Origin of the sequence: Lentzea sp. NPDC058450 (genome assembly GCF_042721395.1) — a bacterium.
Classification (GTDB): domain Bacteria; phylum Actinomycetota; class Actinomycetes; order Mycobacteriales; family Pseudonocardiaceae; genus Lentzea.
Genome location: NZ_JBHXLO010000001.1, coordinates 564,580 through 622,250 on the forward strand (window position 1 = coordinate 564,580; position 57,671 = coordinate 622,250).

The window sequence follows — 57,671 nt, forward strand, 5'->3', positions numbered from 1 at the left end:
CGCGTCATCCTCGACCGCCACCGGCCGACCAGCGCCGGCCAGAGCGCCCTCTGGTACACGGCGGGCGTGCCGGAGAGCACCTGGATCAACGACTGGAAGACGCTCGCCCAGCGCTACGCGGGCAACACCACGGTCATCGGCGCGGACCTGCACAACGAGCCGCACGCCGAGGGCACCAACCCCGCCGCGACCGGGTCGTGCTGGGGCTGCGGCGACACCGCCCGCGACTGGCGCCTGGCCGCCGAACGCGCCGGCAACGCGATCCTGGGCGTGCAGCCGAACTGGCTTATCTTCGTCGAGGGCGTGAGCTGCCCGAGCGGCGGGCTGTCGAACGTGTGGGACGGCGACCCGTCCAACGACGAGGACTGCGGCTGGTGGGGCGGCAACCTGTCGAAGGCGGGCCAGTTCCCGGTGCGCCTGTCCGTGCCGAACCGGCTGGTCTACTCCCCGCACGAGTACGCCACCTCGGTCTACAACCAGCCGTGGTTCAGCGCGCCCGACTACCCGGCGAACATGCCGGCGATCTGGGACAAGTACTGGGGATACCTGCACCGGCAGAACATCGCGCCGCTGATGATGGGCGAGTTCGGCACCACCCTCGCCAACCCCGTCGACAAGGTGTGGCTCGAGAACCTCATGGCCTACACGGGCACGGGCGTCAACGGCATCTCGTTCACCTACTGGTCCTGGAACCCCAACTCCGGTGACACCGGCGGCATCGTCGGCGACGACTGGACCACCGTCAACCAGGCCAAGCAGTCCATCCTGCAGCCGTACCTCATCCCGCCCACCGGCGGCGGCCCCGGCCCCACCACCACGACGACGACCACCACCTCGGGCGGAGGCGCCGGTGCGTGCCGGTCGTCCTGGAAGCTCGACAACTCGTGGCAGGGCGGTTTCCAGGGTGCGCTGACCGTCACCAACACCGCGACGAGCGCCGCCACCCCGTGGAAGGTCGTGTTCACCCTGCCCGGCGGAGCGACCGTCGCGAGCGGCTGGAACGGCACCTTCACCCAGTCCGGCAGCACGGTCACCGTGACCGCGCCGACCTACAGCCCGTCCCTCGGCGCCGGAGCCGCGGTGTCGCTCGGGTTCACCGCCAACGGCGCGGCGGGCACCCCTTCGTCCGTGACCCTCAACCAGGCGACCTGCACCAGCTGACGGCGAAGAGAACGGGCCGCCGGCGCTGACCCGCCGGGAGAGCGAACTGGACTCTCCCGGCGGGTTCCGCTTCCTCTCAGGCCCGTGTGCCGTAGTCGACGAGTTCGACCAGCAGGCCGGTCGCCGGCCCGAGGTGGGCGAACGCCACCCGCAGGCCGGGACGTCCGCCCCGGCGGGGCTCCTCGTCGACGAGGATCGCGCCGCGGTCCTGCAACGCGCGCAGGTCCGCGTCGATGTCGTCCACCTCGAACGCCACGTGGTTCAGGCCGGGGCCCAGCCGCTTCAGGTGGCCGTGCACCGCGGCGTCCTCGCGGACCGGCGCGACCAGCTCGATCGAGGTGGTGTCGCCGGGGCACTGCCAGAACGAGGTCGCGACGCCGTACACGTCGACGTCGTCCTCGTAGGTGCACTTCAGGTCCAGCAGGGCCAGGGCCGGCGCGGCCGCCCCGATGTCGGACGTGACCACGCCGACGTGGTCGATGCGCAGGATCATCCCGACTTCTCCTGGGCGCTCGCCACGGCGGCGACGAGGCCGCCGACGTCCTTGATCGCGAAGTACTCCTGGAGGTCCAGGCGCACGGCGAACTTCTGCTCGATCCCGGTGAGCAGGCGCAGGGCGTCGTAGCTCGTCCAGTTGGCGAGCGCGTCGAACCGCGCGTCGGCCGCGATCTCCTCGACCGGCAGGTCGGTGACCTGGCCGACGAGGTCGGCCACCTCGACGAAGACCTCAGACATCGGCGGACTCCCTTTCCACGACGAGGGTGGTCCACTCGGGACCGATCTGCGGCCGCGGGTGCAGCGGCAGGGTGAAACGGCCTCCGGGGCCCTGCGTGAACCCGGCGTCCGGGTAGAACGCGGCGGCGGCCTTGTTGCGGTCGGTGGCGGTGAAGTCCGCCTCCAGCCTGGAGACGCCGGCCGAGAGCGCGCGGTCGACGAGGTGCTGCACGACGGTGTGCTCGACGCCGCGGGTGAAGACGCGGCAGCTCATCACGAAGTTCTCGACGAGCCAGTGGTCGTCGTGCTTCGACACCCACACGCCGCCGACGATGCCCTCGGCGCCGAAGCGGTCCCCCACCTCGAAGACCAGCACCAGGTGGTCGCCGGACGCGGCCATCTCCCTGGTGCGGGCCTCGGCGTGCGAGGTGCCGATCGTGTTGAACTGGTTGGTGCGCTGCCCGAGCTGGACCAGGCGCGGCAGGCTGAACTCGTCGGCCTCCCGCACGGTGACGACGATCTCCAGGCTGCGCAGGTAGTCCTGCACCGAGCTGAAAGAGTCCGCGAACTCGGTGCGTTCGGCGCGGGCCTTGTAGAGCGCGGTGCGCTCGCGGTCGGTCGCCGTCGTCGTCAGCACGTCGAAGGAACCGTTGCGCTGCAACGCCGTCACGTGGTCGGCCGGGTCGCCGTTCAGGTGCACGACGGTGACCTCGGGGATCGAGCCGCGCACGAGCTGCGTCTCGAACGTGCTGTCGTCGGCGAAGACGAAGCTGTCCAGGCCGAGGTTGAGCTGACCGGCGAGCCCGCGGATGTTGTGGTCCTTGGGCTGCCAGTTCACCGCGCGCGCCGCGATGTCGGCGGGGCGGATCACGAGGTCCGGGTGGGTCTCCAGCACCTCGTCGACGATCGTGGCCTCGTTCTTGCTGGCCAGCGCGAGGACCACGCCCTGCTTGCGCAGCTGGACGGCACGCCGCTGCATCTCGCGGAAGGCGTTGCCGGGGTACATCGACCCGATCTGGATGCCGCTCGGGCCGTCGTCGCCGACGACGCCGCCCCACAGCGTGTTGTCGAGGTCGAGCACGAGGACCTTCTTGGCGAGGCCCAGGAACGCGCGGCAGAAGTTCGCGGCCTCGGCGGCGTAGACCTGCTCGACCTCGGGCGTCCAGGCCGCGCTCGCGAACCGGTAGAGGCGCTCGTCGCGCAGCCGGACGGGGGCGTCGACGAGGTAGGCCTCCAGGTCGAGCGCGTGGACCTGGTCGCGGCGCAGCGCCATGCCGAGCAGGTCGCTGTTCAGGTCGCGCCACACCCGGCCGAGCGCCGCCCTGCCGTCGAACGCGACGACGCCGCGCATCTCGACCGGCGACAACGGCACGGTGTGCACCAGGACCGCGCTGCCGGAGCGTTCGGTGAACGCGCCGACGAGGGTGTCGAACATCGACCACCGGCCTCGGATCGCGCTGTCGAGCGTCTCGACGTCGTCCCACTCGGCCGGTACGAACCAGTCGTCGTGCAGCAGGCAGAGCGTCACCTGCGGCCCGAACTCCGCCAGCGGGGACTCGGGGCTGCTCAGGTCGACGGCGAGCTGGTCGAAGCCGGACACGTGGATCTCCGGTGCGATCCCCTTGCCCAGCAACGCGATCCGCAGCAGCGGCGCCACGCCGGACGCGGTGAACGTACCGGTGACCGCGACCTTCAACGGCTTGAGCTTGCCGAGCAGCTCCGCCGGTACCTTGCCGAGCAGTCGTCCGGCTTCGAGCAACGCCGGGATGTCCTTCAGGTGCCCGAGGTCGCCGATCAACGCCGGGTCGGCGGCGGCGCCGGGCTTGGTCAACTGGCGGATCCGCGCCAGGATCTCCTTGGTCTCCACAGTTCTCCCCCTCAGATCGCCAGCAGCGTGCACAGCCAGTGCATGCCGCTGGCCGTGCTGGTCAGTGCCACGACGTCGCCCTCGGTGAGCTCCTCGGTCGCGAGGTAGTGCTCCAGCGACATCAGCTGGTCGGCGCACCCGACGTGCCCGTAGGCCTGCGAGACCTCGGTGTTCGTCCACTCCGGACCGTGGTCGAGGTCCTTGGCGAGCAACGTCATGGCGGGCACGCTGTCGTGCAGGTGCAGCAGCTTGCGCAGGTCGGCGGGCTCGATGCCGGCCCGCTTGCACGAGCGGCGGACGACCTCGTGGTTGTTCGTGCGAATGGTCGAGACGAACTCGAACATCTTGCGGATGTCCCCCGCGAAGAACTCCTCCAGCCGCTTCTGCGGGTTCTTGACGCCCACGTCGTGCTGGCCGGCGAACGGCCGGGCCGCCGCGCCGACGTCCATCATCATGAAGTCGGCGTACCGGCCGTCGCTGATGATCTCGGTGTTGAGCCACCGGTTGCGCGGGTGGTCGCGCTTGACCACGGCCGCCGCGGCGCCGTCGGAGAAGATGCTGGTGTTGATCTCCATCCGGTTCCAGTACGGCTCGCACACCCGGTTGGCGCCGATGATCAGCGCGGTCTGGTAGTCGGGGTGGGTCGCGAACTTGCCGGCGACGACGTCGAACGCGGCCACTCCCCCGCCGCACGCCTGGGTCAGCAGCACGTTCTCCGACCCGTGGGCGCCGATCTTCGCCTGCGTGGCGCCCGCCGCGTCCCAGTACAGGTGCTCTGACAGGTCGGACATGGCGAGCACGACCAGGTCGACCTCGTGCGGCTGCACACCCGCGTCGCCCAGCGCCTTGGCACCGGCCTCAGCCGCCAGGTCGGTGAGCCCGACGCCGTCCTTCGCGCGGTGGAAGGTGCGGAAGCCCCAGCCCAGCACGCGGTCGACGTCGTCGGTGTAGTCCGGTGCGGCGGTGGCCACGTCGACGGGGTCGCCGAGCACGTGGCCGAGCGCCACGACTCCGAAGTGGACGGTCACGGGATCTCCTCGATTCTCGCTCCGGCGTCCGTCAGGAACCCGGCGGTGATCTGGTTGTGCGGGGTGGTGCGGTGGCGGAACACGAGGTCGCCGTGCCCGTCGCGCAGCTTGCGCAGCACGACGTCCTCGACGCCCTTGCCGAGCACGACGCAGGACAGCGAGAACACGTCCACGACGGTCCCGCCGGTGATGCCGACCGCGCCGCTGATCCCGTACTGGCCGAACTTGTCGCGCACGCGGACCGCGAACACCTCGCGGTCCTCGGTCAGGTCGAGCTTCTCGGTGCCGAGCGTGAAGTCCTTGGCCCGCGAGACCACCTCCACGACCTTGGCCGCGGACTCGGGACCGACGGGCTCCAGCTCGACCTCGACGTTCAGGCCGGCCACGAAGTCGTCGAGGGACACGGTCTCCCTGGAGGAGTGGCGAACGCGGCGCGCCGTGCGGTCCGGGGCGGGCAGGCGATCCAGCAGCCCGGATCGGACGAGCTCGTCCCGCCACTGCTCGGGCTTGCCCTCCAGCGTCAGCACCGCGGACTCGACTGGCACGCCCTCCTGCTCGGCCAGATCCCCCAGCCGCAGCAGCACCGCGGACTCCGCCGGCACGCCCTCCCGCGCGGCCAGTTCCGCGATCTCCTCCGAGCCGCGGACCACCAGGCGGGCGCCGGACTCGCGCAGCCACCGCACCGGTTCCTCCAACCCGGCGCCCGACTCCACCACGACCAGCCTCGGGGTCAGCCCGTACACGGCCCGCAGCACCCCGGCCAGTTGCGCTCCCAGCTCGCCGAACACCGCCTCGGTGTACGGGATCTTCGCGAACTTGAACATCGCGGCGTGGTGCGCCTTGGCGGTGCCGACCGCCCGCACGGCCCGTTCGGCGTCGACCACCCAGGCGTCCGGACGGCCCGAGAGCTCGGCCCGGATCGTCTCCCTGACCTCACCAGCCGTCGCGGCCGTCCCCGCGGCCCGCCCGTCGTCCAGCTGCCCGAACGGCCGGTCCTCCGGCACGGCGGGCAGCACGACGACCAGGAACGACCTCCAGCGCCGGGCCGCCGACACCGCGGCGTCGACCGCGGTCAGCAGCTCGTCGCCCAGCTCCTCGAACCGGGGTGCCACGATCAGCACGTCCGGCCTCACCCGCGCCATCTCCGACGCGTCGTCGAGGCACTGCCGCACGATCTGGTTGTACGGCGCGGTGTCGAACGCCACCGGGAGGCCGGCGTCGTGCAGCGCGACGCCGAGGTGCGGCACCAGCGGGTCGATCGTGTAGCTCGCGAGCAGTCCCACGCGCACGACCGGGCGGACGTCGGTCCGGCCGATCTCCTGCCAGCGCAGTCGCGTGTCCATCAGACCTCGACCCCCTTGGCGCGCAGCACTTCCCGGACCTCGCGGACCGTCCGCGCGCCGGCGATCTCCTCGTAGTCGAAGGAGAGCGAGTAGGCCTCCTCCAGCATCACGATCAGCTGGATGTGCCGCATGCTCGTCCAGGTCGACAACGTGTCCTGGCCCGCGTCGTCGGTGACGTGCGCCGGATCGACGTCCAGGGCACCGGCCACCACGTCGGTGAAGGTCATGACCGTCCTCTCAGGCTGAGCGGGCGCATGTCCGTCCACACGCGACCGATGTGCTCCAGGCACTCGTCCTTCGACCCGCTGACGCCCGCGTCCTGCCAGCCGGGCGCGTCGTTCTTGTGGGCGGGCCAGATCGAGTACTGCTCTTCGTCGTTGACGACCACTCGGTGGGTCATGTCGGTCTCCTAGTCGGCCAGCGCGGGCTGGCGGTCGAGCGGCTTGGCCTCGGGTTCCGGCTCGTGGTCCGGGACGAGCGTCTCGACCTCGCGGACGTTGCGGTTGAGGAAGCCCGCGACGCCGACGCCGGCGCCGAGCACGCCCACGACCACGAACAGCAGCCCGATGCCCGAGCCCGGTCCGGTGCCGACGAGCCAGCCGAACGTGTCGGCGAGCGCCGTGTCCCCGCGCATCGCCGGTTCGAGCACCTTGTCCACGAGCGGTCCGGCGGCCGCGAAGCCGATCGGGACCGAGAGGTTCTCGAAGAAGTTGCGGGCGGCGAAGACGCGGCCCTGCACCGCCGGGTCGACCTTCTCCTGCCAGATGGTCTGCGCGAGACCGTCGATGAACGGGATGGTCAGCTCGACGAAGAACATCGCCGCGGCCCACGCGATCAGGCCGTCGCCGACGCCGTAGAGGATGCGGCCGACGATGCTGAACACCAGGATCGCGCCGAGCACCACGAGCATCTTGCGGCGCGGCGGCCTCATGAACGCGAGCAGCGTGCCGCCGAGGACACCGCCGACCGCGCCGATGCTCTGCACCAGACCGAGCGTGCCCTCGTCGCCCAGGGTGCGGGCGAGGACCAGCGGCACGATCAGCGCCCACGCCAGTGCGGCGAGAAGGCTGATGGAGAACAGGACGACCTGCACGGCGAGCAGCGGCGGGCGTTCGACGATGTAGCGGAACCCGAACACGCAGTCCTGCCAGAAGGTGCTCTTCTCGCGGTCCTGGCCGGGCACCGGCGGGATCGTCACCACGAGCACGGTGATGATCGCGACGACGTACGTGAGCCCGTCGATGAACAGGATCAGCTTGATGCCGGTCAGGCCGAGCAGCGTGGCGGCGAACGCCGGCGCGAAGATCACCGGGAAGCTCTTGACCGACCACATCATCGCGTTGGCGCGGAGGAACTTGCCCTTCTCCATCATCAGCGCGATGGTCGCGCCGAACGCCGGACCCTGGATCGCGAGCAACGCGCCGGTCAGCACGTTCACCAGGTAGAGGTGCCACAGCTGCGTCGAGTCCGTGAGGAACAACGCGAGCAGGATGAACGTGACGGCGATCGACCCGATCTCGGAGATGATGATCGAGACCTTGCGGTTCAGCCGGTCGATCAGGCTGCCCGCGAGCGGGCTGAAGAGCACGGTCGACCCGAAGCCGCAGAACATCATCAGCGCCATCGACGTGGCCGAGCCGGTGTGCTGCCACACCCAGATGCTGAGCGCGAAGTTCGTCATGCGGGTGCCGAGGGCGGACAGCAGCTGTCCTACCCACATGATCGTGAACGCGCCGAATCCCGAAGGCTTGGGCATTACCTCATCCTGTTCTGGTCAACGAGCTGGCGGAGCAGCCCTTCGATTTCGCCGAGCATCCGGCGCGCGGTCTCCGGCAGGTACATCTCGGTGCCGTAGTTCATCTCGATGCGGATCCGGCCGTCGACCAGTGAGCCGACGACGTCGATGCGGCCGGGCCACTCGGTCCCCTTGTCCTGCAGGACGCCGAGCTCCTCCTGGCACAGCTCGAACAGCTCGTCCGCGCTGGAGAGGTCGGTGAACCCGAACGCACCCGCGTAGTTGACGGTGAGCTGCGGGTTCGGCGTCTCCAGACGCTGCCGGACGGCGGGGTCCGGGTGGTTGTAGCGGAGCAGGCCGTAGCCGATGCCGTTGACGGGCACCTGCTTCAGCTGGCCGGCGAGCGAGGTGATCGCGGCGGTGTCCACCGTGTCGGGCAGGGTGAGCCGGACCGGGTACATGACCTGGAACCAGCCGACCGTGCGGGACAGGTCGAGGCCGTCGAACAGCGCCTCGCGGCCGTGCCCGGTGGTCGCGATCGTCCACTCCGGACCGCCGAACCGGTCCGAGGCCATCCGGACGGACGCCCACACCAGCAGGTCGCTGACGCCGACGTGGTGCGTCTTGGCCAGCTCGCGCAGGCGTGTGGTGGTGTCGGCGTCGATCGTCGTGTGGATGTCCTGCATGACGCCGAACGTGTTGCGGCCGGGCAGGTCGGGCGTCATGTCCTCGCTGCCGGGTGCCTGCCGCTCCCAGTACCCCAGCTCCTGCGAGGGCTTCGGGCCGCGGGCGTACCCGTCGATCTCGCGTGCCCAGTCCCGGAACGACGTGGTCTTCGGGCCGAGGTCGACGCAGCGGCCGGCGAGGACCTGGCGCAGCGCGTTCTGGAAGTCCTCCAGGATCAGGCTGCGCGAGACGCCGTCGGTGACCAGGTGGTGGCAGATCAGCATCACGCGGTCGGGCTCGTGACCGCCGAGTCCGAAGTGGACGACCTTGGCCAGCGGCCCCTCGGCGACGTCCAGCGTCGGGTGCACCTCGTTCAGGTGAGCCTTGATCGCCTTCTCGCGGTCGACTGCGTCCGACACGTCGAACGACACGAACGGCATCGCGCCGTCGACCGGGCCGTGCGAGGCGTGCCAGTCGTCGCCCTCACGGCGGAACCGCAGGCGCATCCCGTCGTGGTGGGCGACCAGCGCGTTCGTCGCCCGCTCCAGCTGGTCCGGCGTCGCCGGCACGCGGAGGCGCAGGTAGTAGGGGTGGTTGAAGTGGGCGGGCGCGACCATCGACGTCGCGAGCGCCTCGAAGAACCAGCGCTGCGCCCCGGTGGCCGGGAAGTCGCCCTCCACCGGTCCCTGGTCCGCGACCTGCTCCGGCGCGTCCGCGACCAGCAGCGCGGCGATCGTGCGCTTGGCCGTGAGCTGGGCCGGGGTGAACTTGATGCCGGCCTGGTTCGCGAGCCACACCACCTGGATCGCGGTCATGGAGTCGCCACCCAGCTCGAAGAAGTCGTCGTGCGCGCCGACCTCGTCGACCTTGAGCACCTCGCGCCACACCGCCGCCAGCGCCTGCTGCTCCTCGGACATCGGCACGCGCAGCAGTGCGGCGATCGTGCGCTTCGCGGTCAGCTGGGCCGGCGTGAACCTGATGCCGGCCTGGTTCGCGAGCCACACCACCTGGATCGCGGTCATCGAGTCGCCACCCAGCTCGAAGAAGTCGTCGTGGACGCCGACCTCCACGAGCTTCAGCACGTCCTGCCAGACCGCCGCCAGCGCGCGTTCGTCGTCGGTCTGCGGCAGCTCCTTCGCCCACGTCTGCTGCGGCAGCTCGCCCAGCAGCCGGGCGAGCTCGGTGCCCAGCACGACGTCCTGGTCGCCCCGCGCGGTCAGCAGGTCGACGACGCGCAGGGCCGGGAACCGGCGGGCGAGGCGGTCGGCGGCGTGGCCGAACACCCCGGGCCACGGCCTCTCGGTGCGCTCGGACGTGGCCAGGACGGCCAGTTCCCCGCCGGTGCGCTCGGTCCAGCGCTCGACCGCGGTGCAGAGCCGGTCGAACGCGAGCTCGAACGCGGCGACGCCACCGTCGAACAGGTCTTCCCACCTCAGCACCAGTGCGGTCGTCCCGTGGCCGAACCCGGCCGCGGGGTCCAGCAGCGGACGCAGGACCTGACCGGCCGGGGTCGTGCTGACGGTGAGCGGCAGGTCCAGCTCGCCGAGCCAGGAGGTCAGCACCGGCAGCACGCCGTCGAGCGGCCGCGACGACGCGATGCCCATCGTCGGGTGGTCCACAGTGGACGACTCGACCACGATGCGCGTGTCGGGGACCTCGACCAGTTCGGTGAGCTGCGCGACGAACGAGTCGAGCAGCTCACCGGCGCCGTCGGTGCCGAACAGGTCGGCGCTGTACTCCAGCGTCGCGGTCAGCTCGCCGTGCTCGGTCGTGAGCGTGAGGAACAGGTCGAAGTCGAGGCTCGTGACCGGCACCTCCAGCGGTTCCAGCTCCAGCCCCGGCCAGGTCATCGCCTCGTCGGGCAGGTCCGCGTAGTTGAACGCGCACTGGTAGACCGGGTGCCGTCCCCGCCGGCGCGGCAGCACGTGGGCGACGCTGGAGAACGGCACGTCACCGTGCTGGTAGCCGTCGACCATCGCGCGGTGCACCCGCTGCACGACCTGCCGGAACGTGAGGCGGCCCGCCAGGTCCACGCGGATCGGCAGCAGGTCGGTGAAACAGCCGACGAGGTGCTCGACCTCCGGCCGCGGCCTGCCCTGTTGCGGCACGCTCAGCACGACGTCCGGCTGCGCGCTGCGGCGGTACAGCACCACCGCGTACGCCGCGAGCAGCGTGGCGAACGGCGTGCTGCCCTCTGCCCGCGCCAGGTCCTTCAGCGCCGCCGCCACCCTGTCCGGAACGACGGACGACGTGCGCCGGGTCTCGTTGCGCTCCGGGCGGTCCGCGGGCACTTCCAGCTGCGACGGCGCGTCGGCGAGGTAGGTGCGCCAGTGCTCCTGGTGCGGTGCGAGCGCCTCGTCGGTGAGCAGGTCCTGTTGCCACGCCGCGTAGTCCGCGTACTGGACGGTCAGGTCCGGCAGGTCACCGGCCCGGTAGCCGGCGGACAGCTCGGCGAGCAGCACTCCCCACGACGTGTTGTCGCAGACGATGTGGTGCATACCGAGCAGCAGGTGGTGCTCCTGCGCGGACGTGCGCACCAGCCGGACGCGCAGCAGCGGCCCGTGCTCCAGGTCGTAGACGTGGGTGGTGTGCTCGGCGAGGAACTCCTCGGGCGAGCCGACCGCCTCGGGCAGCCAGCAGTTCATGTCCGGGTGCACGACCATGACCGGCCGGCCGTCCTGCTCGGCGAACGTGGTGCGCAGGATCTCGTGCCGCTGCACGACGTTCGTGACCGCGGCGCGCAACGCCGGTACGTCCAGCGAGCCGCGCAACGCCACCGCGAACGTGGTGTTCATCCGTGTGGTGGTGGGGTCGAGCTGGGTCGCGGCCCACATCCGCCGCTGGATCGCCGACAGCTCGAGGGGTTCGTCGCGGGAGACCGGCGACAGCGGATGCCCGGTCTCCTGCGGCTCGTCGACGAGCTCCGCCAGCGCCTCGACGGTCGGGTGGGTGAACAGCGCGTGCAGCGAGACGTCGGCGCCGAACTCCGCGAACACCTTGGACAGCAGCTGCGTCGCGAGCAGCGAGTGGCCGCCCAGCGCGAAGAAGTCGTGCGTGACGCCGACCTCGTCGAGCTTGAGCACCTCGCGCCAGACGCGGGCGAGCCGTTCCTCGGTCGGCGTGCGCGGGGCCACCGGGGGCGTGTCGATCGAGACGGCCCGGACGGCGGGCGCGGCCCGTTCGGCCAGTGCCGCCGGCTCGCCCAGCGCGGTGCCGAGCAGGTGCAGGCGGCCGGCCTCCGGGTGCAGCGCGTGGGTCAGCAGGATCGCCAGCGCGGCGAACATCTCCTGCGTGTAGGGGACGTGGCCGAGCTTGTCGGCCTGCGCGTCGAAGGTGGCGCTGACCGGCAGTGCCCCGGCCCAGTCCGCGAACCACGTGGCGTGCACGCCCTCGGTGGAGTCCGCCAGCACCGCGAGCCGGTCGTCGAGGTGGCCGAACGACCGCTCGGACGGACAGACGACGAGGTGCAGCGGCGCGGCCGACCGTTGCCGGTAGGCCGTGACGGCGGTCTCCAGGTCCTGCCAGTTCGCCTCGACCGCGTCGCCGTGCCGCGTCCAGTCCTCCCAGCGCAGCAGCACGACGTCGGCGAGTCTGCCGTCGTCGCCCTGGAGCAGGTGCCGGACGATCTGCTGGTACGGCGCGAGTTCCACGTCCACGGGCAGCCGGAGCACACCGTTGAGCACGTCCAGCGGTGCGCGGACGGGGTCGGCGGTGAACGTGGCGGCGATCGAGATCCGGTCCCGCTGCGGGAGCGTCCCCTCCGCCAGGTCGGTGAGCACGGCGAGGAACTGCTCGCCCAGCTCGCCGACGGTCTCGTCGAGGAAGAGGTCCGCGTTGTAACCGAGGACGCCGCGCAGCTCACCGTCCACTCTGGACAGCACGACGAAGAGGTCGAAGTCGGTCAGCCCGTTGTCGACCTCGAACGGGCGGAACTCGACACCGGCGGCCGTGCGGGGAGCCGACGCCTCGGTGAGGCTCAGCATGGCCTGGAACAACGGGTTCTGGCTCGGGTCGCGCGGCGGGTCGACCGCCTCCACCACCCGTGCGTACGGCGCGTCCTGGTGGGAGTAGGCCTCGCTGATCGCGCGGTGCGTGCCGCGCACCACGTCGTCGGCGTCGCCGTCCAGGTCCACGCGGAGCACCAGCATGTTCGCCAGCGAGCCGATCAGGTGCTCCAGGCCTGGACGGCCGCGGCCGCTCACCGGCATGCCGAGCAGCACCCGGTCCTGCCCGATCAGCGCGGCGAACCCGCTGAGCACCACGGCGTTCAGCGACACGCCGAGCTGCTGGGCGCGCGCCGCGAGCTTCTCCGTCAGCTCGCGCGGCACGACGAAGTGCCGCCGGCCACCGGTGTGCGTCTGGACGGCCGGGCGCGGCAGGTCGGACGGCACGGTGGAGCGCGCCGGGCTGTCCGCGAGCCTGTCCCGCCAGTACGCGAGGTGCTCGTCCATCACCTCGGTGGTGAGCCTGCGTCGCTCGGCGGCGGCGTGCCGGCCGAACGACGTGGTCAGCTCGGGCAGCGTCTCCCCGCCGTAGAACGCGGCGAGGTCGGCGCCGAACACCTCGGCCGACGCGGCGTCGAACACGATGTGGTGCGCGGTCACGAGCAGCAGGTGCTTCTCCGGGCCGAGCACGACGAGCCGGAACGCCACCAGCGGTCCCGCGCTCAGGTCGAACGCGTGCCGAGCATGGTCTTGTGCGACTTCCTCGGCCCGTTCGGGGTTCTCGGACAGGTCCGTGACCTCGATGGCGATGGACACGTTGTCACGCACCCGTTGCCGCAGCTCGCCGTCGCGCTCGAAGAAAGTGGTGCGCAGGGCGGCGTGCCGGTCCACGACCCGGCCGACGGCCAGTTCGAGGGCGGTGCGGTCGAGCGGCCCGGTCAGCTCCAGCCCGAACGGGATGGCGTAGGCGGGGTTGCCGGGGTCGAGGCGGTCGAGGAACCAGAGCTGCTCCTGGGTGAACGACACCGGCTGCGACCGGTCGGCGTTGCGCAGGCGCAGCGCGAGGAGCTGTCTCTGCTCCTCGGTCAGTGAGCTGGTCAGGTGGTCTGTCATGACTGGGAGATCTCCTGGGCGTCCCGCTCGCGGTCCAGTTCGGCCCGCAGCTCTTCCGGTGACATGTCGCGGATCTCGGCAAGCAGCCGGGCGAACTCGTCGTCCTGCTCCGGCTGGTCGTCGCGCAGCTCGTCGATCCGCGCGGCGAGCCTGCGGGGCGTCGGCGCCTCGAAGATCGCGCCCGCCGGGAGGGTGACGTGGAGCTCCGCCGTGATCCGCGCGAGGATCTGGGTGGCCAGCAACGAGTGCCCGCCGAGCTCGAAGTAGTCGTCGTCCGGGCCGATGCGCGCGATGCCGAGCAGTTCCTGCCAGATGCCGGTGACTTTCCCGAGATCGCCTTGGGGCACAACGACCTCGGCCGGCTGCGGCAGCACCTCGACGACCTCGATCGGCCGCGGCGCCGCGCCGGGCAGGTCGATCCAGTGGCGGGCGCGCTCGAACGGGTAACCCGGCAGCGGAACCCTGCGCCGCCGCTCGTCCGCGGTGAGCGCGCCGAGGTCGACCGGCACACCGGCGATCCACATCCGGCCCGCCGCGGCCAGCATCGTGTCGAGGTCGTGCTTGTCCTCGCGCGGGTGCCGCAGCGACCCGAGTGCGGCACCACCGCGCAGGTCGTGCTGGCGCGCCAGGGTCGTGAGGACGTTGCCCGGCCCGACCTCCAGCACGGTCACCGGCTCGGTGAGCAAGGTCGTCAGCCCCTCGCTGAACCGCACGGCCGCACGGGCGTGCCGAGCCCAGTAAGCGGGGTCAGTCGCCTCCTCCGCAGTGATCCACGTGCCGGAGACGTTGGAGACGAAGGGGATCCGTGGCGCGCGCAGCTCGATCCGGCCCACCAGCGCGGCGAACTCGCCGAGCATCGGGTCGATCATCGCCGAGTGGAACGCGTGCGAGGTGTGCAACCGCCGGCACGCGACACCCGCGGTCTGCTCGAAGCGCTCGATCGCCTCGAACGTGCCGGCGACCGTGCTCAGGTTCGGCGCGTTGCTCGCCGCCAGCGACACGTCCGCCGGCAGGTCCAGCCGGTCGGCGCCGAGCGGCACGGACACCATGGCGCCGCCGGGCAACGCGCCCATCAGCGCGCCGCGTGCCGTGACGAGCTCCAGCGCGTCCGGCAGCGAGAACACCCCGGCCAGGCACGCGGCCACGTACTCGCCGACGCTGTGCCCGAGCATCGCGCTCGGCCGCACACCCCAGTGCTCCCAGAGCTTCGCGAGCGAGTACTCGACGGCGAAGAGGGCGGGCTGGGTGAACTCGGTGCGGGTCAGGCGGTCCGCGTCGGCCAGCACCTCGTGCAGGTCGAACGGGAGGAGGGCGGCGCACTCGTCGAGAGCGGCCTGGAAGACCGGCTCCTCGGCGGTGAGGTGGGCGGCCATGCCCGCGTACTGCGAACCCTGGCCTGGGAAGAGGAAGACGACGTCGCGCCGGTCGCCGGAGCCGGTCCAGGCTTCGGAGAGCGCCGTGTTGGTGGGCGTGGTGGTGGTGACGGCGGTCGCGGCGCCGGGCGTGGCTGCGCCAACAGCGGGCGCGGATGCGAAGCCCTCCCCACCGCCGCCCACCACCGCGGCCAGCCTGTGCCGCAACGTCTTCCGCCCCGTCCGCAACGTGTACGACACGTCCGCGAGCTCCTGACCTCCACCGGCGAGGTGCACGGCCAACCGCCCCCGGCTCTCCTCCAAGGCCTCCTCACTCCCGGCCGACAGCACCACCAGGTGCCGCGACCGGACCGGCGGCATCGGTTCGGGCGATGGCGGCTCCTCCAGCACGGCGTGCGCGTTGGTGCCGCCCATGCCGAACCCGCTGACCCCGGCCCGGCGCGGGCCCTCCAGCGGCCACGGCGCCGCCTCGCGGTTGACGAAGAACGGGCTGTCCGGAAGCCCCGTCTCGGGGTTCGGCGCGGTGAAGTACGGGCTGGGCGGTACGACGCCCTCCCGCACGGCGAGCGCGGCCTTCACGAACCCGGCGACGCCGGCCGCCGCGTCCAGGTGGCCGATCAGCGCCTTGACCGACCCCAGTGCGCAGGCCTGCGGCGGGTGCACGAACGCCTGCGTCAGCGCGGCCACCTCGATCGGGTCGCCCAGCGGAGTGGCGGTGCCGTGCGCCTCGACGTAGCCGATCGTGGAGGAGTCCACTTCGGACAGGTCGTGCGCGGCCCTGATGACCCGCGCCTGACCGGTGACGCTCGGTGCGGTGAAGCCGACCTTGCTCGCGCCGTCGTTGTTCACGGCGGTGCCCTTCACCACGGCGTGGATCGTGTCGCCGTCGGCGAGGGCGTCCTCCAGGCGGCGCAGCACCACGGCGGCGACGCCGTTGCCCGCGACCACGCCGTGCGCGTCCGCGTCGAACGGAAGGCAGCGGCCGTCGGCGGCGAGGATGCCGCCCTCGGTGTGCTGGTAGCCCTCGTGCACCGGCGGCCGGATCGACACGCCGCCCGCCAGGGCGACGTCGCAGTCGTGGCCCAGCAACGCCTGGCATGCCACGTGGATCGTGACGAGCGACGACGAGCACGCCGTCTGCACGGTGATCGCGGGACCGGTCAGGTCGAGGTGGTAGGCGACGCGGCTGGCGAGCGTGTCCTTGTCGTTGGCCAGCAGCAGGTCGAGCGGCTGCAGGCCGCCCGGCACGGCGGGGTTGCCCCACAGGTGCCGCAGCAGGTACGTGTCAACGCTCGCCGAGGCGTAGACGCCGACCTCCCGCCCGCCGCCGAGGTGGCCGGCGTGCTCCAGCGCGTGCCAGGCGCACTCCAGGAACACCCGCTGCTGCGGGTCCAGCACGGCCGCGTCGCGCGGGCTGTAGCCGAAGAGCTTGGCGTCGAAGAGCTCGATGCCGTCGAGCGCGCCGCCCATGGGCACGAACCCCGGCTCCGCGCGTCGTTCCGCCGATACGCCGGCCGCGTCGAGCTCCTCGTCGGTGAAGCGGCGCACGCCGGCCTCACCGGCGAGCACGTTGTCCCAGAACTCGTCCACTGTGGACGAGCCCGGGAAGCGGCCGGCCATGCCGACGACCGCGATCTCCAGTCCGGTGTACTCCGTCACGACTTCCTCCCCCGAGCCAGCAATGCCTTCCTGCCACCGGCGGACCGCGTCTCCACCACGCCGCCGCCGTCGAAGTGGGCGGCCAGCGCCCGCACCGTCGGGTAGGTGAAGAGCGTCACCGTCGGAACCTCCCGTGCGAACAGCTCCGCCAGCCGGCTGCGCGCCTTGACCAGCAGCACCGAGTTGCCACCGAGGTCGAAGAAGTTGTCGTCGGCGCCGACACCGTCCATCCGCAGCACCTCGCGCCAGACGTCGGAGATCGTCCGCTCGGTCTGGTTGCCCGCGGGCACCACGACCCGTTCGGAACGCACCGACTCCGGCTTCGGCAACGCGCGGTGGTCGAGCTTCCCGTTGGGGTTGCGCGGGATCGTCGGCACCGCGACGAACGCCGACGGCACCATGTACTCGGGCAGCCCGCGCCGCAGCGAGGAACGCAGCTCCGCGGCGTCGATCTCGCACCCGTCGGCGGCCACCGCGTACGCGACCAGCCGCACGTCGCCCGGCACGTCCTCGCGGGCGATCACGACCGCCGCGCGCACCGACGGGTGCGCGCACACCGCGGTCTGGATCTCGCCCAGCTCGATCCGGTAGCCGCGCAGCTTGATCTGGTCGTCCATCCGGCGCAGGAACTCGACCTGGCCGTCGGGCCGGAACCGCGCGAGGTCACCGGTGCGGTACAGCCGCCCGCCGCCGAACGGGTCGGCGACGAACCTCTCGGACGTGAGCTCCGGCCGGTGCAGGTACCCGCGCGCCACCTGCACGCCACCGAGGTGCAGCTCCCCCGGCACGCCGACGGGCAGCGGTTCGCCCTGTGCGTCCAGCACGTAGGCGGTGCTGCCGGTGATCGGGCGTCCGATCGGCAACGGGCTCTCGGTGCCGTCGCACTCCGCGGCGGTGATCCAGATGGACGCCTCGGTGGGCCCGTAGACGTTGAGGAACCGCCGGCCCACGGCCCACGCGGCCGCGACCTCCTCCGGGCAGGCCTCGCCGCCCGCCATCAGCGTCCGCAGGCCGGGCACGGCGGCGGGGTCGGTCAGCCGCAGCACGGTCGGCGGCAGGCACGCCACGTCGACGCGCTGGGCGTTGATCGTGCGGGCCAGGTCGGGGCCGGGCTGCAGGTCGTGCTGCGCGGCCAGGACGACCGTGGCACCGGACCGCAGCGTCACCATGATGTCGGCGACCGACACGTCGAAGCTGAACGACGCGAACTGCAGCATCCGGTCGCCCGGCCCGATGCCGAGCATCCGCGCCAGCTCGTCCGCGAGGTTCACGACGCCGCGGTGCGGCAGCATGGCGCCCTTGGGCTTGCCGGTCGACCCGGACGTGTAGATCACGTACGCGAGGTCGTCCGGTTCCACGGTCCGCGCGAGCCGTGCCGCGGGCACCCCCGAGAAGTCGGTCTCGTCCAACGGGAGCGTGGCCACGCCGGGGAAGCGCGACGAGAACGCCGCCAGCGTCACGACCACGCGCAGTCCGGAGTCGGCGACCATGTACGCCAGCCGGTCCGCCGGGTACTCCGGGTCGAGCGGCACGTAGGCGGCGCCGGACTTGAGCACACCCTGTTGCGCCACCACGAGGTCGAGCGACCGGGGCAGGCTGATGCCGACGAAGTCGCCCCGGCCGATGCCGCGCGACCGCAGCAGGTGCGCGAGCCGGTTGGCGCGCTCGTCCAGTTCCCGGTAGGTCAGCTCCTGGTCCTCGAACACCAGCGCCACGGCTTCGGGGGTGCGATCGGCGGACGCCTCCGCCAGCTCGTGCACCAGGACGCCGTCGAGCCGGGCCGCCGGAACCGGGTTCCAGTCGTGGAGAATCTGCGCGCGCTCGGCTGGAGTGATCATGGTCAGACGGCCGACCGGGCACGACGGGTCGGCGAGCCCGGAGGCGAGCAGGGTCTCCAGGTGGCCGAGCAGTCGGCGGGCGGTCTCGGGTTCGTACAGCGCGCTGTCGAACTCCAGCAGGCCGGTGATGCCACCCTCGGTGGACGTGACGCCCAGCTCCAGGTCCCACTTCGCGGTGCCGGAGTGCGCCGGCACGCGGGAGATCTCGACGCCCGGCAACGACAGGAGCGAGTGCTGGCCGTCCTCCATGCCGACGATCGTCTGGACGACGGGCTGGTGCGCGGTGCTGCGCGGCGGGGCCAGCGCCTCGACGACGCGTTCGAACGGCAGCTCCTGGTGCTGCTGCGCGGCCAGCGTCGTGTCGCGGACCTGGTGCAGCAGCTCGATGAAGCTGACCTCGGCGTCCACCCGGTTGCGCAGGGCGACGGTGTTGACGAAGAAGCCGAGGGCGTCCTCGATCTCGGCCCGCCGGTTGCCCACGTTGGTGCCGACCACGATGTCGTCGGCGCCGGAGTACCGGTGCAGCAACACGGTCCACGCGGTCAGCAGCACCATGAACGGCGTGACCCGCTCGGCGAGGCAGAACGCGTCGAGCCTCTCCTTCAGCGCGGCGGGCCAGGCGAACTCGACGGCACCGCCCCGCATCTTCATCACGGCCGGACGCGGGTGGTCCGACGGCAGTTCGAGCACCGGCGGCACCCCGGCGAGCTGCGTGGTCCAGTACTCCAGCAGCCGCGCGCCTTCGGGACCGTCGAGCCACCCGGTCTGCCAGCGGCTGAAGTCCAGGTACTGCGCGGGCGCGGGTCCGAGATCGCGGGCCGAGTACGCGGCCTCCCACTCGGCGAACAGCAGCTGGGTGCTCCACCCGTCGCAGACGATGTGGTGCATCGACACGAGCAGCAGCGCGTCGGTGGCGTCGAACACCACCAGCTCCGCCCGCAGCAACGGCCCGTCGGCGAGCGAGAACGGCTCCCCCGCCACCTCGGCGGCACGCTCGGCGGCGAACGCGTCGCGGTCACCAACGTCCACATGCGACACCGCGAGCGAGAACTGCGGCTCCGGCAGGATCACCTGGCGCGGCTCGCCGTCGAGGTCGAGGAACACGGTCCGCAGCACCTCGTGCCGCAGGCCGACCTCCAGCAACGCCCTGCCCAGCGTGTCGGCGTCGACGGTGCCGCGCAGCCGGAAGGCGTACGGCACGTTGTAGACGGCGCTGCCGGGGTGCAGCTGGTCGAGCAGCCACAGCCGGCGCTGCCCGGACGACACCGGGTAGACGCCGAAGTCCTCACCACGTTCGGCGAGCTGCGCGAACACCGCCGCCCGCTTCTCGGGGTCCAGCGCCTTCAAGCGCCGCAACACGTCCTGCACGACTTCCCCTCCAGTCACAGATCGAGCAGGTCGGCGACCGAACGCGAGGCCCTGGCCTCGGCTCGGATCACGCCGACGGGTACGGGTGTGGTGTCGCGCAACCGGTCGACCTCGGTCGCGATGCCGGCGACGGTCGGGTGGTCGAAGAGCGACCGCATCGGCAGCCGGACACCCAGTTCGCTCTCGACGCGGGCGAGGATCCTCGCCGCCTTCAGCGAGTGGCCGCCGCAGTCGAAGAAGTTGGTCTCGCGCCCGACGGACTCCGTGCCGAGCACCTGGCGCCACAGGTTCGCGACCGCGACCTCGGTGAGCGTGCTCGGCTCGTCGAGCTCCTCCTCGGCGGCGATCTCCGGGTCGGGCAACGCGCGCACGTCGAGCTTCCCGTTGCGGGTCAACGGCAACGACTCCAGCGGCACCAGCGCGGACGGCACCAGGTAGGCGGGCAGCGCGGCGCGCACGTACCGCGCCAGTTCGTCGAGCTGCTCGTCGCCCGCCTGTTCCAGCACGACGTACCCGACCAGGCGGACGTCACCGGCGGCGTCCGGGAGCGGCACGACCACGGCCTGACGCACCAGCCCCGACGAGTGCAGGCAGGCCTCGACCTCACCGGGTTCGATCCGGAAGCCGCGGATCTTCACCTGGCGGTCGGCCCGGCCCAGGTACTCGAAGGTCCCGTCCGGCAGCAACCGCGCGAGGTCGCCGGTCCGGTAGAGCCGCGCGCCGGGCCTGCCGCCCAGGTGGTCCGGGACGAACCTGTCGGCGGTCAGCGCGGGGTTCCCGACGTAGCCGCGGCCGACGCCGTCACCGCCGATGCACAGCTCGCCCACGGCCAGCGGCGGGACCGGCTCCAGGTACTGGTCCAGCACGTAGAGCTGGGTGTTGCTCAGCCCGCGCCCCAGCGGGATGCGGCCCGGCACGCGCTCGCACTCGTGGCTCGACGCGAAGGTCGTGGTCTCGGTGGGGCCGTAGCCGTTCACGACGTGCCGGGGACCGCCGGGGTGCGCGATGAGCGCGGCGACCGCGTGCTCGTCCGGCTGCTCGCCGCCGAACACGAAGTAGCGCAGGCCGGACAACGCGCCCGGCAGCTCGCGTGCCACGTGCATCGCGACGGACGTGGTGAGGAACAACGTGTCGATCGCGTTGGCCCGCAACCACTCCCCCAGCGCCGCCGGGTCGAGCGCGACGTCCTTGGGCAGGCCGACCAGCCGGCCGCCGTTCAGCAGAGCGCCCCAGATCTCGAACGTCGCCGCGTCGAACGTCGTCGTCGAGGCCTGCGCGACCCGGTCACCGGGTGCGAAGTCGACGTAGTTCGTGTCGCGGACCAGCCGGACCACGTTGCGGTGGCTGACGCCCACGCCCTTGGGCATGCCGGTCGACCCGGACGTGTACATCACGTACGCGAGGTCGTCCGCGACGAGCGTCCGGTGTGGACGGTCCGCCGGGCAGGTGAGGACCATCGCCGACAGGTCGACCAGCTCGACGTCCAGCTCGACGGCGCGGCCGGTGATCACCACGGCGGCGGAGGCGTCCTCGCACAACGACTGCAGCCGGTCGAGCGGGTACTCCGGGTCGAGCGGCAGGTACGCGCCACCGGCCTTGAGCACGGCGATCGCGGCGACGATCCAGTCCACGCCGCGTTCCAGCAGGATGCCGACGGGCTTTCCCGCGGCCACGCCGAGGGTACCGAGGTGGGCGGCGAGCCGGTTGGCCCGCTGGTCGAGTTCGGCGTAGGTGAGCCGCACGCCGCCGAACTCGACGGCGACGTCCGCGGCGAAGCGGTCGACGGTCTGTTCGAACAGCTCGACGAGCGTCGCGTCCGCCGGGTACGCGGTGGCGTTCGCGTTGAGCTCGCGGACGATCCGGCCGCGCTCGTCGCCGGAGAGCAGCGACAGGTTCGACAGCCGCGTGTCCGGCGCGCTGGTGAGCTGGCCGAGCACGGTGGCGAAGCGCTCGGTCAGGTCGACGACGTCGGCGCGCCGGTACAGCGCCGTGCGGAACTTGACCCAGCCGCGCATCTCGCCGCTGCCGGAGTCGGGCAGCTGCAGTTCGAGGTCGTAGAGGCTCTGGTCGCTGGTGCCCTGGACGAACGTGAACACGCACCCGCCGGCGGCCAGCGGACCGGACAGCGGCGGCGGGGACGCGAAGACGACCTGGAAGACCGGGTGCCGGTCGCCGTCCCCGGTCTGCCCGAGCGCGGAGCAGACCTCGTGGAACGGCGTGTCGCGGTGGTCGAGCGCGTCCAGCACGGAGCCGCGCACGACGTCCATCACCTCGCTGAACGTCGGGTCCCAGCCGAGGCGCACCCGCAGTGCCAGCATGTTCACGAAGTAGCCGGCCAGCTCGTGGGTGTCGGCGTGCTCGCGGCCGGCCGACGGTGAACCGACCACGAGGTCCGACGAGCCGGTCAACCGGTGCAGCAGCACGGAGAACGCGCTCAGCAGCACCATGAACGACGACGACCGGTGCGTGCTCGCCGCTCGCCGAACCGCGTTCGCCAGGTCCTCCGGTACGACGAGGGGCAACGACTCGGCGGCGAAGTCCGGCGGCGCGGGACGGGTGCGGACGGCCGGCAGCTCCAGCGGTTCCGGCAGGTCGGCCAGCTCGGTGAGCCAGTGCTCCACGCCGCCGGCGAGCGGCGCGATGTCGCGGTAGGCGACCGCGGGCCGGGGCAGCGCGACGTCCCCTCCGTCGACCGCGGCCTGGTAGCAGCGCGGCAGCTCGTCCTGGATGACGGCGACGGACGCGCCGTCGATCGCGATGTGGTGCACCAGCAGCACGAGCTGGTGGCGGTCGTCCTCCAGGCGCAGCAACACGATTCGCAACGGCAGCCCCGACGTGATGTCGACGCGGCGGGCGAGTTCGGCCGCTACCAGCGCTTCGGCGCGTGCCGCGCGTTCGGCCGGTGCGAGGTCACGGAGGTCGCGTGCCGCGATCGACACGTGGGCCTCCAGCGCGACGGACGCCACGAGGTCGTCGCCGTCCAGCCGGTAGCTGGTGCGCAACGGCTCGTGCCGGTCGATCACCGCGTTCAGCGCGGCCGCGAGCGCGTAGGTGTCGAGCTCGCCGGTGATCTCCACGTGCACCGGCACCGTGTTGAAGGTGACGTCCGGCGCGAGCTGGTCGGAGAACCAGATCTGCTGCTGGCCCCGGGTAGCGGGGAACTGGTCGGTCACTGCACACCTTCCCTGGCCGCGAGCGACCGCACGACGCTCGTCACCGCCGCCGGATCGTCTTTGAGGTAGAAGTGGCCGCCCGGCCGGACCACGAGGTCGAAGCCGGCGACGGTGTGGTGCCGCCAGGCGGCGACGTCGGCCACGGTCGCGAGCGGGTCGTCGGTGCCGGAGAACGCGGTGACCGGCACGTCGACGACGTCGTGCGTGCCGTGGAACCCGGCGCACACCGACAGGTCGGCGCGCAGCGTCGGCAGGATCAGCGCGAGCATGTCCTTGTGCACCACCAGGTCTGCGGGCACGCCGCCGAGCGTGGTCATCCAGTCGAGCAGGCCCGCGTCGTCGAGCAGGTGGGGTGCGCCGCCGAACGCGAGGTGCGGCGCCTTGGCCGCGGACACCACGAGGTGCTCGACCTGCTCACCCAGGCGCCGGGCCACGTCGAACGCGAGCAGCCCGCCCATGCTGTGGCCGAACAGCACCACCGGTGCCGCGATCTCCGCGCGGATCGCCTCGGCCAGCGGTCCGGTGATCGCGGCGGCCTCGGTGAGCGCGGGTTCGCCGAAACGGCGTTCCCTGCCCGGCAACGCCGCGACCCACACCTCGACCGACTCGCCCAGCAGGTCCGCCCAGTCCCAGTAGGCCGACGCGCCACCCCCGGCGTACGGCAGGCACACCACCCGCAGTGCCGCGGCCGGCCTCGGCTTCGGGCGGACGAGCCAGCCGCTTCCCCCGTTTTCGTTCACCAGACGAAGCTACGAAGCGGGTCTTAGCGCACCCTTCAGGAAACCTGACGGCTCTCTTATGCCTGTCCTGCCAGCACAAACGCGGCCGGGGCCGCCGTTCGCACCAGCGCGGCGCGAACGACGGCCCCGGCCGTCACGACAACGGGCTCAGCCCGCCCGAAGAACCTCCGAACCCTGGCCACCGAACAGGTCCGGCTCGGCGGGCCGGACCCCGATGTCGCGCATCTGCTCCAGGTACACCTGGTACCGCCGCCGCGCCTCGCCGTGCCGTCCGGCCGCCCGCAGCGCCCGCACCAGCCGCACGTGCGCGCTCTCGTCGTAGCGGTCGAGCTCGAGCATCCGGATCAGGTAGCCGACCTGCACATCGGGATCGCGGACCAGCCGCACCAACGCCCGCAGCACGGCCGTGTACCGCGCGCCGACCTCCTCGCGCACCTGGACCGCCCACTGCTCGTAGGGCTCCTCGGCCAGGAACTCGCCGAGGTACAGCTCGTCGGCGTCGGTCAGCAACGAGGCCGCGGCCGGGTCGCCGCGCCGGTCCGCCACGAGCGCGGTGCCCGCGGCGTCCAGGAACCCGGCGACGTCGAGGTCCACGAAGGACAGGTCGAGCGACACCGTGTCGCGGTCCGCCACCAGCGGTTCGGCGTCGGCCGGCAGGCCCGGCACCGACAGCACGGCCCGCAACGTCGACAGCAGCACGGACAGCCGGTTCGCCGTGCGGTCCGAACGGTCGTCCGGCCACAGCAGCTCCACGAGCTGCGGCCGCGGCACCGCCCGTCCCCGGTTCGCCGCCAGGATCTTCAGCAGGTCGCGCGCCTTCTTCGACTGCCACGACGCGGCCGGCACCGGGACGCCGTCGCGCAGCACCTGGAACCCGCCCAGCGTCCGCACGGCGATCCGCGCGCGCCGACGCGTTCCCACGCCCAATACGTCGGCCATCAGGACGTCGGTGCGCACCCCGTGCGCCCGCAGCTCGTTCTCGAACGGCGTCGTCTCGGCACCGGTGGAGCGCGCCAGCGCCAGTTCCGCGGTCACCGCGCCCACCGGGTCGCCCGCCGCCCGCCACACCATCGCGGCCTCGGCCAGCAACGCCGGACCGTCGGCCGAGGTCACCGCCGCCAGCTGCAACGCGTCCGCGAGACCCGCCCGGTCACCACGCCTGCCCGCGAGCGACCGAGCCGTCGCCGCGTCCGCCCGCGCCGTCTCCCGGTCCCCCGCGAGCACCGCGACCCAGCCGCGGGCGAGCAGCGCGGGCACCTCGCGCACCCGCAACACCTGGCTCGTGGCAACGGCTTCCTCGGCCAGGGCCCGCGCGGCCACCGCGTCCTCGCCCGCGACGACCCGCGCGAGCGTCGCCCGCACCAGCGGGTCGCCACCGGGCAGCGCCAGGGCCTCGTCCAGGAACGCCTGCGCCTGACCGGGTTCCCCACGCCTGCGGTGCGCTTCCGCCTTCACCACCAGGTTCTTCGCGCACCCGCCGGCGTCGCGCAGGGCGTCGTCAAAGCGTCCCAGCCGGACGGCCGCCAGCGCCCGGACGCCGCGGCAGTCCTGCTCGTGGCCGGTGAGCCCGGCCTGCCTGCCGAGGACGAGCAGCTCGTCGACCTCGGCGAGCGCCTGCTCCGGCCCGAACTCGTCCGCGAGGAACCGCGCGCGCTCGCACCGGATCGTGAGCTCCAGCATCCGGCAGCCGGCCCGCCGCGCCCGGTCCGCGGCCCGGCCGTAGTGCATCTCGAACGCCACCCGGTCGCCACCGAAGCCCGCGAGCACCCCGAAAGCCCTGCTGCTCCAGGCGAACGCGCCGTGCCCGCCGCACCTCTTCGCGGACTCGGCGCACCGCTCGGCCAGTTCCTCCGCGCGCTCGATGCGCCCGGTCTCCCGGAACCAGCGCACCGCGAGCGACAGCAGCCGCACCTCGTCGAGGGACGCGATGTCGTCGAAGACCGTGCGCTCGAACACCTCGACGGCCTGACCGGTCTGGCCCGCGAGCGCGTGCAGCTGCCCGCGGCGCCACGACGACCGCACGGTGTGCTCGCCCGCCTGCTCGTAGCAGTGCAGCGCGCCGAGCCAGTCCCCCTTGTGCTGCAGGGCGAAACCCCAGACCAGGTACAACCGCGAGTCGTCGATCTCCAGCTGTTCCAGGGCGGCGAGCACCGCGTCCGCGTCGCCGCCGGCCACGATCTGCTCGTCGCGGCGCAGCAACAACCGCGCGACCAGGTCCCACCTCCGCACGGCGACCAGGTGCGCGAGCGCGTCGGCGTGCGCACCGGTGCGTTCGCAGAACACGGCAGCCTTGAGCCGGATCTCCTCGTCCTCCAGGCCTTCCTGGCGCAGCACGTCCGCGACGGGTTCGAGGACGCGCCAGTCCGGCCCGGTGACCAGTCCCCGCCCGGCCAGTCCGGCCAGCGTCTCGCGCACGTCGGAGAACCCGAGCGCCACGCAGAGCGCCGTGGACGCCTTGCCGAGCAACGCGATCGCCCGCACCAGGTCCTGGTTCCGCTCGGGTTCCGCCGCCAGCACGGACGCCGCCATCTCCTCGGTCATCTCGCCGTGGCACACCGCTGCGGGCCAGCCGCCGGTGCGCGCCAGCACCTCCCCCGCGTCCCCGCCGACGAGCGCGGCGATCTCCTGCTCGGAGAAGGCGAGCTCGCGCGCGCCGACCTCGGCGGCCGGTCCGGGGTCGAACGCCAGCGCGCCGCGGGTCAGCAGCACCAGGCCGAACCGGTCGGGGCTGTTGCGGCACAACGCCTCCAGCAGCCGGGCGCTCTCGCCGCGCACCGCACCGGCGTCGTCCACGACCAGCACCAGGGGTTCGTCGAGGTGCACGTCCAGCAGGCCGCAGATCAGGGCGGCGACCGTGTCGGCACCCTGGGCCGTGGTCGTGATCAGCTCGGCGGGCAGACGCGGTAATCGCTGTCTCAGCGCGCGCAAAAGCCCGCGCGACAGGCGTTCCAGCGACACGTCGGCGGCGTCGAGCCACGCCGCCCTGCGCGTGGCCGCCCACCCCGCGACCGAAGTCGTCTTCCCCCAACCGGGCCCGGCCGACACCACGACCACCTCGTGGGCGGCCGCGGCGTCGAGCGTCGCGGTCAGCGAGGGCCGATCCACCAGCCTTGCGGGTAACGCGGGCTGCAGCATCTTCGAGCACCACTTCCTACCTGTACGACCTGTCGGAAGCAGTGCACCAACGCCGTGCATCCGTGCCGCATCGATGACCGATGCACGGATGTCGTCGCTGGTCAGCTCACTTTCGCGACCTCGCGCACGACCGTCAGCGTGCGGGGCGCGGGTCGTCCGCACGCGCACCGCATGCAGCCCGTGCCGGTGCCGGCCAGGTGCGCGCGGGCGTTGTCCGCGTCCACCGCGCCGTCCGGGTAGAGCTCGACGGCCCGTTCCCAGTGCGTGCGCGCCCACTCGTGCTCACCGCGGCGGGCCGCGACGTGGGCGAGTCCCTCGTGCGCCCGTGCCCACACCATCGGCAGCACGCCCGCTTTCGCCAGTTCCTCGGCGTCGCGGAACATCGCCTCGGCCTCGCGCACCCGGTCGGCGGCCAGACAGGTCTCGCCGAGCCCGTTCAGCGCGTCGCCCTCGGGCTCGCGCAGGTCCATCCGCCGCGCCGACTCCAGGGCCTCCCGCCCGAAGGTGAACGCGTCCGCGATCCGGCCCTGCCTGCGGTAGGTGACCCCGAGCCAGGCCAGCGAGATGCACTCACCCCGGCTCATGCCGATCTCCCGGCTGAGCCGCACGGCGCGTTCGAGCGCGGTGGCCGCCTCGCCGTCGCGGCCGCGCAACTGGGCGAGCCAGCCGAGGTTGATGAGCACCACGACCTCGCCGCCGGAGTAGCCGCTGCGCTGGTGCATCGCCAGTGCGGCGCGGAACCGGGCGTCGGCCTCGGCGTGGCGGCCGAGGTTGCAGTCGACGAACCCGAGGTCGATGGTCGAGTTGACCTCGGCCCGTTGGTCACCGACGGACCGGGCGAGCTCGACCGCCTCCGCGAAGCTCCCGGCGGCGTCGGTCAGCATGCCCGCCTGCACCTGTGCGGCGCCCAGATCGCGCAGACCTCCCACGGCCGCGGGCAGGTCGCCCAGCTCGCGGCTGATCGCGATGGCCCGGCCGAGGAAGTCGAGCACCTCGCCGTGGCGGCCCTCCTCCCGCAACGCGAACGCCATGTTCGTCAACGCCATCGACTCACCGCACCGGTCGCCGAGGGCCCGCGCGGCCTTCAACGCGTCGCGGGACAGCTCCAGCACGCCGGACCGCAGGCCCACGCGGGTCAGGTAGGGCATCAGCAGGCACGGCAGCTGCCACGCGTGCACGTGCCAGCCGTGCGCGCTCGCGTACCCGGCCACCGCCACCATGTTCTTGTACTCGGCCCGGAGCTGGCGCACGTCGTCCTCTTCGGACTCGGAGGCGGGCAGTTCCGGTTGCCACGTCAGGTCCGGCTCGAAGCCGCGCCGTCCCGGCAGGGAGCGCCGGCCGCGCACGTCGGCGAGGTGCAGGTAGTAGTCGAACAACCGGTGCCGCGCGGTGTCCAGTTCGGACGGTGTGCCGGCGCGGTCGGCGAGGTCGAGGGCGCAGTCGCGGACGAGGTCGTGCAGGCAGTAGCGGCCGTACCTGCGCTGCATCAGCAGGTTGCACTCGACGAGCTCCTCCAGCACGTCCTGCGCGTCCTGCACCGGCACCCCGGCGAGCGCGGCGGCGGCGTGCGCGTCGAAGTCGGCGCCGGGCACGAGTGACAGCTTCCGGAACAGCTCCTGCCGGTCGGCCGGGAGGTGCTGGTACGACAGGGTGAGCACGCCCGCGACGCTGACGTCGTTCGCGGTGAACGCACGGGCGCGGCGCTGCCGGTCGCGCAGCTGCTCGGCGAGGTGGGCGACGCTCCACGGCCGCCGCCGGAAGCGCGAGGCGGCGATCCGGATCGCCAGCGGGAGCCCGCCGCACAGGGAGATCACGTCCGCGACCGCCTCGGGTTCGGCGTCCGCCCGGTCCTGGCCCGCGATCCGGCTGAACAACGCCACCGCGTCGGCCGCGGGCAGCACGTCGAGCGACACCGGGACGGCCCCCTCGATCGACATGAGGTGGCACCGGCTCACCACCAGCACGACGGAGCGGGACGCGCCGGGCAGCAGCGGCCGGACCTGGCCCGCGTCGGCGGCGTTGTCGAGCACCACCAGCAGGCGGCGGCCGGACGCCTCGGTCAGCCACAGGTCGCGGCGCGCGGCCGGGTCCACCGGGATGCGCTCCGGTGGCACGCCGATCTGGCGCAGCAGCAGTTCGAGTGCGGCGGCCGCGACCAGCGGCGCGGTGTCGGCGGTGAACCCGCGCAGGTCGACGTAGCAGAGCCCGTCGGAGAAGCGGTCCGTCAGCCGGTTCGCCACGTGCACGGCCAGCGCGGTCTTGCCGATGCCGCCCATGCCCTCGATGGTGACGACGGCGCCCGCCCGGTCGCCGATCGCCCCGACCAGTTCGTCCACTTCGGACTCGCGGCCGGTGAAGTCGGGGATGTCGAACGGGAGCGGCGACCGGCGGGGCTCCGCCACCGGAACCGGTCGTGCGCGCAGGAACTCGGCGTGCAGCCCGGTCAGCTCCGGTCCGGGATCGGCACCCAGCTCGTCGGCCAGCGCCCGGCGCCCCTGCTCGAACACGGTCAGCGCGTCGCCGCGGCGCCCGGCCCGGTCCAGTGCCCGCATCAGCGTGGCGCGCAACGACTCCCGCAACGGGTGCTCGGCGACCTGGCCCATGAGCTCTCCCAGCAGCGAGGTCACCTCCCCCAGTTCCAGTCGCAGCTCGGCGAGCCGCTCCACCGCCTGCAGCCGTTGCTCCCGCAGGCTCTCGGCCTCCGCGTCGATCGACGGGGACGTGAGCCCGGTCAGCACCGGTCCCCGCCACAGGTCGAGCGCGCTCTGCAGGAACGCCACGGCCTGCGCCGGTTCTCCCCTCCCCGCGAGGACGTCCGCCTCGTGGATCCGGGCGCGGAACAGGTCCGCGTCGAGGCTGCCCTCCGGCAGGTCGAGACGGTAGCCGTGGGGGGTGGTCGTCAGGTGGCCACCGCCCCACGTGACGACGCGGCGCACCGCGGCCGCCGCGTTGCAGACCTGGCGGCGGGCGGTCTGGGGCGGGTCCTCCCACAGTTCGTCGATCAGCCGGTCGAAGGACACGACGGTCCCGGCGCCGAGCAGCAGGAGCGCGAGCAGCTTGCGCTGCCGTTCCCCGCCGAGCCCGCCGGGGCGCCCCGCGGACCGCAGTTCCAGCGGGCCCAGAATCCGATAATCCATTCAGCCGCACGCTTTCCGTCTCGGAGTACGCCAGTGTGGGCCGTCGGCGGACATCGGTGGCACCGCGGCGAATACAGGAGATATCACCTTTAAGAGCGGGCCAGTGGCGGAAAAATACCGTGGGATTTCTGTACCGATTCAGCCTCACGTGGAATCACGCAGCGGAGCCGCTCGAACACACCACGTAACCAGTTGACGAAGTGGACAAACGCTGCCATATTCCCCTCCGCAGTGATGAGGAAGGGAGGTTCCTCATCACATCCAGGAGGGGATCAAGAAATGAGAACCGCGGGTTTCTTCGGCGCGCTGTTGGCGGCTGCGGCACTGGCCGCGATCACCATTGCCAGCTCTGCTTCGGACACGGCGCCTGTCGATTCAGGCAACCAGACGGCACTCATCATCGGGCCGTGCACGACAGGCGAGTGCTGAACCGACCGGGATTTCCGGTCCGATGTCCACCGAAATGGACACCCAGGCCCGTGCCGCGAAAGGCATGGCCTTCACCGGCGCCGCACTCGGCGTGATTCTGCTCGCGACCACCGCCGCCCAGTTGCCCGCCGACGTCGTCGGACCGGAAATCAGCGCCCAGCGAGACGCGTTCCGGTTGTTCTGGCCCGTCGGAATGCAGCTCTTCACGAATGCGGCGGGGCGCGAGTTCACCGTCGTGTACCGCCACGACAAAGCCGCCGGCACGTTCGTCCCGATCACCCGGACCGCGGGTGACCGGGACTACCTGGGCGGCCTCGACCGCGGTGCCTACGCGGACCTGGTCCGGCTGCTGGCCCTCGCGCGGGAGCTGCCGGAGGACCGCTGGCGGGACTGCGCGGGACCGACCGCGGCCGACTGCGCCGCCGTCGTCTCCACGACCCCACCAGTGATCCTGACCAGCTATTTCACCGATCCCGCGGCGTGCGGGCCCACCGTTTTCGCCGTCGAGAGACCCAGCCGGAACGGCACCGCCCGGCACGTCGTCCGAGTCGTCCCCGTGGAACTCACGTGCGCACCCCGGTAGCCCGCGCGCTCGCGTTCGAACCCCGCACGCGCACCCTCGGCGCCGCTCGGTCGCTGGTCGCGATCGCGGAACTGTCCGCTCTCGTGTTCACCTCGGACACAGACTTATTCCCCGCTGTGCCGAATGGACCAATCGGCCCCCGATGCGACGGTCTGCGCGCCCTTTCGCTCTGGTGCGCGGACACTTCTCCAGCCGCGCAGACCGTTGCCCGACTGGTCACGATCGCCGCACTCGTGCTCGCGGCCTCGGGATACCGGCCGCGCTGGACGTGCATTCCGCAGTGGTACGCGACCTTCAGTCTCGCCGCCGCGATGCACGTGCCCAACGGCGGCGAGAACGTGGCCCGCATCGTCACTCTCCTGTTGATCCCGTTGTGCCTCGCCGACGATCGCGTCTGGCATTGGAGACGTCCGGACACGCCATTACCGGCGTGGTGGAGCGGCGCTTCCTGGATCACCCACTGGGCCGTTCGCGTGCAGGTCGTGGTCGTCTACGGCCAGGCGGTCTGGATCAAACTCCAGGAACCGGAATGGCGCGACGGCAGCGCGATGCACCATGTGATGCAGGACGCGTATTTCGGAACCGGTTCGCTACTCGTACCGTTCGCGGATTCGGCACTTCTGTCCCCTGTGATCACATGGGGAACGATCCTGCTCGAATCGGCCATCGTGATCTGCGTGCTCGGGAATTCCCGATCGCGCCGCGCCGCCCTCGCGTTCGCCGTCGTGCTGCACGGCGGGATCGTGCTGGCGCTCGGCCTGGTGAGCTTCGGCCTCGTGATGATCGGCTTCGTGGCCGCCGCGAGCAGCGGCCGGACGGAACCCCAGACGAGGACCAAGCCGAACCAACTCGCCCTGGATGCCTTCACCCCCGCAGGACGAGCAGCGGTTCAGGGCCGCCCGAACAGCGCCGCGGTTTCCCCGACCGCGATCAACTCGGCTGGCCGGTCTGCTCCGGTCCGACCACGACCACGGTGATTCCCTTACCGCGCAACCGTTCCACCACGGCGGGGTCGGCGTCGGAGTCGGTGACCAGCGTCCACGGCAGGGGCAGCCGAGCCCAGGCGTGGAAGGGGCGCTGGTCCAGCTTCGCGGCGTGCGCCAGGACGTAGACGTGGTCGGCTCGCCGGGCCATCAGTTCCTTGAGGCGGGTCTGGCGCAGGTCGGCCTCGCAGATGTCGCCTGTCGCGTTGATGCCGTCCGTGCCGAGGAAGACCCGGTCGAACGTCATGCGTTCGAGCGCCGCTTCGGTGAGCGGGCCGACGAACCCCTGGCTGAGCGGGCGCAGGGTGCCGCCGAGGCATTCCACGTGGACCGACTCGACGTCGGCGAGCTCCTGCAGCGCGGTCATCCCGGTGGTGGCCACGGTGAGGTACTCGGCCCGGCGCAGTTCGTGGGCCAGGGCGCCGATGGTCGAGCCGGCGTCGAGCAGGATGGTCTCGCCGGCGTGGATCTGGTCCGCCGCCCAGCGGGCGATCGCCTGCTTGGCCTCGAAACCCTCGCCGATGCGTTGGCGCAGCGAGGATTCCGGGTGCGCGTTCACCGCGATGGCGCCGCCGTAGGTGCGCGCGAGACGCCCTTCCGATGTCAGGCGCGCCAGGTCGCGGCGGATGGTCGACGGGGTGACGTCGAACATCCGGGACAGCTCCTCGACGTTCGCCAGGCCGGTCTCGGTGGCCAGCCGGACGATCTGGTCGCGGCGCTCGCGCGTGCCGACGGCGGATGTCATCGTGCTGCGGTCTCCTGGTCGGGGTCGGGAGCCACGGCCAGTTCGGCCGCCTGGCGGAGTGCTTCGACCATGCTACGGGCGTCCGCCTTGCCGGTACCGGCGATGTCGAACGCCGTGCCGTGGTCGACCGAGGTGCGGATCACCGGGAGGCCGACGGTGAGGTTGACGCCCGCCTCGATGCCCAGGACCTTGACCGGGCCGTGGCCCTGGTCGTGGTACATCGCGACGATGAGGTCGTAGTCGCCGCGGCCCGCGAGGAAGAACGCGGTGTCGGCGGGCAGCGGGCCTCGGGCGTCGATCCCCTGCTCGCGCAGGACCTCCAGGGCGGGGACGATCTTCTCCTCTTCCTCGCCGTAGCCGAACAGGCCGTTCTCGCCGGCGTGCGGGTTGATACCGCACACACCGATCACCGGTGTCTTGTTGCCCGCCCTGACCAACGCCTCGTGGCCGCGCCGCACCGTGCGCTCGACCAGTCCCGGTTCGATCCTCCTGACGGCGTCGAGGAGCCCGATGTGGGTCGTCACGTGGATGACCTTGACCTTGGGGGTCGACAGCATCATCGACACCTCCTCCACTCCGGTCAGGTGCGCGAGGAGTTCGGTGTGGCCTGGGAACACGTGCCCGGCCGCGTGCAGGGCCTCCTTGTTGAGCGGGGCGGTGCAGATGGCCTGGACCGCGCCGCTCAGCGCAAGCTCGGCGGCGAGGCGCACGTACTGGTAGGCGCCTTCGCCGGCAACGGGTGAGAGTTCGCCCCACGGCAGGTCCTCGGGGAGCAGGCCGAGGTCGATCACGTTGACCCGGCGTCCGCCGAACTCGGCCTCGTCGGGTCCGGCCACGGCGACGACGTCGGCCTCGACACCGACGATGGTCGCGGCCTGACGCAACCGCCGCGCGTCACCGATCACCACCGGGCGGCACACGGCGAGGGTGTCCGGGTGCAGCACCGCGGGCACGATCACCTCGGGGCCGATCCCCGCCCCGTCACCCATCGTGAGAGCGACGACCGGGAGTGCGCTGACTGCGTTCACGGAAACTGCCTTTCGGTCAGGGCTCGCACGATCTGCGCGAGGGAGTCCGGTCCGCCGAAGCTGCCCGGTCTGGTCACCACGACCCGCCCGTCCCGCGTGCGCGAGCGGACGGCTCCGTGGTGGATCTGGTCGAGGGGTTCGAGTTCGTCGACGCCGAGAGCGTCGAGAACGCGGCGGCCGGTCTCGCCGCCGATGAGGACGAGGTCGGGTGTGCCGGCGACCGCGGCGACGACGCGGGCGAGCGCGGCGGAGACGTCGGGGACGAGGCCTTTGGCCGGGCCGACGCGCAGCACGGTGACCCCGTGCACCGGCGGGACCGGAACCTGCCCGGCGAGGAGGGCGTCCACGTCGAACGTGTGCACGGAAGATCCGGAGAGCAGCGCGACCTGCTGTGCCGCAACGGGTTCGGCCGTGCCGACGACGACCAGAACGGCTCCGCCCGCAGGTGTGGCGACGAACGGCGACGTGGTCGTCCGCATGCGGCCCAGCGCGGCGGCGAGAGCACCCGATCCCGCCAGGGCGAGGTTCGCCGGTGCCCGTACGGCGGCCGCCGCGATGAGGTCGAGGTCGCCGTCGGTCTCCGCGTCGCACACGACGGCGACGCGCGCGTCCGCGGCCTTCGCCAGCGAATCAGCGAGTGCGGGCCCGCGCACGACGTCCAGCCCCAGTGTCAGCGCGGACGGCATCACCTCGCGCGGAGTTGCGCAGTTCGCGCGCCAGCCGCTCTCGTCCACGCGCAGCACGCCGTCCACGACCGTGCGTCCCGCAATGGGCAACGCCGGAGTCACGACCACACCGAAACCGTGGGACACGAGGGCGCCGATCTCGGCGGAGACGTTGCCGCGGAGCAACGAGTCGATCTTCTTGAACACCCGGTCTCCCGGACGTACCGAGGTCAGCGCGGACGTCACCGCCGCGGCCGCGGCACCAGGTGGCAGGGCGCGGGAGTCGGTGTCGACCACGACGACCTCCGCAGAGCTGTCCCGGGCCTGCAGGAGGACCACGCTGCGTGTTCCGCGCACACCCAGCGCAACCGCGGTCTCCGCCGCGCCTGACAGGTCATCAGCGACCGCGAACACGGGAAAGTCGTCCATTCCAGCCTCCCCTCTCCGCGTGGTCTCCGTCGCCGACTATGCCACAGACTGCGCGTTCTGCGCGATAGCTGTTGCGCGTTTCGCGCAGACGTGTCAGTGTGGCCCACGCAACTCCTGCTCGTCCGGGCACACGGAAGAGGTCGACGATGACCCAATTCGGCAGCGGCGCCGTGCTCAGCCGCCGCTCTTTGCTCCGCGCCGGCCTCGCCGCCGGAACCGGCCTGGCACTGGCCCCGCTCGCAGCCTGCGCCGGTCCGATCGGCGCCGCCGCCCCTGGTTCGCTGGCCCTCGGCCTCAACCGGTCCCTGGTGAGCCTCGACAACAAGCTGCTCCAGTTCGACGCCGCGGTCACGGTGCAACGCGCGGTCCGCCAGGCGCTGACCCGCATCGACGGTTCCATGAAGGCGCAACTCGTGCTCGCCGAGCGGTTCGAGCAGACCGCGCCCACCCAGTGGACCGTGCGGCTGCGCCCCGAGGCGCGCTACTCCGACGGCAGCCCCGTGACGGTCGAGGACGTGGCCACCGCGCTGAAGATGTACCCGCAGGTCAACGGGTCCTTCGTGATGGGCCTGTTCCCCGAGGTGCCGTCGGTGTCCAAGGTGGACGACCACACGCTGTTGCTGGAGACGGCCCGGCCGGTCCCCATCCTCGACCTGCTGATGGCCAACATCCTGATCACCCCGGCCGCGGCCAACCGGCCGGAGGAACTGGCCACCGGCATCGGCTCCGGCCCGTACGTGGTCGCCGCCGCGAACAGCGGCACCGGTGAGTACACCTTCGAGCGCAACCAGAACTACTGGGCGGCACCACCCTCGGTGGGCACGGTCAGGGTGCGGTTCGTGCCGGAGGAGTCGAGCCGGGTGATCGCGCTGCGCAGCGGCGAGCTCGACGTGATCGACTCGATCACCCCGGACTCGGCGGAACAGCTGGCTGGACTGCCGGGCGTCGCCCTCGAGAACATCACCGGTACGCGGCTCAACCAGCTCTTCTTCAACTTCCGCAAGCCCGCCGGGCACCCGTTGGCCGACGCCCGCGTGCGGGAGGCGCTGACGTACGCGATCGACGGCAGGGCACTCGTCGAGGACGTGCTGGTCGGCTCCGTCACCCAGGCGGAGGGCGTCGTGCCGCTCGCCCTGTCCGGGGCGGTGCGGACCGGCACCTACACCCACGACCCCGCGAAGGCCCGCGCCCTGCTGGATTCGCTGGGCGTGCGCGACCTGAAGTTGAAGATCATCTGGGAGACGGGCGAGTTCCCCGCCGACACCTCGGTGATGGAGGCCGTCGTCGAGATGCTGCGGGTGGTCGGCGTGAGCTCCGAACTGCAGCAGTTCGAGCCCGGTGGTGACATCGGGAAGTGGCGGCAGGGCCGTGGCGGCGACTGGGACGTGCTCGGCAACGGCTACCCCGGCCCGACCGGGCAGGCGGTCACCACGCTGCTCGGCATGTACGGAGGCACCGCCGAGAAGGAGAGCACCCGCGACACCTACCACGGCTACGTCAACCCCCCGATCGCCGACGCGCTCGCGTCGGCGGCGGCGGAGACCGACGTCGACCGGCGCACCGAGCTGCTCACCTCGGCCCAGCAGGCGATCTGGGCGACGTGGCCGTGTCTGTGGGCGTTCGTGCCGAAGGTGCTGCTCGCCCGCCGCACCAGGGTGCAGGGCGTGGGCCTGCAGCCGATCAACTCCTACGACCTCAGCGCTGTGCGCGTGGAGGGCTGAGCCGTGATCACCTACCTGGCGCGCCGCGTCGGCCAGAGCCTGCTCACGATCTTCCTGACGGTGTCGACCGTCTTCGTCCTCGTCCGCCTCGCGCCCGGCGACCCCGCCGCGGCCTACGCCGGTCCGATGGCCTCGCCGGACGACGTCGAACGGGTGCGTGAGCAGCTCGGGCTGAACGAGCCGCTGCTGTCGCAGTACTGGATCTTCCTCAACGGCCTGCTGCACGGTGACCTGGGCACGAGCTTCGCGTTCCGCGCACCCGCCTTCGACGTGGTGCTCGGCCGGCTCCCCTACACGATCACGCTCGCCGTCGCCGCGATCGTGCTCACGACACTGGTGGCCGTGCCGCTCGGCGTGTGGATGGCGCGCCGGGCCGACACGCGCCGCGAGATCGGCGTCAACGTCGCGACCATCGCCGGGCAGTCGATGCCAGACTTCTGGACCGGGGTCATGCTGCTCACCGCGTTCGCTGTCCTGCTGCCGGTGCTGCCCGCGTCCGGCTTCACCACCTGGGGCGGTCTCGTGCTGCCGGCGGTCACGGTGGCGATCCTGCAGATCGCGTTGATCTCCCGGCTCGTCCGCCGGGAGATGGGGTCCGCGCTGGGGTCGCCGTACCTGACGGTGGCCCGCTCGCGCGGCATCTCCGAACGCGTGCTCGTGTGGCGGTACGCGATGGGCAACTCGGCGGTGCCGGTGGTGACCGCGCTCGGCACCCGGTTCGCCGCCCTGCTCAACGGTGTCGTCGTGGTCGAGGTCGTCTTCGCCTGGCCGGGCGTCGGTTCTCTCGTCGTGCGGGCGCTCGAGACCCGCGACTACCCGGTCATCCAGGCGACGGTCCTGATCACCGCCGCACTGGCCGTCGCGGTCCAGCTGCTCGTCGACCTCTCCTACCCGCTCCTCGACCCGCGTGTGCGCCTCGGAAAGGCGGCCTCCCGATGACGACCACCACGCAGCCATCCCCTCCGAGGCCCAGCGCGGTCACGCCGGAGGTGCTCGCCGCGGCGCCCGCGACCCGGCACCGCGCGGCGAACCGGTTCAAGCTGTGGGCCGGCTCGATCTGCACGCTCGTCGTCGTGTTGCCGATCCTGCTCGCGGGCTTCCTCCCCCTGCCCGGTCCCGACGCCCAGGACCTGGGACGACGGCGCCTCCCGCCGTTCACCGACGGCCACCTGTTCGGCACCGACCAGCTCGGGCGCGACCTGCTGTCCCGCGTGCTGCACGGCGGCCAGGTGTCGCTGACCATCGGCGTGCTCGCCGTGCTGGTCTCCGGCGTCATCGGCGTGCTCGCCGGTGCGGCCGCGGGCTACTTCGGCGGCTGGGTCGACACCGCGGTGTCCCGGCTGCTCGAAGCACAGCTCTCGTTGCCGTTGCTGATGATGCTGCTGCTCGTGGTCGCGTTGTTCGGCCCGTCGGTGCCGGTGATCACGTTCGTCATCGCGATCGCCCAGTGGCCGGAGATCGCCCGGCTGACCCGCTCGCTCGTGCTGGTGGAGCGGGAGAAACCGTACGTCGCCGCGGCCAGGGTGCTGGGGCTGCACCGGTTCACGATCCTCGCCCGGCACGTGCTGCCCAACGTCGTGCGCCCCGCGAGCCTCGTCGTGCTGCTCCTGCTGGCTCAGGCGGTGCTGCTGGAGAGCGCGCTGAGCTACCTCGGCGCCGGTCCGCAGCGCCCGTTCGCGACGTGGGGCCGGATCATCTCCGACGGCCAGGACTACATCACCACGTCGTGGTGGCTGATCACCCTGCCCGGCCTCGTCATCGTGCTGCTCGTGGTCGGGGTCAACCTGCTCGGCGACGCCCTGCGGGACCGCACCCGCCGGACCAGGAAGGCGGACGCGTGATGCCCGCACCGTTGCTCGAGGTCGAGGACCTCCAGATCGAGCTGATCACCCCCGCCGGTGTCGTGCGCGCGGTGGACGGCGTCAGCTTCACCGTCGGCCGCGGCGAGACGGTCACCCTCATCGGCGAGTCCGGATCGGGGAAGTCGACCACCGCGATGGGGGTGCTGCGGCTGCTGCCGGACCGTCTCGCGGTCCTGTCCGGTTCGGTGCGGCTCGACGGCACCGACGTCGTCGCGGAACCGTCAGCGGTCGTCCCTCTGCGCGGCCGGTTCGCCGCGCTCGTCCCGCAGGACCCGATGACAGCGCTCAGCCCGGTGCACACGATCGGTGCCCAGCTCGGCGAGGCGCTGCGGTTGCGCCATCCCGGCCTGTCGCGAGCCGAGATCCGGCAGCGTGGAATCGCGTTGCTCGAACAGGTGCGCATCCGCACGCCGGAGACGCGGTGGGGTGCCTACCCGCACCAGTTCTCCGGAGGCATGCTGCAACGGGTGCTGATCGCCATCGCGCTGGCGTCCGAGCCCGCGTTGCTGGTCGCCGACGAGCCGACCTCGGCGCTCGACGTGACGGTGCAGGCCGACGTGCTGGACCTGCTGCTCGAACTGCAGGAACGCACCGGCATCGGCATTCTGATGATCACCCACGACCTGGGCGTGGCCCGGCTCGTCTCCGACCGCATCCACGTGATGCGCGAGGGCCGGTTCGTCGAGTCGGGTGAGGTGGAGCAGATCGTCGAGGATCCACGTGACCCCTACACCCGCGCGCTGCTCGACGCGGTTCCCCGCCTGGGAGTTCTGGAGGTGACCCCGTGACGAGCGCACTGCTGACGGTCGAGGACCTGGTCGTCCAGTTCGGAACGCTGCGGGCGGTCGACGGCGTGAGCTTCACGCTGGACCGCGGCCGCACTCTCGCGGTGGTCGGCGAGTCCGGCTGCGGCAAGTCCACCATCGCCGGGTCCGTCGTCCGGCTGATCCGTCCCACCTCCGGCCGGATCGTGCTGGACGGCGATGACATCACCGCGATGCCGGAGAAGCGGCTCCGGCCGTTGCGGCACAAGATGCAGATGATCTTCCAGGACCCGTACGGCTCACTCGACCCGCACCTGACGGCGTTGCAGATCGTCGCCGAACCGCTGCGGTTGCGCGGACGTGACCGCACGGCCTGCGCGCGGGAGGCGGCCGCGTTGCTCGACAGGGTGAAGCTCCCCGACAGCTCACACGACCGCAGGCCCGCCGAGTTCTCCGGTGGCCAGCGGCAACGCATCGGCATCGCCCGCGCGCTCGCCAGCGAACCGCAGCTCCTGGTGTGCGACGAGGCGACCAGCGCACTGGACGTCTCCGTGCAGGCGCAGGTGCTCGACCTGCTGCGGGAGATCCAGCGCGACACCGGCGTCGCCTACCTGTTCATCTCGCACAACCTCGGTGTGGTCAGGGAGATCAGCGACGACGTGGTCGTGCTGCGCGCCGGACGCGTCGTCGAGGCCGGTCCCACCAGCCGCGTGCTCGGAGCACCGGCCGAGCCGTACACCCTCGCGTTGCGGCGCGCGGCGCTCGACCCGGCGACCATGCGCGGCCGCAAGCCCCGCGCGCTCGTTTCCGCCTCCGCAGAAGGGAAGCAGTCGTGACCGACGTGAAGCTGCCGGGCGTACCGGTACCGCTGTCCCGGCTCGTGCTCGGCACGATGACGTTCGGCGACACCGTGGACGTCGCCGCGGCGAAGTCCATCACGGACGCCGCGCTCGACGCGGGGATCACCGGTGTCGACACCGCGAACGCGTACGCGGGCGGGAAGACGGAGGAGATCCTGGCGGGCCTGCTGCACGGTCGTCGCGACCGGGTCGTGCTCGCCACCAAGGCCGGCATGCCCCACCCGGACGCGGGCGAGCACAGCCCGCTCTCCCCTGCCGCGTTGCGCGCGTCGCTCGAGGGCAGCCTCCGGCGTCTCGGCACCGACCACGTCGACCTGTTCTACCTGCACCAGCCGGACCGCGCGACGCCGATCGCGGACACGCTCGGTGCCGTCGCCGAGTTCGTGGACGAGGGCAAGGTGCTGGCGCTCGGCGTGTCGAACTTCGCGGCGTGGCAGATCGCCGAGCTCACTCATGCGGGCGGGCCTCGACCCGTTGTGGCGCAACAGCTCTACAACCTGCTCGCCCGCCGCGTCGAGGAGGAGTACCTGGAGTACGCCCGCACGAGCGGCCTCGTGACGATGGTCTACAACCCGCTCGGCGGCGGCCTGCTGACCGGCAGGCACCGGTTCGGCGACGAACCCGGCACCGGCCGGTTCAGTGACTCGCGGCTGGCCGGGATGTACCGCGAGCGGTACTGGGACCCTCGCCTGTTCGCCGCCGTCGAGCGCCTGACCGCGATCGCGGACGGCGCCGGGATCGGCCTCGTCGAGCTGTCGCTGCGCTGGCTGCTCGGTCAGCCCGGCGTCGGCTCGCTGCTGCTCGGCGGCTCCCGCGTCGAACAGCTCCACGCCAACATCGCGGCCGCCGCGGCCGGTCCCCTGCCCGGCGACGTGCGCTCCGCGTGCGACGAGGTCGGCGCGGACCTGCGCGGACCGATGCCCGCCTACAACCGATGACCAAGGAGACACCCGCATGACCTTCGCCGTCCGGCTGCGCGACCGTGAGCGGATCCTCGGCTACTGGTCGGTGCTCGACGCCCCGGTCGCGACCGAGCGCATCGCCCGCCTCGGCTACGACTACGTCTGTCTCGACATGCAGCACGGCCTCGTCGGCTACTCCGGGCTCGTCGCGTCACTGACCGCGATCGACGCGGGCGGGGCGTCCGCCGGCGTGGTCCGCGTGGAGGCCAACGACCCCACACCGATCGGCCGGGCGCTCGACGCCGGCGCCGCCGCCGTCATCGTGCCGCTGATCGACAACGCCGACGACGCCGCGAAAGCCGTTGCCGCGACTCGGTATCCGCCGCTCGGCCGCCGCTCGTACGGTCCGATGCGCTCAGCTCTGCGGTTCGGGCCCGAGCCCGCGCAGGCCCACACCGACACCGCGGTGATCGCCATGATCGAGACGACCGCGGGCCTGGCCGAGGTGGAGGCGATCTGCGCGACGCCGGGACTCGACGGGGTGTACGTGGGTCCGTCCGACCTGCGCCTCGCCGTCGGCGGCGCGCATCCCGCGGACCGCTCGGTCGACGACGCGTTCGAGGAGGCGGTGCGCAGGATCTGCTCGGCGGCGGAGACCGCCGGGATCGCGGCGGGCATCCACACCCCGGACGGCGCGAGCGCGGCCAGGAGGCTCGCGCAGGGGTACACGTTCGCCTCCATCGCGTCGGACCTGGTGCACCTGGAGAACGTGGCCCGCGACCACCTGAAGGAGGCCGGACGATGACCGCGCTGCTCACCGACGGCGTCGTTCGCGACCGCGCCGAGGCGTTCCTGCCCGCTCCTGCCGTGCAGAACCACGCCGCGAACCTCGCCGTGCTGCCCGGCGGCGACCTCGGCTGCGTGTGGTTCGGCGGCACGCAGGAGGGCGTGGCGGACATCTCGGTCTGGTTCTCCCGCCTGGCCGCCGGCGTGTGGAGCGAGCCGGTGCGGCTGTCCGACGACGACACGCGCTCCGAGCAGAACCCGGTGCTCGCCACAGGCCCGGACGGCGACCTGTGGCTGTTCCACACCGCGCAACGGGCCGGGAACCAGGACACCGCCGAGGTCCGTTGCCGCACCTCGTCCGACGGCGGCAAGACCTGGTCCGCCTCCCGCACGCTGTTCCCTGCAACGGAATCGGGCGGGGTCTTCGTCCGCCAGCCACCGGTCGTCCTGCCGTCCGGCCGCTGGCTGCTGCCGGTGTTCCACTGCGTCTCAGTACCCGGCAAGGCATGGGTGGGCGATCACGACACCAGCGCGGTGATGATCTCCGACGACGGCGGCACGACGTGGCGGGAACGACCGGTGCCGGCCAGCACCGGCTGCGTCCACATGAACGTGCACGCACTGCCGTCGGGGGACCTGCTCGCACTGTTCCGCAGCCGCTGGGCCGACCACGTCTACCGCAGCGTCTCCGCCGACGACGGCGAGACGTGGTCCGAACCGACGCCCACCTCGTTGCCCAACAACAACTCCTCGATCCAGTACGTGCCGCTGCTCGACGGCAGGCTCGCGCTGGTCTACAACCACAGCAGCAAACTCGACGCGACCGGCCGCCGCGTCTCGCTGTACGACGAGATCGGTGACGACGGCGTGGCCGAGCAGGAAGTCTCCGAGGTGGTCGGTGACGCCTTCTGGGGAGCACCCCGCGCACCGATGAGCCTCGCGGTGTCGTCCGACGACGGGCTCACGTGGACCCGCGGCGACCTCGACACCGGCGACGGCCACTGCCTGACCAACAACTCCCGCGACAAGCTCAACCGCGAGCTCTCCTACCCGTCGATCACGCAGACCCCGGACGGCACGCTGCACATCGCGTACACGTACTTCCGCCAGGCCATCAAGTACGTCCGCGTGCGGCCGCAGTGGGTGAACGGTGGCTGACCACGCGATCGTCACCGGCGCCAGTTCGGGCATCGGAGCCGCGATCTGCGGACGGCTCCTGCGCGAGGGCTGGGAGGTGACCGGCATCAGCAGGCGCCGCCCCACCGAGGTGACCTCCTGGCTGGAAGCCGACCTCACCCGCCCGGACGAGTTCCGAGCGGCCCTGGCGGACGTGCCCGCCCCTCGTGCGGTCGTGCACGCCGCCGGACTGCAACGGTCGGCACCGCTCGGCCAGCTGTCCACAGAGGACGGGGCGCGGATGTGGCGCGTGCACGTCGAAGCCGCCACGGTGCTGCTCGACACGCTCGAGTCCCGCCTACCGGACGGCGCACGGGTGGTGCTCGTCGGCAGCAGGACCATGACCGGCGTACCGGGCAAGAGCCAGTACGCCGCGACCAAAGCCGCCCTGCTCGCCCTGGCCCGGTCCTGGGCCGCCGAACTCGTCGGGCGCGCCATCACCGTGAACGTGGTCGCGCCGGGCCCGACCGACACCCCGATGCTGTCCGACCCCGGCCGGGTGCGCACTCCCCCGGCGCTCCCACCGCTCGGCCGGCTCGTCTCACCCGACGAGGTCGCGGGTCTCACCGCATTCCTGCTCGGGCCGGACGCAGGGGCCATCACCGGGCAGCACCTCGTCCAGTGCGCGGGCGCGTCGCTCTGAGCGAACTGTCCGCACAGCTTCGCTCAAAGCTTTCGCAGCGGCAGTTCTGCTTCGGCGGCGTAGTCACGCAGGGCCGCTGTCAGATCCTCCAGAAAACCGAGAACCGTCACGGCCTGGTCGTCGTCGAGACGGTCGGTGATGGTGGTGATCTCGCGCAGCAACGGCGTCAGCGCCTGCCGCACCTCGCCGCGCGCGTGATCGGTGGCGCTGAGCACGACGCGGCGGCGGTCGTGCGGGTCCGGAGATCGGGTGAGGTGTCCGGCACTGACCAGGCGGTCCACCAGGACCGTGGCGGACGCCGACCGGATGCCGAGCCGGTCGCCGAGCTCGACCGTGCCGAGGGGCGAATCGGCCGACACCACCTGGTCGACTGCCTGGACGTCGGTGATGCGCACACCGAGACGACGTGCCATCGCGGCCTGCATCTCGCGTCCGGCCTGCAGCATCCGTCGCACCGCCAGAGCGACCTCGCGAGGTCTGTCGTGATTCACCCGGTCATGGTAGCTAGATTTTCTAGCTAGAGAGTATCGTCGAGGAGGTGACTAGAAGTTCTAGCGAACTCAACGCGCAGATGATCGAGCAGATCCTGGCCAACCCGGCGCAGGCCGTGGCCGACGGCGGCTACGGCCTGCGGGTGGTGGAGATGCGCGGGCGGCGGTCGGGCAGGCCGCACCGCACGCCGCTCGGCTTGACCCAGGTCGGCGGCCGCCAGTACCTCGTGTGCCCGGACCGGGAACGTGACTGGGCGCGAAACCTCCGTGCCCACGCCGAGTGCACCCTTCTGGCCGGTGGCGAGCAGCAGTCGAGAAGTGCCGTTCCTGTCGACGGCGAGGAGGCTGCGATCGTGGTGTCGGTCTACCTGGCCGCGGTGAAAGCGCCGTGGGCGTTGCGGGCCTTCCCGGTGGCGCCTGGCTCTTCCACGGCCGAGATCGAACGCCATCTCGGCGCGATGGCGGTGTTCCGGCTGGACGGCGGCTCATGACGGACTGCGTGATCGCCGGTGGCGGACCAGGCGGCATGGTGCTCGCCTACCTGCTGGGGCGAGCGGGGATCTCCGTGACGCTGCTGGAGAAGCACCGCGACTTCGACCGGGACTTCCGCGGCGACTCGCTGCACCCGTACACGTTGGAGCTGCTCGACCGGCTCGGCCTCGCCGAGCGACTGCTGTCGTTGCCCCATCACAAGGCTCGCCTGTTCCGGTTCCACGTTCCCGGAGCGACCATCACCGCCGCGGACTACGGCAAGCTCCGCTCACCCTTCAACTACGTGGCGCTCATGCCGCAGGCGCGGTTCCTCGACTTCCTCTCGGAGCAGGTCGAGGCGTTGCCCGGCTGCCGGGTCATGACCGGGTGCACCGTGACCGATCTGCTCACCGCCGAGAACGGTGAGGTGCGAGGTGTCCGATACCGCGACAGCGCGGGCACCCACGACCTGCCCGCCGCCCTGACCGTCGGCTCCGACGGCAGGTTCTCCCGGTTGCGCAAGCTGGCCGGACAGCCCGCTCACTCCCTGGGCGCGGCCACGGACCTGCTGTGGTTCCGCCTCCCGCGGCACGACACCGACCCGCCCGACGCGGACGTCGACCTCTTCTTCGGCCGTGACCACTACGTCGGCCTGCTCGCCGGCACCGCCGGGTGGCAGGTCGGCTACACGCTGCCCAAAGGCGGGTATCCGGCTGCCAGGAACGACGGGGTCGAGCCGATCCGCCGCTTCGTCGCCGGCCAGATCCCGTGGCTCGCCGACCGCGTCCACCTGCTGGAGGACTTCTCGCAGACCACCCTGCTCTCGGTCGACATCTCTCGCGTCACGTCCTGGTGGAAGCCCGGCCTGCTCCTGATCGGCGACGCCGCGCACGTGATCTCCCCGGTCGGCGGCAACGGCATCCTCATGGCGATCCAGGACGCGGTCGCCGCCGCCAACCACCTCGTCCCGGCACTCCGCACCGGCCGCCCGGCGTCCGGCGAGGTGCTCGCCGCGATCCAGGCCGAACGCGAGCCCGCGATCCGCCGGGTCCAGGCACAGCAGGTGCGCACCGAACGACGGATCGCCGCCGCCCGGACCAAGGGCAGGCCGATCGCCCCGCCCTCGTTCCTGCGGTACGTCACCGCGATACCGGGCGTCCGCCGGATCCTCGCTTCCGCCAACGCCTACGGTCCTCGGCCACCGCGACTGCTGCCGCTGCCGTCGCGACCGGACCCCACCGGGTCCTCCTGACGGGAGAACCGCCTCAGGGTCGGGTTCGCGGTGGCGTACAGGGTGAGCAGGCCGGCACCCGCAGCGCACGTGAGGATCGCCTGCGCTGGAGTCAGGAACTCCACCAGCAGACCGCCCACCGCGGGGCCGGAGACGGCCGCGACTCCGAGCGCCACTCCCATGACGCTGCTCAGCCGGCCACGCAGCTCGTCCGGTGTCAGCAGCAGCTGGTAGGTGGTGATGGTCGTGTTCGCGGTGGGCGCGAGGAACGCGGCCGCGGCGAACAGGAAGCCCGTCTGGATTCCGGGTTCCACGAACAGCGCCACCGGGATCAGCGCCGTGATGGCCCAGAACACGCCGACGATGGCCCGGTGCGGGCGGAGCACCCGGTGCAACCACGGGGCGGCCAGGGATCCGAGGATGCCGCCGGCACCGAGCATCGCCGCCATGACGCCGATCTGCCCGGCGGACACGCCCTTCTGGTGCGCGATGGCGATCATCAGCAGGTAGAAGGCCTGGAAGAAGAGGTTGAGGCCCACCGCGCAGAAGGCGACCACGCGCACCACCGGCTGCTTCCACACCCAGCGCAGGCCCTCGCCGATCTCCCGGTGGAACCGGCTGACCGGCGCCGGTTCCCGTTGCCGCGCGGGAACCCGGATGAACAACAACGACAGGAACGTCGCGAGGTGCGTCACCGCCTCCACCGCGAACGGCAGCCAGCGTCCGAGTCCGAACAGGACACCGCCGAGCGCCGTACCGGAGAGCTGTCCCAGATAACCGCGTGCGGCGTTCATCGCTACCGCGTCCGAGAGCTGCTGCTCGGGCACGATCGCGGGCAGCGCCGCCTCCTCGGCGGGCTCCGACATCGCCCGGCAGACTCCGAGCACGATCACCACCAGGACGACGTGCACCACCTCGACGACGTGCCACCACAGTCCCAGCACCAGCAGTCCCACGGCCAGGGCCTGGACCGCTTCGCAGACCAGCATCACGGTCCTGCGGTTCCACCGGTCGACCAGCGCTCCGGCGGGCAGCCCGACGACGAGCTGCGTGGCGGCGGCGACGCCCAGCACCAGGCCGGACGCCGCGGCCGAGTCGGTCAGCGTGAGCACGAGCAGGGGCAGCGCGATGATCGACGCGCTGGAACCGGCCTCGGACAGCGCCTGGCCGACCCACAGGAGCCGGTAGTCCCGGTTGCGGGACAACGACGTCATCGGTCACCCCGGCAGTCCGCGGCGATGTCGCGCAGCGCGCCGGCGAAGTGCTCCGCGATCCGCCGCACGGTGGCCTCGTCGTGCCGATCCGGCTGGTAGTGCCAGGTGAAGCGGAGTTCACCCGCCGCGACGCCACCGACCACCTCGAGCAGGTGCGGTCCCCGATCGGCCGGGTCGGCGTCCTGTCCGGCGGGGTCGAGAACGGTCCGGTACAGACCGCCTTCGGCGTCGTCGGCGGTGCTGCCCGACTGGCCGAGGTAGTTGAACGCGATCTGCGGTCCCGGTGCGGCCAGACGCTTCTGGGCGTCAGGTGCGCCCAGGTAGCGCAACGCTCCGAAGCCGAACCCGTTGCCCGGCACGGTGCGCAGCTGCCGGCGCACGGCCTTGACCAGGTCGCGCCACGTCGAAGCGTCGTTCTCCGGCAGGGTGAGGCGGACCGGGTAGAGCGTCGTGAACCAGCCGACCGTGCGGGACAGGTCCTCGCCGAGCACGTCCTCGCGGCCGTGTCCCTCCATGTCCACGGACACCGTCCGCTGGCCGGTGAACCGGGACAGCGCGTGGGCGAGTGCGGCGAGCAGCACGTCGTTGATCCTCGTCCGGTACGCGGTGGGAGCGCTGTGCAGCAACGCGTCGGTGTCCTCCGCGCCGAGCACGACCCGCACCTCGGCGGCCGGAGTGCCCGAGGTCGGCTGCTCGTGGTCCACGGGCAGGGGCGCCGCGTCGAGTGCCGCCTCCCAGTGGTCCAGCTCGTGGTCGAGGGCTCCCCCGCCGACGTGCCGGGCGAGGCCTGCCGCCCAGTCGCGGAACGACGTGGACTTGGCGCCCAGATCCACCTTCTCGCCGCGCACGGCCTGCCGGTACGCGGTGTCCAGGTCGTCGAGGAGGATGCGCCAGGACACCCCGTCCACCACCAGGTGATGCACGGTCAGGAACAACATCGTCTCGTCGGCGTGGAACAGCACGACCCGGTACAGCGGTCCCGCGGTGAGATCGAAACCCGCGTGCGCGTCATCCGCGATCTTCACCAGGTGGGCGTGCCGTTCCGGTTCGCTGATCGAGGTGAGGTCGTGGCGTTCCAGCACGGCGTCCGGCCCGACGGGGGCGTTGTGCTGCCGCCACTCGCCGTCCTCGTGCACGAACCGCATGCGCAGCGCGTCGTGGTGGGCGATCACCGCGGCCAAGGCCTTCTCCAGTGCCTCCTCGTCCACTCCGGGGGTCAGCTCCAGCAGCATCGACTGGTTGAAGTGGTGCGGCGCACCGGTGCGGGTGGCGAAGAACCACTGCTGGATCGGGGTGAGCGGGACCTCGCCGACGACCTCGGCCGTGTCCGCCGGCGCGGACTCGGACTCGGTGACGAACGGGGCGAGCGTCTCGATCGTCTGGTTGCGGAACAACGACTTCGTGGTGAGGGTGAGCCCCGCCTTCCTGGCACGGGACACCACCTGGATCACCAGGATCGAGTCGCCGCCCAGCTCGAAGAAGTTGTCCCGGATTCCGACGCGGCCGACGCCCAGGACCGCGGCCCACACCTCGGCGAGCAGGTGCTCCACAGGCGTGCTCGGCGGCACGTAGCTCGACACGTCCTCGGCGATCGGCTCCGGCAACGCGGCCCGGTCCAGCTTGCCGTTGGGCGTCACCGGCAGGACCGGCAGCGGCACGAAGGCCGACGGCACCATGTACGACGGCAGGTGTCCGGCCAGGAACGCGCGGAGCTCAGCACCGTCCGCATCGGCGACGAAGTACGCGACCAGCCGAGTCTGACCGGTGCCCCTGGCCACCACGGCGGCCGCGGTCACGCGGGAGTGGCGCAGCAGCACGGACTCCACCTCCCCTGGCTCGACCCGGTGACCGCGGATCTTGACCTGGTCGTCGATGCGGCCGAGGTACTCGACCACGCCGTCCGCACGCCTGCGCACCAGGTCACCGGAGCGGTACATCCGCTCTCCCGGACGTCCGAACGGGCAGGCCACGAACTGCGCCGCGGTGAGGCCCTGCCTGTCCAGGTAGCCCCGCGCAAGTCCGTCACCCGCGATGCACAACTCGCCCGGGACGCCGACGGGAACCGGCCGCAGCAGGTCGTCGACCACGTAGAGCCGGGTGTTCCAGGCCGGGCGGCCGATCGGCACCGGACCGGGTGCTAGTCGCTCACCGGGTTCCACTCGGTGCTCCATGCAGCCGACGGTCGTCTCCGTCGGGCCGTACTCGTTGACGACGGTGGCGGTGGGGTTCGCGCGCCGCCACTCGTCCAGCGGCGCGCTCAGCAACTGCTCCCCGCCGACCACCAGGTCAGTGCTCGGCGACAGCGCGGGCGGGACAGTGCCCAGCAGCGGGAGGTGGCTCGGCGTCGCCTTGACGAAAGCCGCCTGCCCCAACGGAACCGCGTCCTCGTCCAGGTCGCTGACCAGCACGCGGCCGCCGACCAGCAACGGCCCGAAGAGGGTGGTGACCGTGAGGTCGAAGGACACCGGTGAGTGCAGCACCGCCGCGTCACGCAGACCCGGGTACACCTCGGTGGCCCAGGACAGGTAGTTGACCACGGAACGGTGCTCGACGACGACGCCCTTGGGACGGCCGGTCGATCCCGACGTGTAGATCACGTACGCCGGGTCGCCTGTGGTCAGCGGTGCGGTCCGGTCTGAGTCGGCGGGGTCGTCCTCCCTGCCACCGGCGACGCGGACGAGATCCGGGTCGTCCAGCACCACGACGGGCCGCGCGTCGTCGAGGACGAAGGCGATCCGGTCCGCGGGCTGGTCCGGTTCGACCGGCACGTACGCGGCACCCGCCTTGAACACCGCCAGCACGGCCACGAGCAGGTCCGCGGAGCGAGGGAGCGAGATCGCGACGAACGTACCGGGGCCGACGCCCTGCGCGATCAGCCCGTGGGCCAGCCGGTTGGCGCGGGTGTTGAGCTCCGCGTAGGTGAGCACGCCACCGGAATCGACGACCGCGGCGGCGTCCGGCGTCCTCACCACCTGGGCCTCGACGAGGCCGGTGACGGTGGCGTCCGGCACGGCGTGGCGGGTGTGGTTCCACGCGTGCAGGACGTGCTGCTCCTCCTGGGCGTCCATCAACGGCAGGTCGCCCAGCGGCCGGTCGGGAGCGGCGACGACGCCCTCGATCAGCACGCGCAGGTGCCCGGCCATCCGCTCGACGGTCTCGGCGTCGAACAGGTCAGTGCTGTAGTTGATCGCCGCGTGCAGAGCCTCCTCGGTCTCCTGGAACTCCAGGGTCAGGTCGAAGTTGGCCGCCACCGCCGGCAGCGGCAGGTCCTCGACGTGCAGGCCGGGCAGGTCCGCGGCGGGCTCGGGCACGTTCTGCAGGATCACCATCGCCTGGAACAGCGGGGTGCGGCTGGTGTCGCGTTCCGGCCGCAGCTCGTCCACGACACGTTCGAACGGCACGTCCTGATGCGCGAAGGCGTCCACGGTGGTGCCACGCACGTCGCCGAGGAACTCGCGGAACGTGCGACGATCGTCCACTTCGGACCGCAACACCACCGTGTTGACGAAGAACCCGACCAAGGACTCGAGTTCCGCGCGGTCCCTGCCCGACGTCACCGTCCCCACCGCGATGTCGTCCTGACGAGACCAGCGGGCGAACAGCACCTGGCACGCGGCGACCAGCGCCATGAACAGGGTGCCGTCCTGGTGACGTGCCAGGGTCTTCAGGCCGTCCGCCACGTCGGCGGGCAAGGTGAACAGGTGCAGCGCGCCACCGTTGGTGCGGACCGCGGGCCGTGGCCTGTCGGTGGGCAGCTCCAGCGGGGCGACTCCGGCGAGCGTGTCGCGCCAGAACGCGAGCTGGCCGTCCAGCAACGGACCGGTCAGCCGATCCCGTTGCCACACCGCGTAGTCCGCGTACTGGATCGGCAGGTCAGGCAGGGAGCTCCCGCGGTAGAGGTGGTTGAGCTCGGCGGTGAGCACGCCGTTGGACCAGCCGTCGGTGATGATGTGGTGCGCCAGCAGGAGAAGGACGTGGTCGTCCTCCGCGACGCGCACCAGCACCGGTCGCAGCAGAGGGCCCCGGCCCAGGTCGAACGGCCGGGTGCTCTCCCGCGCCAGCACCTCGGCCAGACCGCCTTCTCCGCCGGGCACCTCGATCACCGGCACCTCGACCGGCCGGGCCGGGTGCACGACCTGCACGCCATGCCCGTCGACGGTGTCGAAGGTCGTGCGCAACGACTCGTGCCGCGCGACCAACGCGGTCAGTGCCCCGTTCAGGACGTCGAGATCCAGGCGGCCCCGCAGCCTCAGCAGCGACGGGGACAGGTAGTCGGTGCTGCCCGGTTCGAACTGGTCGAGGAACCACAGTCGCTGCTGCGCGAACGACAGGGGCAACGCTCCGTCGCGCGGAACGCGGGGAATGGACACGTGGTCCTCTCCGCCGCCGGCCCCGATCTCCTGGATCAGCCGGGCGACCGTGGGCGAGGTGAACAGAACCCGAGGCGACACCGGCACGCCCAGTTCGGCGCGCAGCCGGGAGACGACCTTGATGCTGAGGATCGAGTCGCCGCCCAGCTCGAAGAAGTTGTCGTCGAGCCCGACCCGGGGCACCCCCAGCACGTCGGCCCAGATGCCGCAGACCTGGTGTTCCTCAGGACTGCTCGGCGCGCGGTAGGCCGACGTCTCGGCCCTGAGGTCGGGAGCGGGGAGCGCGCGGCGGTCCACCTTTCCGTTGGCGTTCAGGGGAATCGCGTCCACCGCGACGAACGCGGACGGCACGAGGTAGTCGGGCAGGCGGTCGGCCAGCCAGGCCCGCAGCTCGGGCTTTCCGCTGGTCGTCACGTAGGCGACGAGCCGGTGGTGACCGTCGTCCCGCCGGACGACGACAACGGCTTCCCGCACCTCCGGGTGCCGGGTCAGCACCGCTTCGACCTCACCCGGTTCGACGCGGAAGCCGCGGATCTTGACCTGGTCGTCGGTCCGCCCCAGGTACTCCACCGTCCCGTCCGGCAGCCACCGAGCACGGTCCCCGGTGCGGTACATGCGTTCGCCCGGTCCGCCGAACGGGTCCGCCAGGAACCTGGACGCGGTGAGCCCGGGCCGGCCGAGGTAGCCGCGGGCGACCTGGACACCGGCCAGGTGCAGCTCCCCCGGTACGCCGACGGGCACCGGACGCAGGTTCTCGTCCAGCACGTAGGCCCGTGTGTTGAGCAGCGGACGCCCCACCACGACCGGGGAGCCGGGCGCGATGCGACAGGACAGAGCGTCCACCGTGGCCTCGGTCGGGCCGTAGAAGTTGTGCACGTCCGTGCCGGGCACGTCGGACAACCTCTGCCACAGGGACGCGCTGATCGCCTCTCCGCCCAGCATCAGGACCTTCGGCCTGTGCGGGCCGTCGAGCAGTCCGGCTTCGAGCAGCTGGCTCGCGTAGGACGGCGTGAGGTCGAGGAAGTCGATCCGGCGGTCCACCACGTAGCGGACCAGCGCGGGCGGGTCGAGCCGGACGTCCTCGTCGAGGACGTGCAGCTCGTGGCCGTCGGCCATCAGCACGACGCCTTCGAGCGAGGTGTCGAACGAGAACACGGCGGACAGCGCCACCCGCAACCGGTCACCCCGGACGAAGTCCTCGCGGTGGTTCACGAGCAGGTTCACCAGACTGCGGTGCTCTACCAGCACTCCCTTGGGCGTGCCGGTCGATCCGGACGTGTAGATCACGTAGGCGGCGTGGTCGGGCCGCAACGGAATCAGATTCCCGGATGGCTGGTCGTCGGACGGCGGCAGGGATCCGCGCACGACCAGCACGGGGTCGGCGTCCCGCACCAGGAACTCCACCCGGTCCGCCGGCAGGGAGGGATCGATCGGCAGGTACGCGCCTCCCGCCTTCCAGATCGCCAGCAACGCCACCACGAACTCGACCGAGCGCGGCAGGGACAACGCCACGACGCGCTCGGGGGTCACCCCGGACTCCTTCAACACCCGAGCGAGCCGGTTCGCCCACGCGTTCAGCTCGGCGAACGTCAGCGACCGGTCCCCCACCACCAAGGCGACGGCGTCCGGTGTGGTGCGCGCGTGGTCCTCGAACACCTCGACCACCGTCTTCTCCGCTACCCGGCGAGCGGTGGCGTTCCAGTCGACGAGCACCCGTTGGCGTTCTTCCGCTGTCAGCAGCGACAGTTCGCCGAGCGTGCGGCCCGGATCGGCCGCGATCTCCTCCAACAGCAGCACGAGGTGGGAGGCGAGACGCTCTGCGGTGGCGGTGTCGAACAGCCGCGGGTCGTAGTCGAGTTCGAGCCGCAGGCGGTCGCCGAGGTGGGCGCTCAGCGCGAGCGGGAAGCTGGTGGTGTCGTCGCCCTCGACGTCGAGCACCCGCACTCCCTGCTCGGCGTCGAGCAGCTCGTCGACCGGGTAGTTCTCGAACACCACGGCGCTGTCGAACAGCGACGAGCCCGCGGGGACGTCGCTGAACGACCGCAGGTCCGCCAGCGAGACGAAGTCGAACCGCCGGGACTCCAGCTGCTCCGCCTGCACTTCGCGCAACCACGGCAACACAGAGGCATGCGGGTCGACCCGGACGCGGGTGGGCACGGTGTTGATGAACATGCCGATCATCGTTCCGACCCCGGGCAGTTCTTCCGGCCGGCCGGACACCGTCGTACCGAACACGACGTCGGACTCACCGCTGCAGCGCGACAACAGCAGGGCCCACGCACCCTGGACGACCGTGTTGGCGGTCAGTCCGGCCGCACGGGCGACCCGGTCCAGGTCAGCCGACCGCGCCTTGTCGAGTTCACAGTGGACGGACGCGCTGGACTCCGCCCGGTGCGCCTCCAGCGGTGGGCGGTCCCACGGCAACGGGGTCGGGGCCTCGACGCCTGCCAGCACCTGCCTCCAGTGTCGTTCGGCCGCCTCGGTGTCCTGGCCGCCCAGCCAGCGCAGGTAGTCGCGGAACGGCCGCCGCGCAGCGAGTTCCGGTTCCACGCCACGCGTGAGGGCGGCGTACTGCTCGCAGATCTCGGCCAGCACCTGGGCGAAGCTCCAGCCGTCGAGCAGGACGTGGTGCGCGGTCCAGAACAGCGTGACCTCGTCGTCAGTCACGCGGGCGATGGTCAGGCGCAACAGCGGCGGGGTGGTGAGGTCCAGCTCCTCGCCGCCCGCCGAGTCGTGGGCGATCCGCTGTTGTTCAGCGGACAGGTGCCGCCAGTCGTGCTGGGCGATCGGGAGGGTGACTCGGTGGCGCACGACCTGAACCGGCGCCTCGACTCCCTCCCACACCACGCCGCCGCGCAACACCGGTGTGCGGTGCACGACGCGGCGGCAGGCCTCGGCCAGCGCGTCCGGGTCCGACACACCCGAGAGCCGGAGCCGGAACCGGTTCGAGTAGGCCGTGGACGTGTCGTCGACCAAGGTGTGGAACAGCATTCCGGTCTGCAACGGGGTCAGCGGGTAGATGTCCTCGACCTCGTCACCCGCCCCGGTCAGCCGGTCGACGGTTGCCTGGTCCAGACGTGCCAACGGGAAGTCCGACGGTGTGCGGCCGCCGGCGCCCGGTGTGGCGCAGTGCGCCACGATCTCCTCCAGCGCACGCACCACCCCGTCGGCCACGGCCCGCACGGTCGACTCCTCGTGCACCTGCTCGGAGTAGAACCAGGACAGGACGAGTTCGCCGTCCTCGACACCGCCGACCACGTCGAGCAGGAACGGGCGGGTGCTCTCCGCGTCGGCGTCGGCTCCGATGCCGTCGAGACGAGCCCGCACCGGGCCTTCCGCGGACGCTGCGGTGTCCCAGCGGCCGTGGTAGTTGAAGCTGATCCGCGGCAGCTCGGTGCCGGCCAGACCGGGAGCCTGGGCGAGCTGACGCAGTGCCTCGAACCCGAAACCCCGGCCCGGCACCGCGCGCAGCTGTTCCTTCACCGACTTGAGCACCGCTCCCCAGTCTCCCGAGGGCACGGTCAGCGCTACCGGGTACTGCGTGGTGAACCAGCCGACCGTGCGCGAGAGGTCGGCGCCGTCGAGCACGTCCTCGCGGCCGTGGCCCTCCATCGTCACCGCCACACGTGCCGAGCCGGTCCACTCCGACAGCGCGTGGCCGACAGCGCTCAGCAGCACGTCGTTGATCTGCGTCCGGTAGACGTCCGGAACGCGGTGCAGCAAGGCGTCGGTGGACTCGGGTCCGAGTCGCACCGACAGCACACGCGCTGAGCCTGAAGTGTTGGGCCCGTCGTGGTCGACGGGCAGGTCCGTCGTCTCACCGACCGCGGCCTCCCAGTGCGGCAACTCGGCGTCGAACGCGCCCGACCGCACGTGTGCGGCGAGGTGGTGCGCCCACTGCGTGAACCGGGTGCCGACCGGGGCCAGTTCCAGCTCCTCCCCCGTCACGGCCTGGCGGTAGGCGGTCTCCAGGTCGTCGAGCAGGATCCGCCACGACACGCCGTCCACGACGAGGTGGTGAACGACGAGCAGGAGTCGCTTGCGGGAGAACAGCAACGCGCGCACGACCGCACCGCGGGTGATGTCCAGCCCGCGCCTGGCCGCCGCGACCGCGGAGTCCACATCGGACAGGTCGTGCTCCTCCAGCTGGACCTCGACGTCGGTGACTTCCTGTACCCAGACTCCGTTCTCGCGGAAGAAGCGCGTGCGGAGACCCTCGTGGTGCGTCACGACCGCGTGCAACGCCCACGCCAGGGCGGCCGGGTCGACGTCCTCGGACAGCTCGACGTAGGTCGACATCGTGAAGTGATGCGGGTTCGAGCCGTTGGCGTCGAGGTACCAGCGCTGGATCGGCGTGAGCGGAGCCGGTCCGGTGATCTCCGGCAGCGGGGCGGCCGTGTCGTCCTCCGCGCGCACGACCGTGGCGAGCTCGGCGATGCTCTGGTGGGTGAACACGTCCTTGGTGGCCAGTTCCAGGCCCGCCTGGCGGGCGCGGGACACGATCTGGATGCTCAGGATCGAGTCGCCGCCGAGGGCGAAGAAGTTGTCGTGCACGCCCACCCGGTCGACCCGCAGCGCGTCGGCCCAGATCCGCGCCAGCTCCCGTTCGACCGGGGTGCGCGGCGGCACGTGGTGGTGTTCGGCACCGCTCGCGTCAGGTGCGGGAAGGGCACGACGGTCGACCTTGCCGCTGTCGGTCGTGGGCAGTTCGTCGAGCACCACGAACAGCGACGGCACCAGGTGGTCCGGCAGGTGCCGCTTCAAGCCGGTGCGCAGGTCCTCCCCCGCGGTGGTGCCCACGACGTAGCCCACGAGGCGGTGCAGGCCGGGCTCGATCTCCTGCGGCACGACCACGGCCTGCGTCACGCCGGCGAGCCGGAGCAGCGCCGCTTCGATCTCACCGGGCTCGACCCGGTAGCCCCGGACCTTCACCTGGTCGTCCGTCCGCCCTCGGTACTCCAGCAGTCCGTCCGCGGTCCAGCGCACGAGGTCGCCGGTGCGGTACATCCGGCTGCCGGGCTCGCCGAACGGGTTCGCCACGAACCGGTCCGCGGTCAGGCCGGACCGGCCCAGGTAGCCGCGGGTCACCTGGTCGCCGGCGAGGTGCAGTTCGCCGGGAACGCCGACCGGCTGCGGCCGCAGGTCGTCGTCGAGCACGTAGGCGCGCAGGCCGCGACCGGGCGTGCCGATCACCGGCCGGGCGCGGTCGGTGATCTCCGTCCAGACGGAGTCCACGGTGCACTCGGTCGGGCCGTAGAGGTTGACCCCGGTGACCCCGTCGGTGTCGGCCAGCGTGCGCCACAGCGCTTCGCCGACCGCTTCGCCGCCCAGCGCGATCAGGCTCGGCCGGTGCCGCCCCTCGTCCAGCAGTCCCTCGGGCAGCAACTGCTGGAAGTAGGACGGGGTGCAGCTCAGGAAGTCGATCCGCTGCCGCTCGACGTACCGCGCCACCTCGCGGGGTTCGAGCCGGACCGACTGGTCGAGCAGGTGCAGCTCGTGGCCCGCGGCGAGCAGGAGCAGGCCTTCCCAGGAAGCGTCGAACGTGTAGGCGGCGGTGGCGATGCCGCGCACCGTCCTGCCGTCGCCCGGCAGCAGCCGCGCGTGGTGGTCGGCGACCAGGGCGGCGAGGTTGCGGTGCTCGACCACGACGCCCTTGGGACGGCCGGTGGAGCCGGACGTGTAGATCACGTACGCCGGGTGCTCGGGGAGCAGCGGAGCCGTGCGGTCGGCGTCGGACGGGTCGGTGGCGGGCTGTCCGTCCACGGTGGACTCGTCCAGCCGCAGCCCGTCCAGCTCGCTGTCAGGCGAGGTCAGCACGAGCGCCGGGCTGGCGTCGTCGAGCAGGTGCGCGATCCGCTCGGCCGGGTGGGCCGGGTCGAGCGGCAGGTACGCGCCACCCGCCTTCAGCACGGCCAGGACCGCGAACACGAGGTCCGGCGACGCGGGCAGCGCCAGGGCCACCACCGACTCCGGCCCGACCCCTTCCGCGATCAGGCGGTGGGCGATCCGGTTGGCGCGGGCGTTCACCTCGGCGAAGGTCCACGACCGCGCACCCTCGACCAGCGCCGTCGCGCCGGGCGTGCGGGCGGCGCGGTCCTGGAAGACCTCGTGGTAGGCCGGTGCCGGGCCGGCCGTTCCCGTGTCGTTCCACTCCTCCAGCACCTGCCGCAGTTCGCCGTCGCTCAGCAGCGGCAGGTCGGCCACTGGGAGGCCGGGGTCGTCCGCGGCACCGGCCAGCACCCTGCCGACGTGCGCGACCATCCGCTCGGCGGTGGCGGTGTCGAACAACGCGGTGTCGTAGGTCAGCACCGCTTCGAGGTGGTC

General features: G+C 71.8%; 35 protein-coding genes (2 of these 35 only partly in view). 14 read left to right on the forward strand and 21 right to left on the reverse strand.

The features are described from left to right. Window positions 1-1,161, forward strand: the 3' portion of a protein-coding gene (locus ACFWNN_RS02760) for a cellulase family glycosylhydrolase (RefSeq protein ID WP_382438089.1). It extends 438 nt beyond the left edge of the window; 1,161 of the gene's 1,599 nt are visible here — the last part of the coding sequence; the start codon falls outside the window, past its left edge; its stop codon occupies window positions 1,159-1,161. A 76-nt stretch (window positions 1,162-1,237) separates the two neighbouring features. On the opposite strand, the gene ACFWNN_RS02765 is transcribed toward ACFWNN_RS02760, so the two are convergent. The 15 genes from ACFWNN_RS02765 to ACFWNN_RS02835 form a co-directional block, all read right to left on the reverse strand. Next, on the reverse strand, window positions 1,238-1,654 hold the full coding sequence (locus ACFWNN_RS02765; RefSeq protein WP_382438090.1) for a VOC family protein: 417 nt from the start codon (window positions 1,652-1,654) through the stop codon (window positions 1,238-1,240). Continuing rightward, on the reverse strand, window positions 1,651-1,896 hold the full coding sequence (locus ACFWNN_RS02770; RefSeq protein WP_382438091.1) for an acyl carrier protein: 246 nt from the start codon (window positions 1,894-1,896) through the stop codon (window positions 1,651-1,653). The genes ACFWNN_RS02765 and ACFWNN_RS02770 overlap by 4 nt, the downstream gene beginning before the upstream one ends. Continuing rightward, window positions 1,889-3,742, reverse strand: a complete 1,854-nt coding sequence (locus tag ACFWNN_RS02775; RefSeq protein WP_382438092.1) for an HAD-IIIC family phosphatase — start codon at window positions 3,740-3,742, stop codon at window positions 1,889-1,891. Before ACFWNN_RS02775 ends, ACFWNN_RS02770 begins: the two co-directional genes overlap by 8 nt. Before the next feature lie 11 nt (window positions 3,743-3,753). Continuing rightward, complete coding sequence (locus ACFWNN_RS02780) at window positions 3,754-4,770, reverse strand: 3-oxoacyl-ACP synthase III family protein (RefSeq protein WP_382438093.1); 1,017 nt, start codon at window positions 4,768-4,770, stop codon at window positions 3,754-3,756. Next, complete coding sequence (locus ACFWNN_RS02785) at window positions 4,767-6,113, reverse strand: hypothetical protein (RefSeq protein WP_382438094.1); 1,347 nt, start codon at window positions 6,111-6,113, stop codon at window positions 4,767-4,769. Before ACFWNN_RS02785 ends, ACFWNN_RS02780 begins: the two co-directional genes overlap by 4 nt. Then, entirely contained in the window at window positions 6,113-6,340 is a 228-nt protein-coding gene (locus ACFWNN_RS02790) for an acyl carrier protein (RefSeq protein ID WP_382438095.1), read from the reverse strand. The genes ACFWNN_RS02785 and ACFWNN_RS02790 overlap by 1 nt, the downstream gene beginning before the upstream one ends. Further along, window positions 6,337-6,513 (reverse strand): MbtH family protein, encoded by a 177-nt coding sequence (locus ACFWNN_RS02795; protein WP_382438096.1) that lies wholly within the window; start codon window positions 6,511-6,513, stop codon window positions 6,337-6,339. The genes ACFWNN_RS02790 and ACFWNN_RS02795 overlap by 4 nt, the downstream gene beginning before the upstream one ends. 9 nt (window positions 6,514-6,522) lie before the next feature. Then, window positions 6,523-7,869: an MFS transporter gene (locus ACFWNN_RS02800; protein WP_382438097.1), complete on the reverse strand. Its 1,347-nt coding sequence runs from the start codon at window positions 7,867-7,869 to the stop codon at window positions 6,523-6,525. Beyond that, complete coding sequence (locus tag ACFWNN_RS02805) at window positions 7,869-13,571, reverse strand: condensation domain-containing protein (RefSeq protein ID WP_382438098.1); 5,703 nt, start codon at window positions 13,569-13,571, stop codon at window positions 7,869-7,871. Before ACFWNN_RS02805 ends, ACFWNN_RS02800 begins: the two co-directional genes overlap by 1 nt. Continuing rightward, window positions 13,568-16,603, reverse strand: coding sequence for a type I polyketide synthase (locus ACFWNN_RS02810; RefSeq protein ID WP_382438099.1), 3,036 nt, complete (start codon window positions 16,601-16,603; stop codon window positions 13,568-13,570). The genes ACFWNN_RS02805 and ACFWNN_RS02810 overlap by 4 nt, the downstream gene beginning before the upstream one ends. After that, the gene (locus ACFWNN_RS02815) at window positions 16,600-19,827 is read right to left on the reverse strand and encodes an amino acid adenylation domain-containing protein (RefSeq protein WP_382438100.1); all 3,228 of its coding nucleotides are present in this window, start codon (window positions 19,825-19,827) and stop codon (window positions 16,600-16,602) included. Before ACFWNN_RS02815 ends, ACFWNN_RS02810 begins: the two co-directional genes overlap by 4 nt. Further along, the gene (locus ACFWNN_RS02820; protein ID WP_382438101.1) at window positions 19,824-22,982 is read right to left on the reverse strand and encodes an amino acid adenylation domain-containing protein; all 3,159 of its coding nucleotides are present in this window, start codon (window positions 22,980-22,982) and stop codon (window positions 19,824-19,826) included. Before ACFWNN_RS02820 ends, ACFWNN_RS02815 begins: the two co-directional genes overlap by 4 nt. After that, entirely contained in the window at window positions 22,979-23,722 is a 744-nt protein-coding gene (locus tag ACFWNN_RS02825; protein WP_382438102.1) for a thioesterase II family protein, read from the reverse strand. Before ACFWNN_RS02825 ends, ACFWNN_RS02820 begins: the two co-directional genes overlap by 4 nt. A gap of 147 nt (window positions 23,723-23,869) precedes the next feature. Next, a complete protein-coding gene (locus ACFWNN_RS02830; protein WP_382438103.1) occupies window positions 23,870-26,857 on the reverse strand; it encodes a BTAD domain-containing putative transcriptional regulator in 2,988 nt (995 codons plus the stop codon). A 101-nt stretch (window positions 26,858-26,958) separates the two neighbouring features. Continuing rightward, a complete protein-coding gene (locus ACFWNN_RS02835) occupies window positions 26,959-29,994 on the reverse strand; it encodes a BTAD domain-containing putative transcriptional regulator (RefSeq protein ID WP_382438104.1) in 3,036 nt (1,011 codons plus the stop codon). A 451-nt stretch (window positions 29,995-30,445) separates the two neighbouring features. Here ACFWNN_RS02835 and ACFWNN_RS02840 point away from each other — a divergent pair, with 451 nt between their 5' ends. Together ACFWNN_RS02840 and ACFWNN_RS02845 are read left to right on the forward strand one after the other, a co-directional pair. Beyond that, window positions 30,446-31,006, forward strand: a complete 561-nt coding sequence (locus ACFWNN_RS02840; protein WP_382438105.1) for a hypothetical protein — start codon at window positions 30,446-30,448, stop codon at window positions 31,004-31,006. Further along, window positions 30,991-31,983 carry a sporulation-delaying protein SdpB family protein gene (locus ACFWNN_RS02845; RefSeq protein ID WP_382438106.1) on the forward strand — a complete coding sequence of 331 codons (993 nt, stop codon included), beginning with the start codon at window positions 30,991-30,993 and terminating at the stop codon, window positions 31,981-31,983. The genes ACFWNN_RS02840 and ACFWNN_RS02845 overlap by 16 nt, the downstream gene beginning before the upstream one ends. Here the strand turns inward: ACFWNN_RS02845 and ACFWNN_RS02850 are convergent. Genes ACFWNN_RS02850 through ACFWNN_RS02860 form a run of 3 tightly spaced genes read right to left on the reverse strand, consistent with a single transcriptional unit; the run spans window position 31,937 to window position 34,856 of the window. Then, complete coding sequence (locus tag ACFWNN_RS02850; protein WP_382438107.1) at window positions 31,937-32,734, reverse strand: DeoR/GlpR family DNA-binding transcription regulator; 798 nt, start codon at window positions 32,732-32,734, stop codon at window positions 31,937-31,939. The two genes, ACFWNN_RS02845 and ACFWNN_RS02850, sit on opposite strands and share 47 nt — an antisense overlap. Beyond that, window positions 32,731-33,762 carry a 4-hydroxythreonine-4-phosphate dehydrogenase PdxA gene (gene pdxA / locus ACFWNN_RS02855; protein ID WP_382438108.1) on the reverse strand — a complete coding sequence of 344 codons (1,032 nt, stop codon included), beginning with the start codon at window positions 33,760-33,762 and terminating at the stop codon, window positions 32,731-32,733. Before pdxA ends, ACFWNN_RS02850 begins: the two co-directional genes overlap by 4 nt. Continuing rightward, window positions 33,759-34,856 (reverse strand): four-carbon acid sugar kinase family protein, encoded by a 1,098-nt coding sequence (locus tag ACFWNN_RS02860; protein ID WP_382438109.1) that lies wholly within the window; start codon window positions 34,854-34,856, stop codon window positions 33,759-33,761. Before ACFWNN_RS02860 ends, pdxA begins: the two co-directional genes overlap by 4 nt. A 146-nt stretch (window positions 34,857-35,002) precedes the next feature. Here ACFWNN_RS02860 and ACFWNN_RS02865 point away from each other — a divergent pair, with 146 nt between their 5' ends. Genes ACFWNN_RS02865 through ACFWNN_RS02905 form a run of 9 tightly spaced genes read left to right on the forward strand, consistent with a single transcriptional unit; the run spans window position 35,003 to window position 43,570 of the window. Next, the gene (locus tag ACFWNN_RS02865; protein WP_382438110.1) at window positions 35,003-36,577 is read left to right on the forward strand and encodes an ABC transporter substrate-binding protein; all 1,575 of its coding nucleotides are present in this window, start codon (window positions 35,003-35,005) and stop codon (window positions 36,575-36,577) included. A gap of 3 nt (window positions 36,578-36,580) precedes the next feature. Next, window positions 36,581-37,516, forward strand: a complete 936-nt coding sequence (locus ACFWNN_RS02870) for an ABC transporter permease (RefSeq protein ID WP_382438111.1) — start codon at window positions 36,581-36,583, stop codon at window positions 37,514-37,516. Further along, a complete protein-coding gene (locus ACFWNN_RS02875) occupies window positions 37,513-38,418 on the forward strand; it encodes an ABC transporter permease (RefSeq protein ID WP_382438112.1) in 906 nt (301 codons plus the stop codon). The genes ACFWNN_RS02870 and ACFWNN_RS02875 overlap by 4 nt, the downstream gene beginning before the upstream one ends. Beyond that, a complete protein-coding gene (locus ACFWNN_RS02880; protein ID WP_382438113.1) occupies window positions 38,418-39,227 on the forward strand; it encodes an ABC transporter ATP-binding protein in 810 nt (269 codons plus the stop codon). The genes ACFWNN_RS02875 and ACFWNN_RS02880 overlap by 1 nt, the downstream gene beginning before the upstream one ends. Continuing rightward, window positions 39,224-40,039, forward strand: a complete 816-nt coding sequence (locus ACFWNN_RS02885; protein ID WP_382438114.1) for an ATP-binding cassette domain-containing protein — start codon at window positions 39,224-39,226, stop codon at window positions 40,037-40,039. Before ACFWNN_RS02880 ends, ACFWNN_RS02885 begins: the two co-directional genes overlap by 4 nt. Further along, entirely contained in the window at window positions 40,036-41,001 is a 966-nt protein-coding gene (locus ACFWNN_RS02890) for an aldo/keto reductase (protein WP_382438115.1), read from the forward strand. Before ACFWNN_RS02885 ends, ACFWNN_RS02890 begins: the two co-directional genes overlap by 4 nt. 16 nt (window positions 41,002-41,017) lie before the next feature. Next, window positions 41,018-41,770, forward strand: a complete 753-nt coding sequence (locus tag ACFWNN_RS02895; RefSeq protein ID WP_382438116.1) for an HpcH/HpaI aldolase/citrate lyase family protein — start codon at window positions 41,018-41,020, stop codon at window positions 41,768-41,770. Then, window positions 41,767-42,909, forward strand: coding sequence for an exo-alpha-sialidase (locus ACFWNN_RS02900; RefSeq protein WP_382438117.1), 1,143 nt, complete (start codon window positions 41,767-41,769; stop codon window positions 42,907-42,909). The genes ACFWNN_RS02895 and ACFWNN_RS02900 overlap by 4 nt, the downstream gene beginning before the upstream one ends. Continuing rightward, entirely contained in the window at window positions 42,902-43,570 is a 669-nt protein-coding gene (locus tag ACFWNN_RS02905; protein WP_382438118.1) for an SDR family NAD(P)-dependent oxidoreductase, read from the forward strand. Before ACFWNN_RS02900 ends, ACFWNN_RS02905 begins: the two co-directional genes overlap by 8 nt. Before the next feature lie 23 nt (window positions 43,571-43,593). Here ACFWNN_RS02905 and ACFWNN_RS02910 read toward each other — a convergent pair whose 3' ends face one another. Then, window positions 43,594-44,061 carry a MarR family winged helix-turn-helix transcriptional regulator gene (locus ACFWNN_RS02910; protein WP_382438119.1) on the reverse strand — a complete coding sequence of 156 codons (468 nt, stop codon included), beginning with the start codon at window positions 44,059-44,061 and terminating at the stop codon, window positions 43,594-43,596. Window positions 44,062-44,108: 47 nt separating this feature from the next. On the opposite strand from ACFWNN_RS02910, the gene ACFWNN_RS02915 reads away from it, so the two are divergent. Together ACFWNN_RS02915 and ACFWNN_RS02920 are read left to right on the forward strand one after the other, a co-directional pair. After that, on the forward strand, window positions 44,109-44,552 hold the full coding sequence (locus ACFWNN_RS02915) for a nitroreductase/quinone reductase family protein (protein ID WP_382438120.1): 444 nt from the start codon (window positions 44,109-44,111) through the stop codon (window positions 44,550-44,552). Continuing rightward, window positions 44,549-45,784, forward strand: coding sequence for an FAD-dependent oxidoreductase (locus tag ACFWNN_RS02920; RefSeq protein ID WP_382438121.1), 1,236 nt, complete (start codon window positions 44,549-44,551; stop codon window positions 45,782-45,784). Before ACFWNN_RS02915 ends, ACFWNN_RS02920 begins: the two co-directional genes overlap by 4 nt. On the opposite strand, the gene ACFWNN_RS02925 is transcribed toward ACFWNN_RS02920, so the two are convergent. Both ACFWNN_RS02925 and ACFWNN_RS02930 read right to left on the reverse strand, forming a co-directional pair. Next, on the reverse strand, window positions 45,718-46,977 hold the full coding sequence (locus ACFWNN_RS02925) for an MFS transporter (protein WP_382438122.1): 1,260 nt from the start codon (window positions 46,975-46,977) through the stop codon (window positions 45,718-45,720). The genes ACFWNN_RS02920 and ACFWNN_RS02925 overlap by 67 nt on opposite strands. Next, window positions 46,974-57,671, reverse strand: partial view of a non-ribosomal peptide synthase/polyketide synthase gene (locus tag ACFWNN_RS02930; RefSeq protein ID WP_382438123.1) — the 3' portion only. It continues 8,781 nt past the right edge of the window; only the last 10,698 of its 19,479 coding nucleotides appear in the window; the start codon falls outside the window, past its right edge; the stop codon is at window positions 46,974-46,976. Before ACFWNN_RS02930 ends, ACFWNN_RS02925 begins: the two co-directional genes overlap by 4 nt.

Excerpts from the sequence above, each read along its gene's own strand:
- ACFWNN_RS02765 (WP_382438090.1), bottom strand. The coding sequence starts at position 1,654 with ATGATCCTGCGCATCGACCACGTCGGCGTGGTCACGTCCGACATCGGG.
- ACFWNN_RS02770 (WP_382438091.1), bottom strand. The coding sequence starts at position 1,896 with ATGTCTGAGGTCTTCGTCGAGGTGGCCGACCTCGTCGGCCAGGTCACC.
- ACFWNN_RS02785 (WP_382438094.1), bottom strand. The coding sequence starts at position 6,113 with ATGGACACGCGACTGCGCTGGCAGGAGATCGGCCGGACCGACGTCCGC.
- ACFWNN_RS02790 (WP_382438095.1), bottom strand. The coding sequence starts at position 6,340 with ATGACCTTCACCGACGTGGTGGCCGGTGCCCTGGACGTCGATCCGGCG.
- ACFWNN_RS02795 (WP_382438096.1), bottom strand. The coding sequence starts at position 6,513 with ATGACCCACCGAGTGGTCGTCAACGACGAAGAGCAGTACTCGATCTGG.
- ACFWNN_RS02800 (WP_382438097.1), bottom strand. The coding sequence starts at position 7,869 with ATGCCCAAGCCTTCGGGATTCGGCGCGTTCACGATCATGTGGGTAGGA.
- ACFWNN_RS02805 (WP_382438098.1), bottom strand. The coding sequence starts at position 13,571 with ATGACAGACCACCTGACCAGCTCACTGACCGAGGAGCAGAGACAGCTC.
- ACFWNN_RS02830 (WP_382438103.1), bottom strand. The coding sequence starts at position 26,857 with ATGCTGCAGCCCGCGTTACCCGCAAGGCTGGTGGATCGGCCCTCGCTG.
- ACFWNN_RS02835 (WP_382438104.1), bottom strand. The coding sequence starts at position 29,994 with ATGGATTATCGGATTCTGGGCCCGCTGGAACTGCGGTCCGCGGGGCGC.
- ACFWNN_RS02840 (WP_382438105.1), top strand. The coding sequence starts at position 30,446 with ATGTCCACCGAAATGGACACCCAGGCCCGTGCCGCGAAAGGCATGGCC.
- ACFWNN_RS02850 (WP_382438107.1), bottom strand. The coding sequence starts at position 32,734 with ATGACATCCGCCGTCGGCACGCGCGAGCGCCGCGACCAGATCGTCCGG.
- ACFWNN_RS02860 (WP_382438109.1), bottom strand. The coding sequence starts at position 34,856 with ATGGACGACTTTCCCGTGTTCGCGGTCGCTGATGACCTGTCAGGCGCG.
- ACFWNN_RS02865 (WP_382438110.1), top strand. The coding sequence starts at position 35,003 with ATGACCCAATTCGGCAGCGGCGCCGTGCTCAGCCGCCGCTCTTTGCTC.
- ACFWNN_RS02875 (WP_382438112.1), top strand. The coding sequence starts at position 37,513 with ATGACGACCACCACGCAGCCATCCCCTCCGAGGCCCAGCGCGGTCACG.
- ACFWNN_RS02880 (WP_382438113.1), top strand. The coding sequence starts at position 38,418 with ATGCCCGCACCGTTGCTCGAGGTCGAGGACCTCCAGATCGAGCTGATC.
- ACFWNN_RS02895 (WP_382438116.1), top strand. The coding sequence starts at position 41,018 with ATGACCTTCGCCGTCCGGCTGCGCGACCGTGAGCGGATCCTCGGCTAC.
- ACFWNN_RS02900 (WP_382438117.1), top strand. The coding sequence starts at position 41,767 with ATGACCGCGCTGCTCACCGACGGCGTCGTTCGCGACCGCGCCGAGGCG.
- ACFWNN_RS02920 (WP_382438121.1), top strand. The coding sequence starts at position 44,549 with ATGACGGACTGCGTGATCGCCGGTGGCGGACCAGGCGGCATGGTGCTC.
- ACFWNN_RS02925 (WP_382438122.1), bottom strand. The coding sequence starts at position 46,977 with ATGACGTCGTTGTCCCGCAACCGGGACTACCGGCTCCTGTGGGTCGGC.